Annotated in this window: 47 protein-coding genes and 2 pseudogenes (2 of these 49 only partly in view); 23 read left to right on the top strand and 26 right to left on the bottom strand. The window is 67.6% G+C overall.

From position 1 onward, the window contains the following. The 3 genes from HD593_RS40405 to HD593_RS40395 form a co-directional block, all read right to left on the bottom strand. Positions 1–1,463, bottom strand: the 5' portion of a protein-coding gene (locus HD593_RS40405) for a hypothetical protein (protein ID WP_185107523.1). It extends 982 nt beyond the left edge of the window; the window shows 1,463 of its 2,445 coding nt (coding positions 1–1,463); it begins with the start codon at positions 1,461–1,463; its stop codon lies off the left edge, out of view. Between the two features lie 357 nt (positions 1,464–1,820). Further along, the gene (locus HD593_RS40400; protein ID WP_185107521.1) at positions 1,821–5,177 is read right to left on the bottom strand and encodes a type ISP restriction/modification enzyme; all 3,357 of its coding nucleotides are present in this window, start codon (positions 5,175–5,177) and stop codon (positions 1,821–1,823) included. Between the two features lie 1,289 nt (positions 5,178–6,466). Then, complete coding sequence (locus HD593_RS40395; protein ID WP_185107519.1) at positions 6,467–10,507, bottom strand: hypothetical protein; 4,041 nt, start codon at positions 10,505–10,507, stop codon at positions 6,467–6,469. 11 nt (positions 10,508–10,518) lie between these two features. On the opposite strand from HD593_RS40395, the gene HD593_RS40390 reads away from it, so the two are divergent. After that, entirely contained in the window at positions 10,519–11,730 is a 1,212-nt protein-coding gene (locus tag HD593_RS40390; protein ID WP_185107517.1) for an NAD(P)/FAD-dependent oxidoreductase, read from the top strand. Positions 11,731–11,912: 182 nt separating this feature from the next. Here the strand turns inward: HD593_RS40390 and HD593_RS40385 are convergent, their stop codons facing one another. Next, positions 11,913–13,040, bottom strand: a complete 1,128-nt coding sequence (locus tag HD593_RS40385) for a hypothetical protein (protein ID WP_185107515.1) — start codon at positions 13,038–13,040, stop codon at positions 11,913–11,915. Positions 13,041–13,087: 47 nt separating this feature from the next. On the opposite strand from HD593_RS40385, the gene HD593_RS63790 reads away from it, so the two are divergent. Then, positions 13,088–13,729, top strand: coding sequence for an NUDIX domain-containing protein (locus tag HD593_RS63790; protein WP_281402496.1), 642 nt, complete (start codon positions 13,088–13,090; stop codon positions 13,727–13,729). A gap of 109 nt (positions 13,730–13,838) precedes the next feature. Here HD593_RS63790 and HD593_RS40375 read toward each other — a convergent pair whose 3' ends face one another. The 8 genes from HD593_RS40375 to folE all read right to left on the bottom strand — a co-directional run bounded on the left by HD593_RS40375 (position 13,839) and on the right by folE (position 20,101). After that, entirely contained in the window at positions 13,839–14,651 is an 813-nt protein-coding gene (locus HD593_RS40375) for a class I SAM-dependent methyltransferase (RefSeq protein ID WP_185107513.1), read from the bottom strand. 61 nt (positions 14,652–14,712) lie between these two features. Continuing rightward, positions 14,713–15,633, bottom strand: coding sequence for a DUF2797 domain-containing protein (locus HD593_RS40370; protein ID WP_185107511.1), 921 nt, complete (start codon positions 15,631–15,633; stop codon positions 14,713–14,715). A 14-nt stretch (positions 15,634–15,647) separates the two neighbouring features. Continuing rightward, positions 15,648–16,337, bottom strand: a complete 690-nt coding sequence (locus tag HD593_RS40365; RefSeq protein WP_185107509.1) for a dTMP kinase — start codon at positions 16,335–16,337, stop codon at positions 15,648–15,650. Beyond that, entirely contained in the window at positions 16,325–17,344 is a 1,020-nt protein-coding gene (locus HD593_RS40360) for a nucleoside phosphorylase-I family protein (protein WP_185107507.1), read from the bottom strand. The genes HD593_RS40365 and HD593_RS40360 overlap by 13 nt, the downstream gene beginning before the upstream one ends. Before the next feature lie 77 nt (positions 17,345–17,421). Continuing rightward, on the bottom strand, positions 17,422–18,234 hold the full coding sequence (locus HD593_RS40355; RefSeq protein ID WP_185107505.1) for a hypothetical protein: 813 nt from the start codon (positions 18,232–18,234) through the stop codon (positions 17,422–17,424). Between the two features lie 10 nt (positions 18,235–18,244). Beyond that, the gene (locus HD593_RS40350) at positions 18,245–19,048 is read right to left on the bottom strand and encodes a 7-carboxy-7-deazaguanine synthase QueE (protein ID WP_185107503.1); all 804 of its coding nucleotides are present in this window, start codon (positions 19,046–19,048) and stop codon (positions 18,245–18,247) included. Between the two features lie 58 nt (positions 19,049–19,106). Next, a complete protein-coding gene (locus tag HD593_RS40345; RefSeq protein WP_185107502.1) occupies positions 19,107–19,478 on the bottom strand; it encodes a 6-pyruvoyl trahydropterin synthase family protein in 372 nt (123 codons plus the stop codon). Continuing rightward, on the bottom strand, positions 19,475–20,101 hold the full coding sequence (gene folE / locus HD593_RS40340) for a GTP cyclohydrolase I (RefSeq protein WP_312904061.1): 627 nt from the start codon (positions 20,099–20,101) through the stop codon (positions 19,475–19,477). Before folE ends, HD593_RS40345 begins: the two co-directional genes overlap by 4 nt. A gap of 171 nt (positions 20,102–20,272) precedes the next feature. Here folE and HD593_RS40335 point away from each other — a divergent pair, with 171 nt between their 5' ends. From HD593_RS40335 to HD593_RS40310, 6 genes and pseudogenes are all read left to right on the top strand, one after another. Continuing rightward, entirely contained in the window at positions 20,273–21,580 is a 1,308-nt protein-coding gene (locus HD593_RS40335; protein ID WP_246546967.1) for a helix-turn-helix transcriptional regulator, read from the top strand. Positions 21,581–21,596: 16 nt separating this feature from the next. Then, on the top strand, positions 21,597–21,965 hold the full coding sequence (locus HD593_RS40330; RefSeq protein WP_185107498.1) for a hypothetical protein: 369 nt from the start codon (positions 21,597–21,599) through the stop codon (positions 21,963–21,965). A gap of 98 nt (positions 21,966–22,063) precedes the next feature. Beyond that, complete coding sequence (gene fxlM / locus HD593_RS40325) at positions 22,064–23,290, top strand: methyltransferase, FxLD system (RefSeq protein WP_185107496.1); 1,227 nt, start codon at positions 22,064–22,066, stop codon at positions 23,288–23,290. A 25-nt stretch (positions 23,291–23,315) separates the two neighbouring features. Then, positions 23,316–24,566: an MFS transporter gene (locus HD593_RS40320; protein WP_185107494.1), complete on the top strand. Its 1,251-nt coding sequence runs from the start codon at positions 23,316–23,318 to the stop codon at positions 24,564–24,566. A gap of 122 nt (positions 24,567–24,688) precedes the next feature. Further along, positions 24,689–25,207, top strand: a complete 519-nt coding sequence (locus HD593_RS40315) for a DUF6624 domain-containing protein (protein WP_221525220.1) — start codon at positions 24,689–24,691, stop codon at positions 25,205–25,207. Positions 25,208–25,867: 660 nt separating this feature from the next. Then, positions 25,868–26,644, top strand: a pseudogene (locus HD593_RS40310) (IS256 family transposase); the annotation flags it as partial. A 9-nt stretch (positions 26,645–26,653) separates the two neighbouring features. On the opposite strand, the gene HD593_RS40305 reads toward HD593_RS40310, so the two are convergent. Further along, a complete protein-coding gene (locus HD593_RS40305; protein WP_185101737.1) occupies positions 26,654–28,753 on the bottom strand; it encodes an ISAzo13 family transposase in 2,100 nt (699 codons plus the stop codon). A 47-nt stretch (positions 28,754–28,800) separates the two neighbouring features. Between HD593_RS40305 and HD593_RS40300 the strand changes: the two are divergent. From HD593_RS40300 to HD593_RS40280, 6 genes and pseudogenes are all read left to right on the top strand, one after another. Further along, positions 28,801–29,280 (top strand): annotated as a pseudogene (locus HD593_RS40300) (transposase); the annotation flags it as partial. 46 nt (positions 29,281–29,326) lie between these two features. Further along, positions 29,327–29,620 (top strand): hypothetical protein, encoded by a 294-nt coding sequence (locus tag HD593_RS60620; RefSeq protein WP_221525219.1) that lies wholly within the window; start codon positions 29,327–29,329, stop codon positions 29,618–29,620. Positions 29,621–29,887: 267 nt separating this feature from the next. Then, positions 29,888–30,274 (top strand): SSI family serine proteinase inhibitor, encoded by a 387-nt coding sequence (locus tag HD593_RS40295; protein WP_185107492.1) that lies wholly within the window; start codon positions 29,888–29,890, stop codon positions 30,272–30,274. Between the two features lie 842 nt (positions 30,275–31,116). Further along, positions 31,117–32,220, top strand: a complete 1,104-nt coding sequence (locus HD593_RS64690) for an AfsR/SARP family transcriptional regulator (protein WP_185107490.1) — start codon at positions 31,117–31,119, stop codon at positions 32,218–32,220. Positions 32,221–32,491: 271 nt separating this feature from the next. Further along, positions 32,492–33,781 carry an FAD-dependent monooxygenase gene (locus HD593_RS40285; protein ID WP_221525218.1) on the top strand — a complete coding sequence of 430 codons (1,290 nt, stop codon included), beginning with the start codon at positions 32,492–32,494 and terminating at the stop codon, positions 33,779–33,781. A 69-nt stretch (positions 33,782–33,850) separates the two neighbouring features. Continuing rightward, positions 33,851–34,384 carry a hypothetical protein gene (locus HD593_RS40280; RefSeq protein WP_185107488.1) on the top strand — a complete coding sequence of 178 codons (534 nt, stop codon included), beginning with the start codon at positions 33,851–33,853 and terminating at the stop codon, positions 34,382–34,384. Positions 34,385–34,622: 238 nt separating this feature from the next. Here HD593_RS40280 and HD593_RS40275 read toward each other — a convergent pair whose 3' ends face one another. Next, positions 34,623–35,015, bottom strand: coding sequence for a hypothetical protein (locus HD593_RS40275; RefSeq protein ID WP_185107486.1), 393 nt, complete (start codon positions 35,013–35,015; stop codon positions 34,623–34,625). A gap of 282 nt (positions 35,016–35,297) precedes the next feature. Between HD593_RS40275 and HD593_RS63785 the strand changes: the two genes are divergently transcribed. Together HD593_RS63785 and HD593_RS63780 are read left to right on the top strand one after the other, a co-directional pair. Then, positions 35,298–36,770: an ATP-binding protein gene (locus HD593_RS63785; protein WP_185107484.1), complete on the top strand. Its 1,473-nt coding sequence runs from the start codon at positions 35,298–35,300 to the stop codon at positions 36,768–36,770. Between the two features lie 483 nt (positions 36,771–37,253). Then, entirely contained in the window at positions 37,254–37,376 is a 123-nt protein-coding gene (locus HD593_RS63780) for a hypothetical protein (protein ID WP_281402495.1), read from the top strand. A 94-nt stretch (positions 37,377–37,470) separates the two neighbouring features. On the opposite strand, the gene HD593_RS40265 is transcribed toward HD593_RS63780, so the two are convergent. After that, on the bottom strand, positions 37,471–38,436 hold the full coding sequence (locus HD593_RS40265) for a hypothetical protein (protein WP_185107482.1): 966 nt from the start codon (positions 38,434–38,436) through the stop codon (positions 37,471–37,473). A gap of 411 nt (positions 38,437–38,847) precedes the next feature. On the opposite strand from HD593_RS40265, the gene HD593_RS40260 reads away from it, so the two are divergent. The 6 genes from HD593_RS40260 (at position 38,848) to HD593_RS40235 (ending at position 43,633) form a co-directional block, all read left to right on the top strand. Then, a complete protein-coding gene (locus HD593_RS40260; protein ID WP_185107480.1) occupies positions 38,848–40,068 on the top strand; it encodes a hypothetical protein in 1,221 nt (406 codons plus the stop codon). Between the two features lie 245 nt (positions 40,069–40,313). Beyond that, a complete protein-coding gene (locus HD593_RS40255; RefSeq protein ID WP_185107478.1) occupies positions 40,314–41,318 on the top strand; it encodes a DUF932 domain-containing protein in 1,005 nt (334 codons plus the stop codon). Positions 41,319–41,498: 180 nt separating this feature from the next. Then, positions 41,499–41,951 (top strand): hypothetical protein, encoded by a 453-nt coding sequence (locus HD593_RS40250; RefSeq protein ID WP_185107476.1) that lies wholly within the window; start codon positions 41,499–41,501, stop codon positions 41,949–41,951. 100 nt (positions 41,952–42,051) lie between these two features. Beyond that, positions 42,052–42,627, top strand: coding sequence for a hypothetical protein (locus HD593_RS40245; RefSeq protein ID WP_185107474.1), 576 nt, complete (start codon positions 42,052–42,054; stop codon positions 42,625–42,627). 68 nt (positions 42,628–42,695) lie between these two features. Next, positions 42,696–43,205 (top strand): hypothetical protein, encoded by a 510-nt coding sequence (locus HD593_RS40240; protein ID WP_185107472.1) that lies wholly within the window; start codon positions 42,696–42,698, stop codon positions 43,203–43,205. Next, positions 43,202–43,633 carry a hypothetical protein gene (locus tag HD593_RS40235; RefSeq protein ID WP_185107470.1) on the top strand — a complete coding sequence of 144 codons (432 nt, stop codon included), beginning with the start codon at positions 43,202–43,204 and terminating at the stop codon, positions 43,631–43,633. Before HD593_RS40240 ends, HD593_RS40235 begins: the two co-directional genes overlap by 4 nt. Before the next feature lie 77 nt (positions 43,634–43,710). On the opposite strand, the gene HD593_RS40230 is transcribed toward HD593_RS40235, so the two are convergent. From HD593_RS40230 to HD593_RS40180, 11 genes are all read right to left on the bottom strand, one after another. Further along, on the bottom strand, positions 43,711–44,448 hold the full coding sequence (locus HD593_RS40230; RefSeq protein WP_185107468.1) for a GIY-YIG nuclease family protein: 738 nt from the start codon (positions 44,446–44,448) through the stop codon (positions 43,711–43,713). A gap of 98 nt (positions 44,449–44,546) precedes the next feature. Next, positions 44,547–45,668: a C40 family peptidase gene (locus tag HD593_RS40225; protein ID WP_185107466.1), complete on the bottom strand. Its 1,122-nt coding sequence runs from the start codon at positions 45,666–45,668 to the stop codon at positions 44,547–44,549. Continuing rightward, positions 45,665–46,612, bottom strand: a complete 948-nt coding sequence (locus HD593_RS40220) for a replication-relaxation family protein (RefSeq protein WP_185107464.1) — start codon at positions 46,610–46,612, stop codon at positions 45,665–45,667. Before HD593_RS40220 ends, HD593_RS40225 begins: the two co-directional genes overlap by 4 nt. 52 nt (positions 46,613–46,664) lie before the next feature. Continuing rightward, complete coding sequence (locus HD593_RS40215) at positions 46,665–49,220, bottom strand: type IV secretory system conjugative DNA transfer family protein (RefSeq protein WP_185107462.1); 2,556 nt, start codon at positions 49,218–49,220, stop codon at positions 46,665–46,667. A gap of 2 nt (positions 49,221–49,222) precedes the next feature. After that, on the bottom strand, positions 49,223–51,064 hold the full coding sequence (locus HD593_RS64685; RefSeq protein ID WP_312904059.1) for a VirB4 family type IV secretion system protein: 1,842 nt from the start codon (positions 51,062–51,064) through the stop codon (positions 49,223–49,225). Next, positions 51,061–52,020 (bottom strand): PrgI family protein, encoded by a 960-nt coding sequence (locus HD593_RS40205; protein WP_185107458.1) that lies wholly within the window; start codon positions 52,018–52,020, stop codon positions 51,061–51,063. Before HD593_RS40205 ends, HD593_RS64685 begins: the two co-directional genes overlap by 4 nt. Beyond that, positions 52,017–53,396: a TrbL/VirB6 family protein gene (locus HD593_RS40200; RefSeq protein ID WP_185107456.1), complete on the bottom strand. Its 1,380-nt coding sequence runs from the start codon at positions 53,394–53,396 to the stop codon at positions 52,017–52,019. The genes HD593_RS40205 and HD593_RS40200 overlap by 4 nt, the downstream gene beginning before the upstream one ends. 380 nt (positions 53,397–53,776) lie before the next feature. Next, positions 53,777–54,175, bottom strand: coding sequence for a pilin (locus HD593_RS40195; RefSeq protein ID WP_312904057.1), 399 nt, complete (start codon positions 54,173–54,175; stop codon positions 53,777–53,779). A gap of 291 nt (positions 54,176–54,466) precedes the next feature. Then, positions 54,467–55,303 carry a hypothetical protein gene (locus HD593_RS40190; protein WP_185107453.1) on the bottom strand — a complete coding sequence of 279 codons (837 nt, stop codon included), beginning with the start codon at positions 55,301–55,303 and terminating at the stop codon, positions 54,467–54,469. Between the two features lie 326 nt (positions 55,304–55,629). Further along, positions 55,630–55,998, bottom strand: a complete 369-nt coding sequence (locus HD593_RS40185) for an STAS domain-containing protein (RefSeq protein WP_185107451.1) — start codon at positions 55,996–55,998, stop codon at positions 55,630–55,632. Next, on the bottom strand, positions 55,943–56,332 hold the full coding sequence (locus tag HD593_RS40180) for an STAS domain-containing protein (protein WP_185107449.1): 390 nt from the start codon (positions 56,330–56,332) through the stop codon (positions 55,943–55,945). The genes HD593_RS40185 and HD593_RS40180 overlap by 56 nt, the downstream gene beginning before the upstream one ends. A gap of 708 nt (positions 56,333–57,040) precedes the next feature. Here HD593_RS40180 and HD593_RS40175 point away from each other — a divergent pair. Then, positions 57,041–57,671, top strand: the 5' portion of a protein-coding gene (locus HD593_RS40175) for a hypothetical protein (RefSeq protein WP_185107447.1). 212 nt of this gene lie beyond the right edge of the window; the window shows 631 of its 843 coding nt (coding positions 1–631); its start codon is at positions 57,041–57,043; its stop codon lies beyond the right edge, outside the window.

Here is a 57,671-nt window from a genome sequence, read left to right as displayed (position 1 = left end):
ACGATGCGGGTGAGGTCACGGCTCATTCGCGCTGGATCACCTGAGCGCGCTCGCGGGGTAAGGCTGACGGCCTTGGCCTCTATAGCGAGCGCGACCCGGTCGCACACCAGGAGCGCATCGCTTTCCACAGCGCGTCCGTCCGCGAGTACGAACTCGATGTTGCGGTGCACCTCTTCAGGGGCGAGTCGCTCCTGCAAGGCGGCCACCGCCCCCTCTTCGACCCAGTCACCGCGGTGTTTGGCATAGAGGTCGAAGACGTTGTGCTGCTTGAAGGCGTCCTCAATGAGTTCCCGCAGACCGAACAGCAGGTTCCCAACGTTGACCGGGAAGTAGCCGATCGCGGAGTCGTGAAGCACGGCCCTGGTCCGCAGCGGGTTACGGCCGCGGAAGTAGTCCTCGACCAGATCGACAGCCGGCCTGGTACCGAATGGCTGCGAAAACAGCTGAAGCACCGCCTCGATCGCGGAACAACCTTCGTCGAGCATGGCGGCGAGTTGCTCGGCGGTAATGGCGATCCGGCGCCCCAACCGATCCGACACGATCGCCGCGATCGCTGCGACAGACGCGCGGGACCTGTCCAGCAGCTCACGGTCCACCGCCTTGCGACCGTGCTGGCGACGGCGTGTGGCCGCCGAGCCGGTAGCGACAGCGTCAGCAGCTCGGGGGGCGGCCAGGACATGCTCCCGGGCGGCGTCCACGCTGTCCCAGTAAGCATTCTCGATCACCCGATGGAGACCGTCGATGACCTTGAGCGCCTGTTCGATGGTGAAGCCGAGGGTCGTGACGAGCAGGTCCGACACCGGCGGTTCGCCGAACAGCCCTCGCAGCAGGCGCTCCTGCATGTGCGGGTAGCCCAGGTTGCGCAGCAACATCTCCCGTTCCACCATGTGAAAGCGCAACTGCCAGTCAGGCCCGCCGTCGGCGTGCCGCGTCAAGTTCAGCAGATGCCCCCCGTCGACAAGGTGACGAAGGCCTGCGTCCAAATCATGGCAGAGCTGGGCAACCGCGCCGGGATCCACCATGCCGTCGGATTCGGATTCGGGTTCGGATTCGGGTTCGGGTTCGCGGGGCCGCGAGTCGCCGCTCATCGCGTCGGCCGACGGCCGTTCCATCATAAGGAGCGCCGCGAGCTCCACCAACGCCGACAAGCCTTCATGCGTGCTCTCCTGGTACTCCTCGGCGTACGCCATGTTCGCACGCTGCAGCCACGCCAGGACGTCGAACGCATGCCAGGAACTCGTCCGCTCAACCAACTCGGCGACGACCGTGTTCATCATCGCCGCTGTCCGAGCAGCCACCTCATCCCACGACTCGGCCTCGTTCATGAGGGTCGTCAGTGCTTCGGCGGACCGGAGCACTCGACGCTGAAACACCTCCACTTGAGCGGCCGCATCGACATCGGCCAGCTGCCAACTCTGCTGATCGTGTCGAGCGGCCCGCTGCCGTCGAGATTTCTTTGCCACGCGAGCAATTTACCTGTGGGTCCGACATCTCGTCCGCATCATCGCGGTGGTCAGCACATCGGACATCGTCGTTGTGTGAGTTCAGACCAGCGTTGCGTCGCAGCGAAGTCGATCCTTGGCGAGGGCGTACCACCCGAGGGCTGGACACCTGAGACGTACCTGTCAGGCGAAGCGACGTGAGCGTCCACCCACGACCGGCTCAATCCGCATCCTCGTCCTGCGCCTGGTATGGATACCTCCGGCTCGGGCTATCGGCGGCCACCGAGAACTGCCCCGCATGAGGGGACAGCAGCGTCTTCCTGAGTCACGCGATCAGCTTAGGCGGTTGCGAGGACAAGCAAGTTCGGGTGGACGCGATCACAACAAGGTCGGAGCTTCGGGGGACTCGGGGGCCGGGGCTTTGCGAGCGCTGGCGGGAACTGGCAAGACGCTCGCTTTTTCCAGGTCGCCAACGGAAATGAGTGGGCTGTTGCAGATCTTCTCCAGTAGGTCGGTCTGGTCGGGTTCCAGCTCCACGCACAGCGTGAGTACGTGGAGAAGTTGCAGTAGCTCTGTGGTGAACTCAGCGGGCCACTCTTCGCTGTGGATGTTGTCGAGGGGCGAGGACTTCCGGCCTGCTGGGTTCTTCTTGCGGTAGCCGAACCACTTCTTGACGATCTTCATCCCGGATACCTCGTATGCCCACACTTCAGGGCGGACAGGCGAGATGCGCCCGGCGCCGACGTGCAGGGTCGCGGTTTCGGGATCATAGAAGATGCCATCGGGCATCTCTTCAGTCGTTCCGGGGATGGCGACTTGTGACTTTGCACGGTGGGCTGGATCTGGTCTTGGGGGTCCTGCGGGTCGGCCCTCGGCCCAGTCTGCGAAGTGCTCGCCGTAGGTGTGCAGCCAGATGATGCGTCTCCCTAGATGTACCGCTCGGGTCCACAGCTCTGCGTCGGCTGTGAGCGGCACCCGTACGCCCGGGGTTCGGAGTTCCTGGGCGAAGCGAGTTGTGTAGCCGCTGTGGGCGGTTACCGCCGCGACGTATGCCAGCACGTCGGGCGCCGTGAGCGGTAGGCCGAGGCGGTCAGAGAGCAGGCGTGTCAGACCTGGAGCGAGGTTGGGCGAACCGGCAGCGCGATCACGGTAGAGCGGAAGTACACGCCCGCCCGCGCTTCCCTTAAAGTGGTCCATGTCCGGGACATGGGAAGCGAAGACGAGACCAGGTCCGTTGCCGAGTGGCTGGGCATGTTGTTCAACGGTGTAGATCTGGGAATCGCTCGCCACACGCCATAGATCAGGGCTGGGGCGGTGATGAACGCGATTATCTGGTATTACCCATTGCCGATCGAAGGATCGGTAGCTGACGCGGACCGGGTTGGGGCAGGGGCTAGTCTCATCCTGGATCGTTCCGGCGTGCGGAGCAAGGCCGGTGATCGGCTGTATCACGCTGTCTACCTTGCGGGAATCGCTCTCCTTGAACAGGATGGCTTTGTCGCCAGCCGGCGCCTTAATCAGGCGTTCCCAGCGGAGTCGTAGGGTGTCAGGGCTCGGGTCGTACACCCACGTGCGGTTGGGTTTGATGCCGGGAGCTTGCCAGGGCATCAGGTCTCCGAGCGCCGGGTAGCTACGCCAGTCCTTTCCTTCGGCGGGCTGGAGTCGATCCGGCCAACCGGTTGCGCAGTCGGCCCATCCTGGTCCGTCGATAGCCAGTTTCGCCAGGCGAGCGAACTTCTCGGAGCGATGCCCCGCCAGGCTGATGTGATGGATCAGCGCGGGTGTCTCACGGTTGCCCATGCCGTACCGGGCGAAGATTCCGATGCAGAGCGGCTGCTGAACGCCGGGGAAGACACGAGTCGACACGTCGGGTTGGTGTCCCTCCGGCGAGAGGTCGATGATCCATCCCTCATCGGCTGTCCGGCGGAGGTACTCGCGCATTCCAGCAAAGCCGGGGCCAGTTGTGTAGCCCGAGGTCGTGATGAAGGCCACGATGCCGGCGGGTTGGTCCGGGTGGGCATCGAAGACCTTCCACGTCGCCCACCGCCAGAAGTAGACATACATGTTGGACAGCACGTACTCGTATCTGCCGAGCCCGGCGGCCTTGAAGTCGAGCAGCGGCGTGCTGACCCCGGAGTTTTCCGCGCCCTGCTCGATCCAGCCGCCCAGCCCTTTGGCGCGTTCCCGGTACGGCGGATTGCCTATGACGACTTGGACCCGTGTCTCACGCTTGACGCGGTTGGCTTCGCGGCGAGACCGCACGATCGGCTCGTACATCGAGCCCAGATCAAGGTGTGTATCGTCGAAGGGGCTGTCGAGAGTGTCGGCGACGTAGAGCTTCTGGTCCTTCTCGGCGACCTCGGCTCCATGCTCCGTCTTGAGAGCCTGATTCAGCCGGAGTTCGGCGACGGCATAGGGTCCAGCCTGTCGCTCTAGTCCGATCAGGCGTCCGAAGAGCTTCTTCAGCTGGGCGGGAACCGCGCCTTTGCCTTCCTCCTTCTCCACAGTCCGGGCCACGCTGTTGACGATGTTGAGCAGGTAAGTTCCCGTGCCCATCGCCGGGTCCACGGCCACGACGTCGTCTGCTGCGAAGCCGCCTTCCCGCCTGAACCGGTTGCGCAGGATGTCATCGACGAAACGGACCATGAACGAGACGACCTCGTTCGGTGTGTAGTACGAGCCGCTTTCCTTACGGAGGTCGGAGTCGTAGGCCTCAAGAAAGTGCTCATACAGGTGCAGGTAGGAGTCCGCCGAGCCGTCGCTGATCCGATCCCAGTCCACCGCTCCGATGACCCGCTTGAGCGTCTCGGCGACGACGCTGCGGCCCTCCACCGCGTCATGGGTCAGTACGGCTAGCGCCTTACCCATGAGCGAGTGGTTCTTGCCGAGGTGTGCGGCGATCTGGCCGAGGCTGCGGCCCTCGAAGGCGATGCCGTCCACCCGCGCCAGCAACATGGCGAATGTCACCGTTTGCGCGTACGCGTCGGCGAATTCCTCATGGGTGAGGCCGGGGAACAGCAGTTTGCGCCAGTCCATGGTGAGCTCGGTGAAGATCTTTTGCTTCTCTTCGCCCCGCAGCTCACGGCCGATGGTTTCGAGCACTTCCGTGCGCAATAGCTTGCACAGCCCGGCCACAGCGCGAACGAGCTGGCGGATGTTGCGAGGGGGGTTCGGCTTCCACAGAAGGAAATCGGAAACGACGCGGGCGAACTCCCCGTCGAAGGGAGCGAGCTTGCTGCCTGCCGTACGTACGTCACCGTTCAACCGGGCCACCTGCCCGACCAGCTCGCCATCGCGATAGAGCGCCCAAAGAGCGCCGTCGGTATAGAGGACGTTCGGCAGCAGACGCAGCTTCTCCCATTGCGTCTTCTCGTGTTTGTTCGGGGTCCAGGTCGTCGGCACGCCGCGCCCAGGAGCCTTGAGCTCGACATAGCCCACCCGGGCACCGGCCACGTCCACGGCATAGTCCGGGCGTACGCCGAGTGTGGCGAGAGACATCTCACCGATCATGGCCACATCGACACCGAGAACTGCGGCTATGTCCTCGAATAGCTGTTCTAGCGGCGCACGGAGTTGATCCTCGGGCTGCCCGCCGCCGTTCAACTTGATGGCGGCGGATTTGCCGAATCGGGCCACCGCTTCAGCGGCCTTGTCCAGCAGCGGCTTAGGGGGATTAGTCGCGGCCATGTACACCCGTTCGATGTGAAATTGTTGCGCTAGACCGGTCTCTTGCATATCGCGTGATTGGGCATGACGGTTTCACGCGTTCCAGCCCCTATTCACGGAAAACGGCGGCCCTAAAAGGCTGGTCTCTGCTGCATGCGATCTTGAAGGCTGCCGTAACCCGGCGGCAGTCCTTCGTTCCACTTCGCCCAATACGACTAGCCGCACGGCTTTATTCGGTATCCTGTTCGACTGTCAGGCGGATCTTCGGGGCTCCGCCGCGAACAAGGTGGATCTATGGACAGTCTCAGTCACGTCATCACGCCGTACACCCATCCCGAGCGATGGACAGAGGATGAGAAGGCTCTCTTCGACCAAGGAAAATGCTGCTGGGTCATTGCGAGTGGGCGCGGGCGAATCGAGTACTGCGGCGAGCCGAGCGAGGAAGGGGCGTCCTTCGGCTACTGTCCAGAGCACACTGATCACCTTTTCGAGAATCACCAGTGTGCTGGCACCTCACCTGCCGATGACGTCATCCGTCCAGATTGTAGTGTTGTTGGGGCTCACCTGACGTAGGCGACCTTCAGTCCACTCAGAGTGCAGCATGATGATCATTTGCGGTTCAGTCTGGCATATCGCGCCGTCCGCGAATGCTCCGCGGCGTTGCGGCTGGTACCGATGGGCGATCGAGTCGAGAACGCCAAACCCTTGCCCTCCGCCAGCGGATCACCGTTCTCGAACGGCAGTTCAGTGTCAGCACAAGGGTGAGGTTCGCTCCCTGACTGGCCGAGCCTTCCTCGCCGACTGCCGATGGCACTGCCCTGCAAGGTTCTGCGCGCCCGGAGCGATACCCCCACCGCGCATCGACTCCAACGAGATCATGATTTCTCGTCCGTGGCTCCGTCCGTGAGACATCGAAGCGTTGGGTCGAAGGCTCGGAGCCGCCCAGCGAATGGCTGCCGAAAGTGATTGCGCTCAGCTGTTGGAGCAGCGGATTGTAGGGACTGAATCGCTCGAGATTGGGGATGGGCTCGCCGGGATCGACGGCCGCACAGCGGCAATCGCATCAGCACGCATCGCTACTGACTGTCCTCCCTCGCAGGCAGCATCGCTAGAGTTCCGTCGACCACTATCGGAGTTACGCAGATGTCATTGCTATCGCGGAGCCTAATCGCCTGCTGACTTAGCTCTGTAACGAGCTTGTCGTAGGCGTATCGCTTTCCTCTGGTATAACGCGAATCTTTGTTGTTCCAGTTTTCGTGGCTGAACCAGAAGACCAAATAGATTCCCTGCCGGAGGTCTGCGGGTTTGAGGTAGCGCTCAACGAGCTGCGTCTGCATTGCTGTGGTTACTTCGCTGTGTCAGCAGCCCTTAGTTTCGATAATTAGTGTGATGATATCTCGTGCGTTGCTGGTTGAGATCGCTTGAACATAGAGGTCAGTGCGCTCGCCCATCCGGGAGCCGGTCTTTCGTTGGATTTCGACTTCCCGGTTGACGATGACACCGCGCTGTGTGAGGTCCCGACGCAGGAAGTCGGCAGCGTAGTCGCTCAACCGGTCTTCGTTTTTCGGTTGGCGCATCTCTTCATCCCACAGGGCGAATGCCTGCGGTGTGGGGTGTCCTTGCAAGAGGCGCTGTAGCCTGCCGAGAGATTCGGTCACCACTGAGACGAGGTCTCTCTCATCATGGACGACCCGCCGTTGCTCATCGTCGAGAAGGGCGATGATCTGCGCAAGCTCAAGTCGCCGCGTGCTGTTCAGGCGAAGCAGCCGAGTGGCCTGATGAACGTGACTACGCAGCCAGGGCACGTCTGGCCGTGCCTCGATGATTCTTTCTAGTGCTGCGACGGCTGCTGGTGTTCCGCGTTCGGTTAGCAGGGATGGTATGCGATTACGAGCAATCGCCAGTTCCCGCCGGGGGGTGATGCGAGGTTCGGCATCCTCCGGGGGGTCGTCGTCGGGTGAGAATTGCTGCACCGACCATGTGTAGAGGTCGGCAAGATCTTCCTCGCTGAGGCGCGGGAAGAGGGTCGCGCCTGCCTGGGGCAAACTCAGGAAAAGTTGGGCACCCCAACTTGGATCCTCGCTAAGGATGTTCCATATCACTGGCCACACCTCTGTGGCGGCGTGGTGAAGCGCCTGCCGCGCTGCAGCGAGGGCTCGGGCGGGCTGCGTTCGACGAGGCTCGGGTTCCAGTGCGGCAAGTGCAACTGAGATCGCTTGGGGCGTCCTACTCTCAAGCAGGATTTCCAACACCGATGCTGCCGTCGATTCCGGCAGTGTGCGACTGGCCAAGGTAGAGGCGAGAAATTCTGAGAGGCGCGTATCGATGATGGGAGCGAGAAGGCGGGCCGCGAACAGCGAGTGGTCATGTTGGGCGGCTTGGTCGATGAGGATGTCGGTGGCCTTGATCACCTCGTCAGGGGCAAGTGCGTATGCCCGTTTGACCAACGCTTCTCTCACCGCTGCACTTTCGTCGTTGCCTGAAGACAGCGGGTAGTCGAGGGTGATGCCGGCCCATCGTCGCCAGACGTCTGCTGGGAGATCGTCTATAGCGGCCGGATCGAGACGAGACAGTAGAGCCAATGCACGGTATCCAGCCCACACCGGTCGCTGGACCGTGTTTGTGCTCAGAGACTGCTCAACATCGATCTGAGCTTCGCGCAGGTAGTGCTGGGCAGCAATGAGGAGGCTCTGCCGCTGTGCGGGATCGAGTAGGGTCCACCCGGGAAGCGTAGTGAGATCATCGTGACGCTCGTCACCGAAATGGGACGTGTCGGGAGTCACGGATAGCCACAGGTGCAACTGCCACCAGGCATCGTGGTCGCCGGCTGAGGCTGCTGCCGCGAGTGGACTCAGCCGATTACGAAGCTCTTCCACGCTCAGTCGCTTGACGCGATCGGGCTTGCGCCAGTGCTTTCGCAACTCCTGGACGTCCTCTTGGTCCAAACCCATCGGCTCGATCCACTGACGGGCAAGCTCGCCATAGAGGCGGCTACTTGCAGGGATATCGAAGATGATCTCTCGGTGGTCGGCGCGGGAGGGGTCGTAGAGGTAGCGGGCAAGGGTGAGAAGGCTGTCGCGCTCGAGAGATTCGTCGAGCTCGCTACAACGCTGCGTGAGCCAGGCGAAGTCATCGGCGATGAGGACGGGCGTTGGCAGAGCAACCAGGCCAATACTGTCGACTCGCGATTGAAGCGAAGAGATGACCTCGCTGGCCAGAGCCTGACGAACTCCGGCGGCCAGCACGGGAAGAGGCGGTTGGCTGCTGTGTCCTTGCCGCAGCAACCGATGCTCCGGAAGGCCATGCAAAATCAGGGCCGCTAGTGCCTGGCACACGGCTGGCCGAGAGGCATTGTGCCAGGCCAAACGGACAACGGCGTCCCAGAGATCATCAAGCCAATCTCCGGGCCACTCCTGATCGAGCTGTTGTGTGACCCAGTTCAGCGCGTCGGGAAGCTGCTCCTCGGTCAGAGACCGAGGCAGAACGACGCTCAGAAAGTACTGGTAGGCGCCCAAACTCTCCGGGCGCTGGGGTGGTGTCAGCGCAGGGAGCACATCGCTCATGCTGAGGTCGCGGGGGTACAGTGCAGAGAGCACACTCCCTTTGATCTCGTCGGTTCCAGGGCTGTCGGTTTGGATCAACGGCTTGAGTGCAGCACGTGCCGCTGGGTCGCTAGTGGCCCCCAACGTCGAGATGGCGGCGATCCGCAGTTCTAGAGGCTCAGCGCTATCCCCACCGATTTGTGCGAGATCCTGAGCCAAGGTTGGATCGTCAGCAGTTCGGGCGAGCCAGAGCGCCACATAACGCGCGGTGACACTGTCGCCTTTGTCTCTCAGTACGGGCCCGATCTGCTGGGTCAAGCCCGGGTGCATCAGATGGTGACAGTCCTGACGCAGATTCGGCGGCAGGTCGTAATCACGGGCGTTGGCAAAGAGCCCCGCAACAATCTCACGCCGTACCCGGTCGTCGGGGATCTCCACTGCGGTCATCGTGAAGCCGACTGGGTCGCGACGCGCGTAGTCGCCGTACAACTGCGGCTTCAGGGCGATGAGCCAACTAATAGTGCTGCGAAGGGCCTCTACAGGATTGCCATCGCCATCAGCGATGAGCCGGCGCACGCGGTCGTGCGGCAGATCGGCAAGGTAGCGGGCTGCTAGAAACTCCATGTAGGTCTGGTGAGCGAACCCGAACCGGTACGGGCCTCGCGATGAGAACAGCCCCGTGTTGCCCAGCATTGACCAGACCTCACGACCGGTGCCTTCTTGCCCGGCAAGGCCTGCCATCGAAAGATCGATGTCCTGTGACGGCCGCTGAACCGCCGGTCCAGTCCATACTGCTTCGGCAGCGCTCAAGGTCATCACGACAGCCAGACGTCCGGCCGCCTTCATCAGCTCTTCCGGCGTAACCTTCGTCTGATCCGCGTCTCGACGTAGCTCATCCCACTCGTCGCACAGCGCGGTGAGTCCGCGCTCATACAGCTCCAACTGTCCGCGACCCGGTGTCAACCCTCCGTTGGAGCCGCGGCTCATGTCCGCCAGCAGCAGTTGCAGCGTCACTGGCTTGATGGCCAACGGGACAGCGCCGCTAGCCGATAGGGACACTAGCGTCTGTTCCGGATCGAAGCCTTCACTGTGCACCATGGTGGCGACATCGATGCGCCGTAGCGGAGCGAGCTCATAGACGGCCACCTCCTGGGGGCCGAACACCTGTCCTAGACGCTTCTCCAAGCCAACGGGCCAGCCTGCCGTTCGGCATGCGAGTACCACTCTGAGCTGAGCGGATGCCAGGCGGGCAATCTCAGCCTCCACAATGCGAGGCAAAGTAGAGATGCGGCACTCGTCATATGAGTCCAGTATCAGCAACAACGGCTGAGGGTCGTTTCGCCAGCGCTCCAGGTCCTCGTTGCGAAAAACCTCCGCAACTAGACGCTCTTCTGAGGCATATGCGCCCAGGTCGTAACGGAACACAGCGCCACCGACAAGATCGGCACCGGTCGATAGCAGGCCCTTGGTCACCGTCGACTTGCCCATGCCCGGTTCACCGAGCAACACCACGCAGTGACCGTTGCGAACTACTTCTTCCGAGGTGACCAGGTCGCCGTTGACGTGCTGCCCTAGAAAAGTCTCGGGGTCGAGCAGATACCCATCGTCATCTAGCGACAGATTGCCTGCACGTGGACACCAATACCGCGGCGCCTGGCCGTATCCCTCATCGGTCACAAGAGCATTGTCCTGCAAACCAGCACACTCCAGCGCCACGGCACAGCTGGACGGAACGATGTCGGAGATGACGGCGAAGTAAGAGGACGGGACAATGGGTGCCGCCAAGGGTGGCCGGGGGCAGCGTTGTGGAATCGTCGAGCGGCGAAATGGCGGGGATGATGTCATCACCAGCATCACTTTCCGAGTCGGTGTCCTTCTGGCAGGCGCGGTCGGGATGGCTACCTGGCAAGGCCGAAGTGGTGGTCATCGGGGGTGGGCTGCTTGGCGTCAGTACCGCGTACCGGCTGGCCGAAGCCGGACTGGACCCGCTGCTGCTGGAAGCGGGGGTTCCCGGTACAGGCGCAAGTGGGCGTAACGCCGGCTTCGTGGGGCCGGGCTTGGCCACGCCTTACCCACAGGCCGTCGCGATGCTCGGACGCACTCTGGCCCGCGAGCTGCACCGCTTGACCATCGGCAATGTCGCACTGGTACGCCAGCTCGTGGCCAAGGAAGATATCGACTGCGAACTGTCGGCCGATGGCCAGCTCAGCCTCGCAGTCGGGCAGGCGCAATGGAACGCCACCCGTGAGCAGGCCGAGCTCCTGGCGGCCGACGGATTCCCCGTTGAGGTCGTGGAGCGGGCGCAACTCGGCCGATTCATCGGCACGCCTGTCGCTGAGCATGTCGGCGGCGCGCTGTACCAGCAGGACGCACTGTCGATCAATCCGGTGCGGCTGGTCATCGCTCTGGCACATGCCGCCCAGCGGCGCGGCGCCCAGATCATGACCGGCGTCCAGGTACGGTCCATTGCCCACCACAGTGGCCGGATCCAACTCCAGACCAACGTCGGGCCGTTGAGCTGCGCGGCGGCCGTCGTGGCAGCGAACGCCTGGACCCCCGCACTGGTGCCGCAGACGGCCGGGCTGATCACTCCGGCGCGCGCTCAGATGCTCGCGTACGCGCCCGCCGCACCGGTGTTCCGGGTGCCGACGGGCGGCTCGGTGAGCCCGACCGGCGAATACTGGCGGCAGACCGCTGACGGTCAGATCATCATCGGCGGTCGCCGTGATCTGGACGTGGGCTTCGCGACTACCGTGCAAACCCCGACCGATGAGGTCCAGGCGGCCGTCGAGCGGGTCCTGCCGGGGCTGTTCCCCGAGCTCGACTTGCCCCCTGTCACCACCCGCTGGGCCGGGGCGATGGCCCGCACCCCCGATCAGCTACCCATCACCGGCGCGTTGCCCGATGTGCCCGGTGCCTGGTTCGCGGTGGGTTGCAACGGGCACGGACTCGCCTTCGCTGCCTTCCTTGGCCACGCGCTGGCCCAGGCGATCATCGACCGCCACAGTCCTGACGTGCTTGAACCCTTCTCACTGGGGCGTCCCACCCTCAATGGTCTGGTACACCCATTTACCGAGTGAACCAACGCGCGGCGGCCCGCGTTCACATGCTGCTGGCCGGATACGAAGGGCTCTCGAGGATCCGGAGACGGCCTCGGATCAGGCCTTGGACACCGATTTCTGCCCTCGCTCAACCTCGCGCAATGCCGGAATGATGGAAGCTGCCATCACACGTGCAAACGCGGCACCCGCACTCCGTGGCGCTACAAGAGGCGCTCGCGATGAGCGGCAGCTTCCTCCCGGACTTCCGCAAAGAACGTCGCTGTGCGGCGCTTCTGCCAGTCCTCCTCGTCGAGGTCTTCAGCTTCGTCGAGCTCGGTCGCGTCTTCGGCGTACAGCAGCCAGCAGCCACGGATGCCGCTGAGCAGGTCCTCCAGAAGGTCGAGGGCCGGACGGGCGGGATCCAGCGGCGTGATCCGCAGGCCGAGCGCGTCCAGGCTCGGTTTGGGCTGGTCGTTGCGCTGCTTGTCGAGCAGTTGTTCGGCGGCGGCGATGTGCTGCTGGAGTGCGGTGATGTCAGGGATCTCGCCTTCGGCGACCCGCAGGGCGTCGCGGATCAGGGGCATTACGGCCTGGCGCGGTGTGGCGCCGTCGGCAATGAGTTCCAGAACGAGGGTGGGTGTCTCGTGGGGAAGTGCCTCGATGTTGTCAGCTTCGACCACGAGCTGGGTGGCGGGGAGCCCGGTGGACTCGGCGGTGATGGTGGCGGCCGCGTAGAGCCAGTGTGCGGCGGCGACGGCGGCTGCGGCCGGGTCGATCTCGGTGAAGAGTGCTTCGGGGCCGAAGGGGTTGTCGTGCAGCAGGCTGCTGGCTTGGGCGACCTGGACCGGGGAGGCGTCTTCGCGGGTGAGGGTGACGGCCTGGCGGGCGCGTTCGGTCAGGTTGCCCAGCTCGGCCTGCTCGATGGCGGCCAGTTCGGCGCCCACATCGATGGTGACGCGGGTGGTCAGCTCGGCAGCGTTGAGGGCGTGCAGGACGCGGCCGACCTGGTGGGCGGCTTCTTCGACGCGGATGTAGGACTGGATCATGAAGCCGTCGGAGGGCAGATTGGGCCTGGTCAACGCGGTGAGGACGCTGGTGAAGGCGTCGCGTTCTTCCTGCCGGCGTTCGCCTTCGGAGTTGGGTTCGTGGCTGCCGGCGGCGCTGGCCGGATGGGTGTAGCAGCGCCAGCAGGCGTCAGAGAGCTGCGTCAGCGTCCTGGCCAGGTGCAGTGCGTCGTGGCTGGGGATCCCGGCAGGAAGGTCGGCTACGTCCACCGCGATGTCTCCCAACCCGGTGTTCCAGGAGGCGATGAGGACGTTGCGGCGGTGATCGACGGCGTACCGGGTCAAGAACGCTCCTCGCGAATGAGCAAGAACAGTGCTGGGACACGCTCAGCATGGAGCATCAGCGGCCGGTTGAGTGCCGGATTCAAGAGGCGCGCCTGATCTTTCGCCCCGTCTGCTGTCAGAGCGAGTCCGGCCTGTGGCTGTTGGGCGTGGCGAGTACCGTGGGGTGGGTGGATCAGCGTGGGCCTGACCAGTACACCTTGCGGGCAGCCGTGATGGACGCCCACAGGGCAGAAGCCGAGTTCGATAACGCATGCGCCTGGTTGGAGGCGGCGATGAAGGGTCCGATGGACCCTCTCGCGGCCGAGGTATGGGTCTTCGACGAAGCGTTCCGGCATGTGCTGCTGGTCAAGCATCGCTGGCGCGGGTGGGTGCCGCCGGGCGGGCGAGTCGAGCCTGGCGAGAGGCCGCGGGATGCCGCCCGTCGTGAGCTGCTCGAGGAGACGGGGATTTCCGCTGATCTGCTGGAAGCACCGGCGGCGGTGACGGTGCGCTCCTACCACCGAGATTGGAGCGTCACGCTTGGCCTGTCCTATGGAGCCATCGTGGCCCGGTCACTGCAGGTCACAGAGGAGAGCAATCAACCTGTCGCATGGGTTCCTCTCTCCCAGGACTGGGAGGGCGCCTTCCCTGAAGATCGGCCACGCATCCGCCGGTACGCGAGCCAACTGTCCGAGCGGACGGGTGCGTAGCGAAGGGACCGCAGTTCCCGCCCGTCACAGGCTCAGTGGGGTGTTAAGGGACGCGCTCTTGAGGAGCGCGACGGTCCCATGACAGATGCCGCTGGCACTGAGTCCCTTGTCAGGCTTGGGCAGTGACGACGAGCCAGCGTGTTGTGACCTTCCGCGTCTTGTCGACCTGCTCGTAGGCTTTTCGCAGGATTTCCAGGCGCTGGGTGTGGGTGAGCTGTCCGGGCGGTCGGGCGAAGAGCGGGATCGACAGCCACGCGCGCTTCTCCTCCAAGGTGCCGGTGCGCGTGACGACGTCCGTGGTGACGGTCGCGAACCCGGCCGCCTTCAGTTGCGTCCGCAGGATGGCCGCCGTGGAAGACGGCCGGCGCCTCTGCTGGGGCGGTACGTAGCCGTAGTCCGCTACTGCGATGGCGATGATCAGGTCGTTGAGGGAGGCCGTGGCGTGAGGTTCTCGGTCGGTGAGGCCGGCGAATCGGCCGCCGATGTTGAACACGAACCGCCCGCCCGGCCGCAGCACGCGTCGTACCGCGGCGAAGACCGCGGTGGTGTTGGTCTTCCAGATTGCTGAGTTGCAGATCACGGCGTCAGCTGGCGCGGAGATGTGCTTGGCGAGGTCTTCAGCCTTGGCGGTGATCCAGGTGATGCGAGGCGTGTCGCGGTGGCGCCGCCCTACCGCTTGCATGGCGGGGGCACTGTCGATGGAGATCACGTGACCGTGTGGCGGGAGGCTCTCGAGGAGGACGGTTGCGGTGGCGCCTGTTCCGCCACACAGGTCGATGACGAGTTGCTTGTCGGTGAGATCGGCTCGAGCGGCCAGGTCTCGGCTGGCGTCGGTGTAGAAGGTGTGCTCGCGGGTGAAGCGGTCGTAGAGTTCCGCGTTGTGTTCGTCGTCCCAGCCGGTGAGGGCATCTGGGCGTTGCATCGGTTTTCGTCCTCATAGGTCGTATGGGCTGGTGTGGGTGCATTGCGGGCTGCGGTCGTGGTCAGAAGAGCGATTCTTGGACGGTGGTCGGTGGCGAGGCGTAGTTGCCGATCAAGACGCGGTGCCCCTTGAGCGCGTTGAGGTCGAGGACGTAGAGGATCTCGTCTCCGGCTGACAGCCGTGCCAGGGCGTGCGGTCCGGAGCAGGCTTCGATGCTGAACCCGTGCTCGCCGGTACGTAGGTCATGGGGGTAGAGGGCTCGTTCTGGTGAGCGTCGGGGGTCACGCACGGCACAGCTCTCGGCCGATGGCAGCCATGCCTCGCGTTCGGAAGCTATCCCGAGGGCGGCCAGCGTGGTGATCGCCTGGTCGACGGCCTTCGCATGTGCGTCATCGACGTGGCCGGGATCGAAGGAGACCAGCGCCGCGAGTTTTGCCGTGGCACGGATGGCCTGGGTGAGGCCGAGTTCACGACTGAGGGCGTCTTCCAGGTGACGAACAGCGCGCCCGTCCGGTGCCTGGGCGAGGTAGGTGGCGCGGATCGGGCCTTGCTCATCCAGCCGGGACTTGCGACGGGAGGCCGCCGCCGTTCCGACCTTGCTGACCGCGTTGGCGAAGGTGGCGATGTAGAGCCAGTGGGGTTGAGCCATGTAAGCGGCGAGGGCTGGTGGGGTGTGACCGCCCTGGTGGATCTGGTGGGCGAAACGGAAGTCGTCCCGCTCCAGGCAGTTGGCGCATTGGCCGCCGCGCTCGGCGAGGGCCTGCTGCGGGCAGGACAGGGGCACGACATGGACGGTGTCGGTGAAGGCGTAGCGGCTGGTGCAGAATCGGGCCGAGTCGACCACCTTCAGCCCCAGGTGCCGCCCGACGACCTCGATCTGCCCGAGGGTGCCGGTCGTGGTGTCCGCCAGGAGAAGGGTGGGCCTGCCGGTGGCCCAGGTGACGCCGTGCCACAGGTATCGCCGGTCGGGTTCGAGCTGCATGCGGCCTTCCTGATTCAGGGAATCTGGATGTCGAGGCGTTCGGACAGTAGCGTGATCGTCTCGGCCAGGACGGCGTCCGCGTCCTTGTGAGTGACGTCCATGGATGCCCAGGTCGCATCGGTCGCCTGCCGGCGCAGTTCCTCGGTGACGTCCGTTTGGTAGGAGACGAACGCCTCGCTGGTGGAGCCGATGCGGCCTGCCTCCAGGGCGGTGAAGTCGCCGTTGCGTCGGCGTAGGGCCTCATCGGCACTGATGCGGAGGAACAGGATGAGGTCGGGCGGGGTGAGGCGGGCGAAGAGCTGGCGGGCCAGGTCGGTGGGGACGTCGGGACAGACGGCGTAGCGGGCGAGGATCTTGTGGTGGGCATTGTCGAGGATGACGTGGACCCCCGCTCGCAGGGCAGGCTGGATGATCAGCCGGTCCTGGAGGGCGTACCAGGCGGCCAGAGCGCAGAGCCAGTAGTGATTGCCGCAGGCGGCGCCCACGGTCGGATCGCGGCGGTAGACGACCGTGTTGACGCTGTCCACGTAGGCGGATAGCTCGGCGCTCATCGGGACCTCGGTGGTGTGCTTGCCGACGAGGATCGCGTTCTTGTTGGCGTCCTTGAGCGCCGTGTGGAGGGCGGCGGCCAGCGTTGATTTGCCGGCGCCGTCGATGCCGGTCACCGTGATGAGCTTGCCGGGTGCGCCGGTCAGGATGTGCACGCGTTGGTTCCTTCGCTGGTTCGTGTCGTGGGCATGCTCCGTAGCCGGAGCCGGATGATCTCGTGGATGCGGTCGAGGAGGACGGCCCGCTGTTCGATGACGGTGGGAAGTCGTTCGTTGGACAGGTCGGCGGGATAGGGGCGGGCCAGGTTGTTGGAGACGACGTGGAGATAGCCGAACTCGATGCCGGAGGTGTGGGCGGCGCGTCCCATGTGGCCGATCTCCGGGTCGACGAAGTGGTGGCCGTGCTGGCGGGCCAGCCAGTTGGTGTCCTCGAACAGGATGGAGGGCGAGGTGACGTGGGTGCCGGAGCGGACGTCCGGTTGGCCTGCGGCGAGGTCGCCGAAGAAGTCCGGCCAGGTCACGCGGCCGTCGGGCAGGACGCTGGTGTGGCCGGTGGCCAGGCAGGTGTTCGGTGCGATGTGCGGGTCGAGAGAGCCGACCTTGCCGACGTAGACGATGCGGCGGGCGCCCAGGGCGGCCAGGCGGGCTACGACGCGGCCGGCCACGTCGCCCCAGATGCTGTGCAGGTAGCCGAGGTAGAGCACGCGCCGTCCGTCGACGTTGGTGCGTTGCCAGGCGTGGCCGGGGCCGTGGGTCCAGGTGGTGGCGTTGGCGAACCGTTCGAGGCCCCAGCCGACGACGATGAGGTCGTCTGCCGAGGCGTCGATGTCCAGCCGGTCGACGGCGGCCCGGCAGGTGTGTTCGGAGGGGAGCGTGTAGTCGACTTGGCCGCGGTAGCGGCCGACCATGTTCAGGTAGGTCGCGATGATGAGGGCGTAGTGGTGGACGTAGTCCACGCCGGGGAAGCACTTGATGATCAGGTGGGTGCCTTGGACTTGTGCGGTGGGGCGTTGCCAGTTGAACAGCTTGTCGTTCTTCTCGTGGGCTGAGATCAGGCAGTGGCGGTCGTAGCCGGCGACGACCGAGATGCGGGCCCAGTCGTAGTCCTGGATCAGGTGATGGACCTTGATCTTGAGGTAGCGCAGCAGGCTCGCAGTGTTCATGGTGTGCCGGTAGAAGTCGATGGGGGATGCTGCGAGAGCCCTTTGCTCGGACGCGTGATCGATGAGTGTCGGGCTCGTCATGTGGGTGTCCGGATCTCGATGGGGCAGCCGGTGGCGTACCGGACGGCCTTGATGTTGTCTTTGATCAATGAGAACCGGCCCGGTTCGATGTGTTGCACGGTCTCGACGCGCGGAGTCCGGATCTTCTCGTAGGGTCCGTCGGGCAGCATGCGGATGCCCATGGCGCCGAGCAGGACCGGCGCGGCGGCGTCGACCGAGCTGATCCATTCGTGCCGGCGTTGTTCGAAGAGCTCCAGATGACCGGTCCGGCCCAGGCCCAGCAGCCGGTAGATCCGTCCGGGGTCGACCATGCCGTGGGCTTCGAGGTGCTCTGTTGCGGTGAGGCGGTTCTTGGAAAGCGCGCGGCTTGGCTCCTTGCCACGGGAGGCGGGGAAGGCGATCGCGCCGACGTAGTCGCGCGTGATGAAGTGGTCGTAGCAGCGGTGCCAGTCCTCGTCGGTGGCGGCCTGGACGACCGCGCACAGCCGGAACTTTTCGCTCAGGTCGAGGATCTGTGCCGCCGCCAGGTCGCTGGCGCGCATGGTGGCGGAGGCGTCACCGATGACATCCGGCAGGATGATCTCTGCGGCGTTCACCGCTCGGGCGGCTCGGAGGAGCTCGCACGGCTTGAGCGACTGGCCCAGGTCGAAGACGCCGTTGTCGAGGATGATCGTGGCGCCGCGGCGTTCCTCTTCGAGGAAGAACGCCCGGTAGGCCGGATCGAGCAGGACGCGCTGGGCCGCCACGTGGTGGACCGTGGCGGGCGTCTGAGCGACGAACTCCCGCAGATAGGCGGCGGGAGCGATGACGGAGAAGCTGATGCCGTGCAACGGGGTGCGGCTACCTGGCACGCTGACCGCCCCAGATCAGCACGTGCTCACGGGTGGTCAGGTTCCAGCCGTGCTGAAGCGCGGGGGCCGCGGCCATGCGCATGTGCTCCATCACGCGCTCGGGGGTGGTGCCCTCGGGGCTCAGCCAGATCTCGGTGAGCCCGAACTCAGCCTGAAGTGTGGCGACCTCCGCCAGGTCGTCCACAGTGCTGACGACGAACTTCCATCTGGCTCGGCCGCTTGCTTCGAGCTGCCTGATAGCGTCCGGTTTGATGCGCTTCTTGCGCGGCACCGCGGAGCTGGCGAGTTTGAGGCCGGCGTTGAAGGCCACGCCCGCGGCGACCAGGTCGGGGCCGGGCTTGATCGTCGCGTTCGTCTCGATCTCGACGTGCCGGTCGGCAAGCCGGGCCTGGTGCGCGAGGTGCAGGACGGCGTCTTTGTGGAGGAGCGGTTCCCCGCCGGTGATGACGATCAGGTCGATCGGGGGGAGGGTCGGGTCGGCCGTGGTGGGGTCGAGTTGGATCAGCTCGTCCCAGATCGCCTGTGGTGTCAAATGTCGTGCACCTGCGGAGAGGTCGTGCTTGGCGCTGTTCCAGGTGTATTCGGTGTCGCACAGCATCGAGCCTTGCGCTGGACTGTGACGGCTGGTCGGCGCGTCGGTGTAGCCGCAGGTCAGGTTGCAGCCCAGGAAGCGGACGAAGAGGGCGCGACGGCCGAGGTTCACTCCTTCGCCCTGGAAGGAGTAGAACAGTTCGGCGATCGGAGCGGGCCGCTGTCCGGTCGGGATGGCGATCGGCAGCAGGTCGGCGGACATGGGTTTCCTCTCGGTGGGATCGAGATGCGGGTTACGCGTCCGGGGGGAAGCCCCTGGGTCAGGGTCGGTATTCGGCCCAGGTGGCGGGCGTTTCGCTGACCCGGACCGCTTCGAGAGCTGCGGTCGTGGGCAGCGGGAGGTTCGTGGCGCACCACTCGAACAGGCATCGAGCGAGGTTCTCGCTGGTCGGCTCCACGTCGAGACCGGTGTTGAGCGCTTGGTGGTCGAAGTGCTCAGCCAGATGCTGCTTGACCGGAGCGAGGTCGGCGAAGTCGGCGACGAAGCCGGGACCGGTCAGCTCGGTGGCCGTCACCACCACCTCGACGGTGTAGGAGTGGCCATGCAGGCGGCCGCACTTGTGTCCCTCGGGCAGGCCGGCCAGCTGGTGGGCGGCCTCGAAGGTGAATCGCTTGCCGATACGGAAGGTCATGCGGCTCTCCGCGTCTGTGGTGCGGCGAGTTGCAGGAACTCCGCGCGAGCGCCGGGATCGTCCCGCAGATCACCTCGGCAGGCGATCGTGACCGTCTCAGCACCCTGAGCACGAACTCCGCGCCTGGTCATGCACAGATGCTCGGCCGCCAGGACGACACCCACCCCGCGGCATTCCAGCCGCTCCTCCAGGAAAGCCGCGATCTGCTGACCGAGCTCCTCCTGTACCTGCATGCGCGCCGCGAAGGCCTCCACGGCCCGGGCCAGCTTCGACAGACCGGCGATCCGAGCAGCGGGCAGCACGCCGACGTGCGCGACCCCTGAGAACGGAAGCAGATGGTGCGCACACAGCGAGGTGAACGGCACGTCGCGCGCCAGCACCAGCTCGTGCTGCCCTTCCCGGTTGGGGAAGGTGGTGAACTCCCAAGCCGGGCAGTTGAGCAGTTCGGCCAGCCCGGCCACCATCCGAGCCGGTGTCCGGTCGGCGGCCTCACTGCCGTCGCTCACGCCGATGGCCGTGAGAAGGGCTGCGGCGGCCTGTTCGGCTGCTGCGACGTCGATGCCTGGCGATCCTGGGATGAAGGTCGCGGGCAGGCGATGGTTTTCGGGGTGTGCGATGAGCACCTGATGTCCTCCGATCGAGGTTCCGGCGGGCACCCCAAGCCAACCGTCCGGTAAAGCGCCAGGCCACGGCATCGGTGCCGCATCGATGCGGCACCTTTGCGGCATCGCAGCCGGTGATCGTGCATGTGCCGTACGCTGCACTTGACGGAACGACGCGGGCGGAGGTGCGCCTTGGCGGCCAAACGCAGGCGCCTTGCCGAACGGAGGAAGGCGCTCGGCTACAGCCAGGAATTCTTCGCCGACCAGCTTGGCATCGACCGCACCACGGCCGGACGGTGGGAACTGGGCAAGACCGAGCCCTGCCCCTACATCCGGCCCAAGATGTGCGACCTGCTGAAGGTCACCCCGGACGAACTAGATGACCTCCTCGCCCTTCGTGAGGAACACCCGCAAGCGTCCGTCGCCACCTCAACCCCGGTCGTCATCGGCAGGGTCGTGACTGAAGCCCCGCTGACGGGTGAAGGTGACGACATGTACCGTCGTGAACTTCTCCGCCTGCTGAGCATCGCCGGCACGCTCATGGTGCTTCCCCAGCCGGCCAACGCCGACGTCCAGGAATGGGTCGGCCCATCCGACGAGGCCGACGACGTCGAGCAGCACGTGCTGCTCAGCGGCCACCTCTGGCAGGTCTTCGCCTTGTCCAAGTCGAAACGGCTGGTCTATCCGCTGGTCCATGACCAGCTCAAGCTCCTGGTCAAGCACCTGGACCAGGCTCATTCAGCGCGAGCCCGCCAGCAACTGTGCGTGGTGGCCTGTGATCTTTTCCAGCTCGCGGGAGAGATCTGCTTCGACAGCAACCGCTACACCGACGCCGCCTACTGCTACACCATGGCCGTCAGCGCCGGTCGCGAAGCTCGCTGCTACGACCGCTGGGCCTGCGCTCTCACCCGGCAGGCGTTCGTCAACCTGTACGAGCATGAGTATCCCCAGGCCACCGCGGTGCTGTCCGCGGCCGCACGCATCGCCCAGCGGGGTGACAGCCGACTGTCCACACGGCACTGGGTCGCCGCCGTGCATGCTGAGGCCCACGCCGGACACGGCGACCAGGCGGCATGCGAACGTGCTCTCGCCGTCGCGGACGAAGTCCTTGATCTCGCCGATCCCGCCAGTCCTGGAGGGTGGCTCCGCTTCGACGGCTCTCGCCTGGCTGATCAACGTGGTACCTGCTACCTGACTCTCGGCCGGGCCGATGCGGCCGAGGCCTCACTCCTCGCCGCTCTCGATCAAGCCACCTCGCTCCGGCGCCGGGGGAGCCTCCTCACCGACCTCGCAGCCCTCGGCCTCCAGCGCCGTGACCTGGACCAGTTCCTGCACTTCGCCGGCGACGCCGTGGACCTGGCCGAGCAGACCCAATCCGCGGGCTACGTCGGCAGGAAACTGCACGGCATCCAACAGCAGCTCCAGCCCCTTCTCTCCGACAGCCGGGTGGTACAGCTGAACGACCGCATCGCCCACCTGTCGGCCCCCGCCCCACACTGAGAGGATCAGGATCACGATGCAGAGCACGACGGACGAGCAGGGCCGCATCTTCCGCGAGGCCTGGATCGCGGGAGTGCACAAGCACTTCCCGGGAGAGCCCAAGCCCTCCTACATCACCCCGTGGGAGGAGACACCCGAGTGGGAACGCCAGGCCGCCGCCGCTGTCTGCAGTCAAGTGCGTTCCTTCGTCGAGATCAGCGCCGGCCATACGGCCAAGCTGACCCGCGAGCAGAAGGGCAGATTCGTCGCTTTGTGCTGGATCACCCAGATCCATAAGCACATCGACAACCCCAAGCCGTCTTACGTGGCCGACTGGGACGAGCTTCCCGAGTGGCAGCGCGAGACCGATGCCGACATCTTCGAACACATCGAGAACAGTGCCTAGCGGACGAGCTGGCCTGACTGCGATGACCCAGCATGTTCAGTAGTTGCGAGAACGACGACACGCAGGGCCGCACAGCCAAGCTCGCTAACATAGAGCAAGTGCCATCTGACAATCCGTCATCAGTTGAGTCCCCCGAATTCCTCCGCGACGCGATGGTCGCCGAGCTGCGAGAGCGCGGCGCCATCCGCTCATCCGAGATCGCCGCCGCCTTCGCCAAGGTGCCCCGCGAGAAGTTCGCTCCCGAAGCGCCCGTCTCCGCCGCCTACTCCACCCGCGACACCGTGGTCACCAGGCGCAACGCCGATGGCAAGGCCACCAGCTCGATCAGCGCCCCCTGGCTACAGGCCGAGATGCTCGAAGCAGCCCGCCTGCAGCACGGGATGCGGGTGTTGGAGATCGGCAGCGGCGGCTACAACGCGGCGCTCATCGCCGAGCTCGTCGGCCCGGACGGGCTGGTGATCAGCGTGGACATCGACCCGTTCGTCACCGACCGCGCCACCCGCTTCCTCGCCGAGAGCGGCTACCCGCAGGTGAAGGTGGTGCTCGGGGACGCCGAGCATGCTGCCGACGAGCTGGGGCCGTTCGACGTCATCCTCGTCACGATCGGCGCGTGGGACTGCCCCTGGGGCCACCTGCTGGCGCCCGGCGGCCGAATGATCGTCCCGCTGCGCTTCTGCGGGCTCACCCGCTCCTTCACCTTCGTCCGCGACGGCGACCACTTCGCCGGCCTCGACCCCACGGTGTGCGGGTTCATCCCCATCCAGGGCGCGGGCGCCCACCAGGAGCACGTGGCGGCCCTGGCCGGCGGGACGGTGAACCTGCTCATCGACGCCGGCCCCGACCTCGACACCGCGGCGCTCGACCGAGCGCTGGACGGCGACCGCACCGAACGCTGGACCGGCGTCACGGTCGGCCACAACGATCCCTTCGACACCCTTCACCTGTGGGTCGCGGCCCAGACCGAGACCTTCGGCGTGATCTGGGCCGACCCGCAGCGCGGCAGCGACCGCATCGAGCCCGCCATGCGCTGGTTCACCCCCGCACTGATCACCCCGGACAGCTTCGCCTACCTCACCATGGGCCCGGAGCGGCGGGACGGCGAGAGCGGGGAACGCCGCTACGAGCTCGGCGTCCACGGCTACGGCAAGCACGGCGACGCCCTGGCCCGGCAGCTCGCCGACGAGGTGGTGACCTGGGACCGCGACTGGCGCCAGCACCCGGACCCGGACTTCACCCTGCACCCGATCGACGCCACCGTGCCGGCGCCGGCTATCGGCCGGGTCTTCCCCAAGCGTCACACCCAGCTGGTCATGGCTTGGACGTGACCCTCCGCAGGGGGAGAGTCCGCTTGTGACGCATCCCCGCCTGGCCGCCGCCGTCGAACTCCTGCGTACCAACCCTCGTTATCGCCGGTACGCGCTCGCCCGGATCTCCTCCACGATCGGCAGCACCGTCGCACCCCTGGGACTGGCGTTCGCGGTCGTGGACCTCGGCGGCGGCGCCACGGCGCTCGGCCTGGTGCTGATGAGCGGACTGCTGATCTTCCTCGTGGTCACGCCGGTCGCCGGCGTGCTGGCCGACCGGCTGCCGCGGCTGTCCATCATCGTGGCCTGCCAGCTCGTCAGCGGCGCGGCCCAGCTCTTCGCGGCCGGGATGGTGCTGACGGGCACCGCCACAGCGGGGGCGCTGGCCGGGCTGACCATGGTCGCGGGCGCGGCGGGCGCGTTCTTCCAACCGGCCGCCAAAGGGCTGGTGCCGCAGCTGGTGCCGCCGGGGCCGATGCTGGTGCAGGCCAACGCACTCCTCCAGATCTGCTTCAACGCCGTCGCGATCCTCGGACCTGGACTGGCCGGCCTGGTGATCGCCGCGAGCAGTCCCGGGCTCATCCTCGCCTGGGACGGCATCAGCTTCGCAGTGTCCGCCGCGCTGTTTCTCACCCTGCGCCCTTCACCTGGCGGGCGCCCGGAGCGGCGACGCTTCCTGGCCGACCTCGCCGAGGGATGGACCGCCTTCGTCGCGCGCCGGTGGCTGTGGGCGCTGACCGTCCTGAGCATGGTGACCTCGTCCTGCTGGGCGGCAGGAATGAGCGTGCTCGGCCCGATCTACGCCACCCAGCACCTGGGCGGCGCGGCCGGCTGGGGCCTGGTCAACTCCGCGATCGGCGTCGGGCTGGCGTGCGGCTCGATCACCTCGCTGCTGTTCCCGCCCGTCCGCGTCGGGCTGGTGCTGTGCGCTGGCGCCATCCCAGAGGCGCTGCTTCTGGCCGGGATGGCGGCCGACGCCTGGCTGCCGGTCCTGGCCGTGACCGGAGCGCTCACCGGCGCCGCGGGAACACTCAACCTGATCGTCTGGACGTCGTTCCTGCAGGAGACCATCCCGGAGGAACAGCTCAGCCGGATCGTGGCGGCCAACGCCACCGTCGGCAGCCTACTGGTGCCCGTCGCGTACGCGGTGACGGGGCCGCTGGCTGACGTGGTGGGCGTGCGGGCCGTCCTGGCGGGGTGCGGGGGTGTGGTCGTGGCGGGGGCTGTTGGCGTCGTCAGCCTGCGAGAGGTTCGCCGCCTCCGGGCGAGCAGCCATCAGGGCATGGCCAGCGGCTGAGGTGCACCCTGCAGCAGAACGGGCACGCCTTACGGAGGCGGGCGCATGGCCGGAAACGCCGAAGGTCCCGCTTCGAACATGTCACGAGGTGAGGGTGCCTAGACGTTTCGAGGGGAGCGGACGTGCTCGATCCCGAGTTACGCGATGAGCTGCTGGCGCGGATGGAGCGTGATCAGCACGTCCGGCTGAGTGTTCCGGTGGGGGAGCCGTTGTCGGCGGAGCTGCTGGAGGAGTGGGACCGGGTGGACACCGGCAACACCGCGTTCCTCAAGCGGGTCATCGACGAACACGGCTGGCCCGGCCACGACCTGGTCGGCGAGCGCGCCGCCCAGGCGGCCTGGCTGCTGGCTCAGCACGCCGACCGCGATCGCGACTTCCAGCGCCGCTGCCTGCCGCTGCTGCGCGATGCGGTTGCCCGAGGGCAGGCGGCTGCGCGGCACCTGGCGTACCTGGTCGACCGGGTGCGGGTGGGCGAAGGACGTCCTCAGGTGTACGGCACCCAGTACCTGCAGACCGCCGAAGGCGGGTTCGGCCCGCACCCCATCGAGGACCGTGAGCACCTTGACGAGCGCCGCGCTGAGATGGGGCTGGAGCCTCACGCCGAGTACGACCGGCACATGCGCCAGTACAAGCAGGGTTGAGGGGCACGTCATCCGGCGCAGAATCCCACCCGTACAGAGCGAATTGCTGTTGGTGAGGTACCGCGCAGAGGTGTTGACGGGCTTATCAGCCCAAGAGGCGATGGCATGCGACGTTGCGCACCAGGAACTCCCACTTGTGGGGTGGGAACATCTCATCGCACTTCATGCCGAGTAGTGATGTGCCTTGATCGCCCCCGAGGGGCGCCCGTGAGTACGAGGAAGGCCCGTTCTGTGCGCGCTTTGATCGAGGGGCCGGCCGAGACGAGTGACGGTCGTCTGCGGTGTCGGTCGGCCGTCGCGGCCGTACGAGTTCGCGGCGAGCAGGTCGCTCATCGACGTGTGTACGGTTCTTGACTGCGCCCACGTGCTTGGCACCGCGGCTGCCGCTGTCACGCTCGCCGGTCTTTCGGCGTGAGGAACCGGCGGTGCCGGTCAAGGAGGCCGTTGAGATGCTCGCCGTGCGCTGCGACGGAGCAGAGTCGGGGCCAACATGATTGTCGGCGGGCTGTTGCGAGGCGTCCTTGGCTTGAGGCAGCGACACGTGGTTGCGTCCGCGGAAGTGGTGTACGAGTTTGACCTGGTCAGCAGGTGTGGCGTCGTGAAATGAGAACGGTCATCGCGTGATCCTTCGTAGCAACGATTCCAAGAAGGAGAACGGCGATGACCGCGGACAACAGTGTGTCGCCTGAGCGGTGGCTGGCGCAGCAGATCGAGACCGGTGACCCGGATCTGTTGCGATCCATGGTGAAGACCATGGCCGAGACGTTGATGTCGGCCGAGGCCGACAGCCTGTGCGGGGCCGCCTACGGGCAGCGCAGCGACGAGCGGACCAACTCCCGTAACGGCTACCGGGCGCGCGAGTGGGACACCCGGGCGGGCACGATCGAGCTGGCGATTCCGAAGCTGCGCTCGGGCTCGTACTACCCGGACTGGCTGCTGGAGCGACGGCGGCGGGCCGAGCAGGCGCTGATCAGCGTGGTGGCCACCAGCTACCTGCTCGGCGTCTCCACCCGGCGGGTGGACAAGCTGGTCGAGCAGCTCGGCATCAAGCACATCTCCAAGAGCCAGGTCTCGCAGATGGCCAAGGTGCTGGATGAGCAGGTCGAAGCCTTCCGCACACGCGCCCTGGACGCCGGCCCGTACACCTTCGTCTGGATCGACGCCTTGACCCAGAAGGTGCGTGAGGGCGGCCGCACGATCAACGTGCACGCGCTGGTGGCCACCGGCGTCAACGCCAACGGCCAGCGCGAGGTGCTCGGCCTGGAGGTCACCTCGGCCGAGGACGGCGCCGGTTGGCTGGCGTTCCTGCGCGGCCTGGTCGCCCGCGGCCTGTCCGGGGTGCAGCTGGTCATCTCCGACGCGCACCGCGGCCTGGTCGAGGCGATCGGCGCCGCCCTGCCGGGCGCGTGCTGGCAGCGCTGCCGCACCCACTGGAGCCGTAAAAAATCAAGGTGTCGATTCTGTGACTGCTGGGTTGTCGTCGTGTGGTGTGAGGGCGTTCAGGAGCGCGTCGGCGCTGGAGTAGCGGGTTGCGGCTCGGGTGACGGTGTAGTCGGTCTCCTCCAGCAGCGGGCGGACCCAGATCTGCGCGTTTCCGATGGTTCGCCGGCTCACCTGAAACAGCTCGGCCACGACTTGCCAGGTGCAGACCTTGCGCATGCCAAGGATGACCGCCAGGACGCGCTCGGCGTCGGTGATCTTCTCCTGGAAGATGCCTCCACGAGCGCTGGCCTGCCGGTCACCGCCGCGCTGGCGATGCTTGCGCTGCTCGGCCTCGGCGGCCTGCCGCAGCGACAGGCGCTCGGTCAGCGCGGCCAGTTCCGGGCGGCTCATCCCGGTCAGTGCCGGATCGGCGAGCAGCGCCAGCCGGTTCGGCCGTGCCGGGACGGTGTTGCTGTCCAGGAAGTCGCGCAGCGCACCGGCGCTGGTGAAGCGCAGCACGGTGGGCTTGATCGTGAGTTTGCGGGCGGCCAGGAGCTTGCCGGTCTCGGTGATCGCCTGACCGATCGGCGGCTGGCTGATCTCGAGCATCTCCGACAGGACGCGCTGGGAGCAGATCTGGCGGAGATAGACAATGGCGATCAGGGTCTTGTCGGCGTCGGTGAGCAGGGGGCGTCCGTGGTTAGCCTTGGCCTGCCGGCGTGGGCCACCACGGATTTCGAAGTTGCGCTGCTCGGCCAGGGCCGCCTGACCCGGAGCCAGGCATGCGGCCAGCTCGTTCAGCTCCTGGCGGCTCATCCCAGTCAGCCGGGGATCGGCCAGAGCATGCAGGCTTTCGGACCGGATGCGCGCCTGGTCATCGCATGGGGACAGGGGCGGGTGGCCGTCTGCCGGGCTGATTGTGTAGTTCCAGGCGCCGCGCTCGGTATGCGGGACGATGGGCAGCATGCTCATCCGCTCGGCCGACACCGACACGCCCAGCGGGTAGGCGTTGGTGTCCAGTTCGGCCGTGACGGTCAGCCCGGTGTGGGTGCGGGTCGCGGCGATGCTGTTGACCACGACCTCGTGGCTGGTCAGCGGCCTGCCGCGCCAGTTCATGGTGATGTGCGAGAACAGCCGGTGCTCTATCTTGTTCCACTTGCTGGTGCTCGGCGGGAAGTGGCAGACGGTCACCGTCAGCCCGGTCTCGGCGGCGAAGCCAGCCAGCTCGGCCTTCCATAACCGGAAGCGATAGCTGTTGGAGCCTCCGCAGTCCGCCGTGATGAGCAGCCGGTTCGCGTTCGGGTAGTCCAGGCTGCCGCGGCCGCGCCACCAGCGCCGGATCGATTCCACCGCGAACGCCGAGGTGTCGTGGTCGATCCCGACGTTCACCCAGCCCGTGTTGCGGGCCATGTCGTAGATTCCGTACGGGATCGCGTGCGGCACGTGCGGACCGGTGAAGAAGAAGCTGTGGTCCTCAACCCGGACCGGGTCGCCCTTGGGCCTCCATTGTCGGCCGGGGTTCGGCAGATCGCCCAGATACTCCTTCTTCTTCGTGTCCACGCTGATCACCGGCTCACCGTCCGCCTGATGAGCCTTGACCTGCTCGTTGATGTAACGAAATTGCGCGTCCCGGTCCGGATGCTGCTTGCCTTCCAGCGTCTTGGCATTGGCCTGCAAACTGAAGCCTTGGTCCTTCAACAGCCGGCCCACCGTCGGAGCCGAGACCGGACGGCCCTGCCGGGTCAGTTCCTGGGCCAGATCACGCAGCGACCTGGTAGTCCAGCGCAGCGGCGAGGCCGGATCCCCGCGCTCATCCGGCTCCACCAGCGCCAGCAGTGCCAGCACCAGATCCGGGTCCTGAGCTTCAGCCGTCTTGCGACCGCCACCACGACGACGGACACGGCCATCCGGCAGCGGATCCTCACCGGCCTCCAGCTCGAACACGCCGGCACGGACCGTCGTTTCGGACACTCTGGCCACTGCCGCCACCGCCCGCACCCCACCATGTCCGAGCAGCCGAGCCTCCTGGCCCATCACCAGACGCCGCTGCCGCTCGTTCAAATGCGGAAACAGCACCCTGAACCGCAAGGAAAGCTGATCGCGGACTTCGTCCGGTATGCCCATACCAGGCCAACGAGTTCAAGATCGAAAAGCAACGCCTTATTTCTTGACGGCTCCACTACCTGCGCAATCTGCTCACCACCGTGCCCAAGTCGGCCCAGCCGTGGGTGGCCACCCTGGTGCGCACCATCTTCGACCAGCCTGCCGCCGAGCAAGTTCGCGCCCAGCACGCCTGGGTCATCGACGCCCTGGAGGCGAAGTATCCGGCCGCATGTGAACATCTGGACGCCGCCCGCGAGGACCTGCTCGCCTTCGCTGCCTTCCCGCGTGAGACCTGGCGGCAGATCTGGTCGAACAATCCGCAGGAACGGTTGAACAAAGAGATCCGCCGCCGCACCGACGTGGTGGGCATCTTCCCCGACCGGCCCTCGATCATCCGGCTGGTCGGCGCGGTGCTGGCCGAACAGACCGACGAATGGACCGAAGCCCGCCGCTACATGGGCCTGGACATCCTCGCCAAAGCCCGCGTCCGGCTGATCACCGGCGACACACCGACCCCAAATCCACTTCCGCACACACTTACCGCTTAACCTGCAGAAACAGGATCACGCGAAGATCGATTCATACACCACGTCCGTGGACGTGGCCCGACACGTGCTGGTTGCCGGGATTGCTTACCCCTACGCTGCCTATGGCTACCGCGGTGGCTATGACGGCGGCGGCTCCGCCCGCCTGCAGCAGCGTTCTGGCGCGTACGCGTCCACGCGGTGGTTCACCCTTTTCGGGCATTCCTGGCTCCCCCATGCCTTTGATGCTTGCGGTGAAGCGTACCTGTGGTGCTTCGGCTATTCTGCGGGCTTTGATCTTCGCTTGATGATTCATGACTCTGGAGTCGCACCCGGTTCACTCCGGCAACTGCACCGCGTATGAAAGGGTCCTGTCTTCTGTGTGTATCGACGGCTGCGATTGGATTTGGAAGGCAGCCGCTTCCGTAAAGGGTCACGCAACACGTCTGACCATCGGGGATGGTGTGAATGTCTGCTTCGCCCATCGGGCCACGCCGTGGATGTGTGGAGATGTGCTCTTAAAGAAGAGTGCTCTTGCATCACTGGGCTTACTGGTTGGATACCGGACGACGCGTGGTGGCTTACTGTAGTATTGCAATTACTTTAAGTTGCCGAGGTGTCTGGAGCGTCGATGCGCCTGCCCCTGCTGATCGCCGGCGCCGGTCTTAGCGCTGGCCTGGTTCTCGCTGCCATCCCGGCCCATGGAGCTGCCCGGCCGAACGCGGTCGTTCTCACCGTCACGGCGCATGGGAACAGCAGTCTGAAGATGGTCACCCTGCGGTGTCCTGGCATGACAGAGGGACACCCGTACGGTGAGGTCGTGTGCGTCGTCATCGATGCCGTGCGTGGCAACCTCGACCGTCTTCCCGGCGACCCGCGTCGCAGGTGCAGCGAGAGATACGACCCTGTCACGGCGACCATGTACGGCCTGTGGCGGAACCGGACCATTGGCTGGCAGAAGACTTACCCCAACGCCTGTGCGCTCGCTGCCAAGACGGGTCCGGTCTTCCGCTTCTGAGGAGGGGACGCGGTGCTGCCGCCCTGATTCGGCATGCGGGGGGAGGTCTGCGTCCACAGAGCGCGGCACGATCTCAACTTTTGTGATTTTTATTCCTTCTCCGGAGCGTGCCACGAAGGCCGTGGTGGTAAATCGGCTGAGTGTCAACCCTCTGGAGAAGCCTGGTGCTTCAGGGATGCCTTCCCGACGACCGGAAGAGAAATTCCGGTAGCTTTAGCCGAATTGCCTTCGCGGGCGCCTTGGTGGCGGCATTGCTGGATGGGTCGGGTACGGCTTTGGCCGCTGCTGAGCCGTATTGTCCGCCGGTTCCAGAGGAAACGCGCCAGATGTTCGATATGGAGAAGTTGTGCGCATTGGTACACCGGGATGTGGCTGAGGGACGCGGGCTTTCCAATCTCAGTGAGCGGCTGGGAGAGTCTCAGCGTGTACCTGCGGGAACGGCGTCGTCTCCGAGGCCACAAGTGCGTTCGACGCCGAAGCGCCCGACCTTCCGAGAGCGCCCGACTTCCAGAGAGCGACCGACCCCCAGAGAGCGGCCGTCGAGCCCTACGCCCGTAGCACGTACCGATCGAGAGGAAGGCGGACCGCGCGGCTGGCGTGAGCTGGATTCGCGGACGGAGCGGCCATCGAAACCCGTCGCGGATCGGTGGCGCAACGCCAGGAACGACCATCGTCGGCATGGTCGCCACCACAACGTTCGGGCGCCACGTCGTCGTGACGAACTCGGCTCTCCCTCTTCGCCGCCGATGCTTTCGCCCCTGCCTTCTCCGTCCTCTCCTTTGCCTGCGGCGCCCCGTGGTGAGGCGGCTGCGACGTGGCAGCGCGCGGCGGGTTCGTCCGGTGTGCAGGGGCAGCTTGGCGCTGCGCTGCTGTTCGGGCTGATGGTCATGCTCTTGGGCGCTGTGCTGGTCCTCCGTTGGCGTCGTCGGACGGGATCGGTGATTGCCGCCTCTTCGGGTGTGCTTGCCGACGGGCGCCCTGCTGAGGAGACAGACGGTGATGTGGCGGCTGCAGCCCCTGTCCAGGCGTCAGTGACGGACGCTGGCATGGCTGGTCCCACGGCCGGCGCTCCCGAGGAAGCGGACGTCGCGGCGTCTGGGCTGGGCATGACCCAGGAAAACGCCGGTGAGCCGAGTGTCGTTGACCTGGAGGACGCCACATCAGCTTCTCGTTCTGCGGAGTTGGTAGATGCGGGGTTCGTAGCGGAGCCAGGCAAGGGGAAAGCCGAGGTGCTCGGAGGGCTGCGGTTGTCGTATGACGGAGTGGAGGTCTCCTTCGGCCGTGCCGTAGCGTCCGACCTGTTCGCCTTGCTGTCGACCTCGCAGGAAGGGCTGCCGACGGAGAGCATCATCGACACCTTGTGGCCGGGCGATGATGACCGGGGTGTTCGCTCGTTGGAGTCGGCGGTTCGGCAACTCAACCAGGTGATGCGGCAGGCGTCCGGTCTTGCGGCGAGCGTGAAGTTCGTGGCGAAGACGCGGCAGCGGCGCCACTTGGCCTCCGCCTACTTCGATGTGGACTACTGGCGATTCGAGAGGGCCTTCATCCGGGCGAACAGCACGGGAGAGGAGCCGGATCGGCTTGCTGCACTGCAGGAGATGCTGACCCTGTATCAGGGACCGTTGCTGGCTGGGCGGGATGCTCTGTGGATCCTCCCGCTGCGGCAGGCTGCTCAGCGGCAGGCGGTCGATGCGGCCGAGCGGCTGGCCGAACTGGTGCGCGGGGGCGACCCGGATCGGGCGTTGGATGTGTTGCGGTTGGCGGTGGAGCGCATCGACCCGTACAGCGAGCTGTTGTGGTGTCAGCTGATGACGATCCAGGGGGAACTGGGCCGGACGTCAGCCGTACGGCGCTCGTTCGGGCTGTTGAAGGAGCGCTTGGCGGAGATCGACGCGAGTCCGAGCAGCGAAGTGCGTCAGGTATGTGAGCGGTTTCTCGCTACGTAGCCGGCTGCGGGGGCGGGGGAGATAGCGCAGCGCGGAGATCTGGTGCATTTCAGGCGGCGGGCCTAGCTGACAGCCTGGTTCGCCATGTTTGCACCAGTCTGGGCTGACGTGAGCGTCATCGGAGTTGGCGTTTCTCATCAATAGCGTGGACGCGATTTCGGTCGTGCCGATGATTTTTGTGCGGATCCGTGGTCGATACGGCTGGAGATACCGGCAGCGGTGGCCTGTGCTGGGAACGTCCCAGCGCTGGAGGAAGCACATGGGGGCAGTGATGAGCGTCGACGACTCCAAGCAGGAGCAGGAGCACACCATCCGGACTGGCGAGCAGGGGATGCGGGTGAGCGGTCCCAGGGTGTTGGTGGCGGGGGCGAGCATCGCGGGGCCGGCGCTGGCCCACTGGCTGCGACGGCGGGGGGCCGAGGTGACCGTGGTGGAGCGCGCCCCCGGGCTGCGCCCCGGCGGGCAGGCGGTGGACGCGCGCGGGGTCGCCAAGGAGGTCATCGGGCGCATGGGGCTGGACGCGGCGGTACGCGCGGCCCGCACCGATACCGCCGGCGCGTACATCGTGGACGCGGACGGGAACGTGCTGGAGACCCACCGCGCGGACGACCACGGCGGCGATGGGTTCATCGCGGACATCGAGATCCTGCGCGGGGACCTGTCCCAGGTGCTCTACGACGACACCCGAGACGGCGTCGAGTACGTCTTCGATGACCGGATCGCCGAGCTCAGCCAGGACGCGGACGGGGTTGACGTGGTCTTCGCCGGCGGCGACCGGCGGCGCTTCGACCTGGTGATCGGGGCCGACGGGCTGCACTCGCAGTTGCGAGCGATGGTCTTCGGGCCGCGCGAGCACTTCATCCGGCATCTCGGGCTCGTGCTGGCCTTCTACAGCGTGCCCAACGAGTTCGGAGTGGACCGCTGGATGATCGACTATCAGGAGGCCGGACGGTCCGCCGGCCTGCGGCCCATCCCGGACGCCACCCGGGCGATGGCCATGCTCTCCTTCCCCGCGGCCGACTTCGACGTCGATTACCGCGACGTCGCGGCGCAGAAGCGCCTGCTGCGCGAGCGGATGGACGGTTTCGGCTGGTTGACCCAGCGCATCCTCGCGCACGTGGACGACACCCCGGACTTCTATCTGGACCAGGTCGCTCAGGTGGTAATGGACCGCTGGTCGAGCGGACGGGTGGGGCTGCTCGGGGACGCGGCGTTCAGCGCGTCGCCGATGTCCGGGGCGGGCACCGGGCTGGCCCTGGTCGGCGCCTACCTGCTGGCCGGAGAGCTGGCCGCCGCCGGGTGGGACCCGGAGGCCGGGTTCGCCGGCTACGAGGCTCGGATGCGCCCGTTCGTGGAGGCCAACCAGGAGATCGGCCGGTTGCACGTACACAGCCTCGAGGTCCCGGGGCCGGACGCCGAGCCGAGCCCCGATTTCGCCGGCGAATGGTTCACCGACCTGGTCGAGCGTGCGATCAACGGCGTCGAGCTGCCCGACTACGCAGGGGTGCCGGACACCGGGGCGTGGGCCGGACTACCGATGATCTCGTCGGCCAAGCCGTAGGTTTCACATAACGTCTCGAGAGGGGCAGACCATGGGCAACGTCGGTTCGTGATCGTAGTCTGGGCAACCGTGACCACTGCTGAGACCGTGTTGTTCGGTCTCCACGTCCATTACCGGCAGGCCTACCTCGCCGACGCATACGACGAGTTTCCGACCGTGGAGCGCCGTCCTGACAATCCTGAGCACCCCGTGGGGATTGTCAGAGTGGCAGTGGAGGAGGGAAAGGCTCATCTCATCACGGGTCTCCATACAGGACCGGTCGGCTTCTCAGTGACAGTGGCAGACGAGGACCCCGGAGCGGACACCGACGGATATGAGGACATCGTGGAGATCAGCTTCTTGGCCCAGTCGGAATCGCTCCGCATAGCCGAATGGTCGGGCGAAGGCGATCATCTGCTGCCCGAGTTGCCCTCGGGACCAGGGTGGTATCGGTTGCGATATCACGCCGTAAACATGGACGAAGGTGCCAACGTGAACAGCTTGGCCACCGGAGATGCCGTCGTTGACCGCTACCTGCTGCAGATCTGGCCGCAGCCTGAGTCCCCATCGCGTGTGGTTAAGAGCACGAGCCACCAGCTCGCCTACTGGTGTGGCGTGGACTGACGTCTCGATCGAGACTTCCTGGGAACCCCAATGTGTGCCGAGGATTCGAGGCGGGCCAGCCGGCGCGTGGCGTCGGGGCCGCGACCTCCCAGGCAGTTTGCAAGAACCACACTTGGGATCGCACCGTCATTTTGAATGTCGTTCGGTCACCTGGATAGATGCTGATCTAAAGGACGGTGCCCAGGTCGGCCGCATGCCCGCTGTCATGTTCAGCGACGCCAGACACCTGGTCGAAGTGTCATCTGTTTCCTTGGCGGAGGGCGTGCTGGTCGCGCGGGGTGTAGGTGGCGAGCATGGCGGGGGTGAGCAGGTGGGCGGGCTGGGTGCCGTAGATGCGGGCCAGCAGGTGCAGGGTGTGGACGGAGGGGCGTCGGCCTGTCTGGGGCCAGGTCTCGTGGTCGTAGAGGCGGGATTCTCGTAGTCCTGCGCCGGTGGTGGCGGCGAGCCGGTGGAAGGCGTCGACTGTCTGCGCTGCGGTGAGGCCGGCGGCGTGGCGGTAGAGGCGGAGTGGGCTGGCGGGGTGATCAAGGGCGAGGATGATGGCGATCTGGTCGATGGTGAAGCCGTGCTGGCGCAGGTATCGGCTGCGGCGGCGGCAGTCGAGGAGCGTCTGGTAGCCGGTGCTGGTCATGCGGCGAGGTGTCCTTTCTATTCTGACCGCGGCGTTGTGTCGCCTCAGCGGGGGGCGGGGACGAGGAACGGTAGGTGGGCTGGGCCGAGGGGCTCAAGCTTCTGCGTGGGGTGATCGCCGGAGGTACTACGGGCGTTCGGTGGGCGTGTGGATGGCGATGGTGCTGATCGAAGCGGTACCGGGGCGGGGTTGCGGGTTGGGGATGTGATTCGGGCGGCGAGGTGGGTGATGGTGCTGGCCGTTCCCGGATGCGCCGGGGCGTGACCGGAAGGGACACTCAGCATGAGCCACCGCGAGCAGCGCACTTCAGTCGAGCCGAGCTGCCCTCTGGGACTGCGGACGCCCGGGCAGCCGCTGGGGGAGGAGTTTCCGGATCTGGCGCCGGGCCTGGTGATGTCGACGTTCCGCTCCCCGCAGGTGTGGGGTGGGATGGCGTGGCGACGGGCGTTTCCCGGGCGGGAGGATCAGTCGGCCCCCGCGCGCCGCATGGTGGGCTGGTTGCTGGCCGACACCGGCCGGGAGGGGGATGCGCAGTGGGTGACGGCCGAGCTCGTCAGCAACAGCCTGCGGCACTCGCGCTCGGGGCAAGCGCGGGGGTTCTTCGTGGTGGAGGTGCTGCGCGGTGCGGACGTGGCGCGCATCGTGGTCTATGACCTGGGCGGGAGTTCGGTTCCGGACTTCTCCCGGACGCCAGACTCCATACCAGGACTGGCTGAGCACGGTCGCGGGCTGGCCGGAGTGGCAAAGCTGGCGTCCCGGTACGGGGCGGCGGGTGATCCGAGCACCGGGCATGCGGTCTGGGCGGACCTCGCTCTGCCCGAGCAGGCGGCTCAAGCCGCCACAGCCGACGACGCGGCCGGTGCTGGCGGGGAACGGCCGGAGCCGGTCGGCCTGCACGAGCGGATGCCAATGCCCTTCAGGAAGGTCACGAAGGAAACGGGACACGCGATCACTGGTGTCGGCTCCTCGCCGGTGGACTGCGGAGGAACCCCCAGTGATCTGGCGGCTGGCCCGCATCCCTCCCCGCAAGGCAACGCGACGATGAGGTGGGAGGCGGACCAGAGGTCGGCCTTCGGTCAGGAACCGTGGGCGCAGCTGGCGCTGGCCGAGCTGCGCCGGGACTGGCCCGATTGGGCCTTCCTGGTGGTGCAGTATCGGTGGCTCGCCATGCGCGGCCCCCAGGTGGTGATCACCGCGGCTGGTCCAAAGGAACTGCGCCAGGCCTTGCCGCCGATCCCGCGAAAACCCATCTCGGCCGACGCTGGATCCGGTGCATCCAGTCTGCATGAACACTGCGCGATGGCGCCTGACCCGCCGGTGCTGACCTTCTCCGAGCCGCTGGGGACGGAGCCGTACAACGGCCGGGGGCGGGCAGGCACGTCATCCCCGCCAGCGCCCACGCCGGGTGCGTGCGCGGGCATGGGTGGGGTGCGCGGGAAAGAGGGCGCCGGGGCGGGGGTGAGCGGCACGCTGGCGGCGGTTGCGCCGCCGTCAGGGGTAGTGGCCGCCGAACGGTCGGAGACGGGCACGTGGGCGGTTGTCGGCGCGGGCCCGGCGCGGGCGGCGTGGTGGCCGCGCGGGTGGCCGGTGTGGCGGCGGGGCCGCTCGCGGGCAGGCGCACGAGTGTCTGAAGGGGACCGTCGGGCTGATCCGAGAGGTTGGCCTGGTGGGGGTGGCCCTCGCCATCGCCGGGTTCGGTCGAAGACCGTCGCGGTGGTCGCTGTCGCCGCCCAAGGACAAGCATCCGCGGCGTGATGCGGGGCTTGACACCTGGGGCGCAGATGGGCGTCGATTCTGGTCCCGCCTTCCGGCGCGGAGGGCGCCGGAAGGCGGGCAAGCCTCGAGGCTGAGGTACCTCTGCCGGTGAGGGACGAGCCGAGATCGGGAGGACGTGGAGCGTCGCGTTCGCTGTTGCGGGTTCATGGACGGGGCGTTGTCCGGTGTTGTCTTCGGTGTCGCGTTTTGTTGTCGCGCTCGGTGTTGCCGCTGAGAGCGCCTCACCCGTCGATGTGCCGTTTGCTCAGGTCAGGTGGGTTTCGGCTGTTGCGATGGCCGCCCCGAGTCGCCTTAAGGCGACTCCTGGAAGATGTGTGTGGGTACGTTGGCGTGCTGCGTGCTCCTACGCCGGTGTGGTTCCCGTCGTCGGCTGCCTTCCCGTCCCGTCTCGCTGCATTTTGGCTGGTGTGTTGCAGGGTGCCGGCTGGCCAGCCCTGGTGAGGCTTGCCGAGAAGGCCCTGGGTGAGCAGGTTCGTCCTGCCGCCTGCCGCCTGCCGCCTGCCGCCTGCCGCCTGCCGCCTGCCGCCTGCCGCCTGCCGCCCGCCGCCCGCCGCCCGCGTGATCGCCGCCCGCGTGATCGCGTGATCGCGTGTGATGGGGGCGCTGTGCGCGGGCATGGGTGGGCCCCGGTACCGCTGTTGGGCGGTGCCGGGGCCGTTCCCTTGCCGGGGACCGGTTGTTAGGCCGGGGCGTGTGTGTCGTTCATGTCGGCCGGGCGTGTGGCGTCCGTGGTGGCGGTGGTGTTGTCCTGGCCGGGGTCGAAGTCGCCGAGGGTGTCGGTCAGGTAGGCGGCGATGGCGTCATAGTCCGGGTGGTGGCTGCCCAGGTTGATCATGTGCTCGTGGGTGCAAATTTCGAGGAGTGCGTCGTCGTCGCGGTCATGGCGGGTGATGACGGGTTGGGTGTGGTCGTCGTGCCACATGAGGGCCCAGCCGGGGCCGTGGGCGGCCAACGCGCGGACGTCGGCCGGTTCCACGGTGATGTAGCGGGGGGTTTCGGGAAAGCCGGTGTCGTGGGCGTGGCGGTAGCCGGTGGCGGTGTGTGGGGGGAGGCCTCCGGCAGCGGCGATCAGGGCAGCGACAGCGGCGGGCGGCGTTTGGCGGGGCACGGTCACCGTGTACGTGGGGACGCTGTGTGCGGGGTGGGGGTCGGTGATGGTGATCGTGATGGGTACGGTTGAGTCGGTGGCGTACGGCATGGTGATCGATGCGGTCGCGCCGGTGCGGGTGATCCGGTAGTCGGTGGTGATGTGGCGGCCGTCGGCGTCGGGGCGGCTGGCCTGGTGGCGATGGATGCCGTAGGGGCGTAGCGCGGTGGTGTAGGGGCCGGTGGCGGCCATCATGTGGGCGGTGTGCGGCCATTGTCGCAGGCGGATACGGGCCTGGCCGGTGATGACGGCGGCGACGGTGACAGCGATGGCGGCGGGGCCGTCCGGTTGGCCGTGCTGGGCGTGCTGATCGTGGATGGCGGTGTATCCGGCGTGGTCGATGATCTCGAAAATGTCCCCGTGGTCGGCCAGGTGGGTGGGGGCGGCGAACACGTCGTGTTCGTCCCACATGAGCGCCCATCCGGGGCCGTAGGCGGCCAGGCCGCGTAGGTGGGCGGCGTCCACCGTGATGTCGTCGGCGGCCATCGTGGGTGCCATGCGGTTTCCCTTTCGTTCCCCCGGCGCGTCATCCCGGGTGGTTTTCAGCGGCGATTCACCGCCTAATTCCATGGACGCTCCATCGCGCATCAATGTCAACCCGGACGCGCATTAATATCTGAGATTCCACAACTGGGAATCGGACAATCAGGGGTCGTTCGCCGTCGTCCGGTGAAATGCGTGAAGAGTCGGGCCGGCCGCGGATGTCAAGCCGATATAGCGATCCATCTTCGAGATGTTTCCGCAGATCAACGATTGTTTATGAGGGTAGCCTCTCCAGCCGTTCCGGTGACGGAAAATGTTCCCGGATCGGCTTGCCAGTCGTTATCCATGCGAGGGATGGTCGTCGCACAAACAAAAACATCGGCCCGGAACGGGGCCGGGAAACGCGACCGGAAAGGGACGCATGCCATGGCTATCACTACGCGGGAAAACACCGGGACCGAAAACATTCCCGCTGACACCGACGCCGCTATCAATAACGCGAATACCGCCGTCCCGGCCGCCCACGCCGCGCCCCTGACCGCCCCTGACCGCCCCGGCACCGCCGCCCCGGACACCGACCCCACGGTGGGCACCGATACCCGTGCGGAGGCGGTGTGGGCGGCGCTGAACGCCGAGCCGGGCGCGACCGCCACGGCGATCGGGGCGGCGGCCGGGCTGAGCCGGATGGTGGCGGGCAAGATCCTCAACCAACTCGATTCCGACGGGCGCGCTCGCCGCGAGCTGGGCACGAACGACGGTCAGACGCGGGGCCGCGCCGCTGACCGGTGGTACCCGATCAACGCCGACACCACCGCCCCGGACACGTCCGCCTCGGACACCCCGGATGCCGAAACGCCGGGCACCGCGCCCGCCGTGCCGGACGCTGATACCCCCGACGCTGACACCCCGCTGGGTGACACCGTAGAAGCAGCGGACGAGGAGACGCTTCCGGCTGCCGACGGGACGGCCGCGCCCGGCCCGGTGGCCGCTCGGCGCGACGAAGGGGAGCCGGTCGAGGGGGCGCATGATCAGCCGGAGGAGCTCGGCGACGAAGCGCCCGATGAGGGTCCGGACCAGGCCCACGTCTCGGTCCCCGGCGCTGACCCGTCCGAGCCTGTGTCCGAGTCGGTGTCTGGGCCGGTGGTGGATGATCCGGCGTGGGCGCGCGTGCGGGCCGAACTGGCGGAACTGATCGACCTGCTCGGCGGGGTCGCCCTGGCCAAAGACGACGGTAACGACGTGATGGCGTTGGGGTGCCTGGAGATGGCGATGGCCAGGATCGCCTCGGTGCACCGTGACGCGCGCGCGGTGCTGACCGGTATCGACGCCGCCCCGGCCCGCGCCGTGCCGGGCGCCCGGCCGGGCGGTGCCAGCGGCGGCATGGGGGGCGGGGTGCGGCCGGGGGCGTTGCGGGATCGGGTGTACGCGCACCTGATCGAGTACCCGGGCAAGGACTTCACCCCGTACGAGATCGGGAAGGTGCTGGATGCCTCGTCCGGTGCGGTGGCCAACGCGTTGGACCGGCTGGTCAACCTCGGCCTGGCGGTGCTGACCTGTGAGCGGCCCCGCCGGTTCGCTCTCGCGCCCACCGACGCCCCCACCGGCGTCCCGTCCGAGGCCAGCGCGGCGGACACCTACACCGGCTGAACGAGGGTCAGGGCGGGCCATCCCATATCGGCCCGCCCCGGACCCGTAGCCCGGCCGGTCGCCCTACCGACCCACCGCAACCCACGACCCACCCCTGGCTCACACGCCGGGCGGCAGCACCGTCCGACCCACCCGGGCCACCTCCATCGATCCCCGCTCCACCGGCCCCGACGCTGAGGGGCCAGCCCCACATCTGTTCGTCATCGCGTCTGTTTCGCCTGCCCACACATCAGAAAGGCCCTGTCATGGCTCACGAAATCGAGATCTTCGCCAACGGTTCGGCCGGGTTCGCCGCCGCCGGTAAGCCCGGCTGGCACGGGCTCGGCTACACCGCGCCCGGCCCGATGACCGCCGAGGACCTGCTGTCCAACGCCCAGCTCGCTGGATGGAACGTGCGCAAGGTGCCGGTCGGCCAGGTGACCGACCCTGTCACCGGCCAGCCGGTCACCACGGATGAGGACTTCCTGGTGGTGCGCACCAACCCGGTCACCGGTCAGCCGGAACGGCTCGGCCGTGTCGGCAAGGAGTACGAGGTGTTGCAGAACGAGGAGGTGACCGCGTTCCTGCAGACCCTGGTGGATGAGTCGGGGGCGGTGTTCGACACCGGCGGGTCGCTGAACAACGGGCGGCGCATCTTCGTCACCATGCGGCTGCCCGAGCCGCTCATGGTCGGCGGGTTCGATCAGGTGGACCTGTATCTGGCGGCGTTCTCCCGGCATGACGGGTGGGGGTCGTTCGTGACCGTGGCGACCCCGGTCCGGGTGGTGTGCGCCAACACCGAACGGGCGGCGCTGGCCAATCACGCCTCGAAGTTCACCGTCCGGCACACGGGCCGGATGGCTGGGCGCATCGCCGAGGCCCGCGATGCGCTCAAGCTGACCTGGCGGCACGGGGAAGCGTTTGCCGCCGAGGCCGAAAAGCTCCTCGCGACCCCGATGAACTTTTCCGAGTTCCGCCAGTTCACCAACGTGCTGTACCCGATCCCGGCGGGCGCGAAGGATCTGGCGCGCAAGAACCGCGAGCTGACGCTGCGCCAGCTGGAGCACCTGTTCGCGCACGCGCCCACCCAAGAGCCGATCCGCAACACCCGCTGGGCCGCCTACAACGCGGTGACCGAGCGGCTGGACCACCGCAGCCCCGTGTTCGGCAGCCGGGACGTGGCGGCCGTGCGGGCGGAGCGGGCCCTGCTCGACGACCACGAGCACGCCAAGATCAAGACCCGCGCGTTCCGGCTCCTGGCCACCGCCTGACCCACAGCCCGTGGCATCCGGTACAGGCCCCAGCCCGGGGGCCGTACCGGACACCACCCCCGAACCCGCCGCACAGACCGTCCGGCGTGACCTCGGCTGCGCCCGGCCCCGGGCTGCCGGGTCGGCCACGCCAGGCCTCACGCCGCGCATGTCGTCAACCGCTTACCGAAGGAGACCGTCATGGGACGACTCGAAGATCTAGCCGTTCACTACGCCAACACCGCCCGCTGGGAACTGAGCCAGGCGCTCAACCGCATCGCCACCCTGGACGACGAGGGCACACTGCACGACAAGGACCTAGGCCGGATCGCCTACGCCTACCAGCGGATGTCGTGGTGGCAGCAGGTCACCGACCTCACCCACGGCCGCGAGGAACCGATCGACGGCGCGACCGCCCTGCTCACCGTGCGGCAACGCGCCCAGGACCTGCTGATCAACGCCCGCCCGGTGAACAACGGCGGCCTGTTCACCCTGGCCATGGCCGAATGCCGCAGGGGCGGCGCACGCGCCTTCCTCGACGCGACCGAGAAGCTCGCCGACGCGCTGGCTCTCCTCTCCGATCACGACACCCGCCCGGCCGAAGGGATCACGCCCGCGATCGAGCAGGCCCCGGCCGAGGGCCGCCGTCCGTGACGCCGCGCCCGGCGGGCGCGGCGTCGAGCCGCCAGCCGGGCGGCCACCCCATGACCCACCCCTCACCCATCCCTGCAACTCAGCGAAAGGACGACACCCGATGCATGACATCCCCCAGCCCGGCACCCTGCCCCCGCTCCATCCGCCGGACAGCATCACCCCGACGGAGGACACCGTCACCGGCCAGCACGAACAAGCGTGGCCCTCCTGCGATCAGCTGACCACCGAGAAGATCACCACTGTCCGCCACGCCTGCTACACCGCAGCAGCCAAAGCGATCTTCGCCTTGCAGAACGGACAGCGGCTGACCGGCGAGCAGCTGTTCGTCACCGTCCACGCCCAGGCAGCACGCGCCTGGTGGGATCTAGTGGAGGAGGAGATCACCAGCAAGCAGCTGGCCTCCGATCACGCGCTGCGGCGGGTGCGCTCCTGGGCCCGCCACTACCTCACCGCCGAACCTCCGGCCGCCCGGCCGGGCACGTTGTTCGATCACGCCCTCGCCCACGCCGCCCGCATGGCCGCCCGCGACTTCCTTAGCGACAGCGGCCACCTGCTCACCCAGCACCTCATCCACCAGGCAGCCCATCCGGCGGCCACCTCCGCCACGCCCGCAGAACACGATCACCCTCGACCGGTCAGCCCCACCCCGCCCGTACCGACGGTGGTGGCGCCGTGACCGAGCAACCCACCGCGCGAGCGCATCCCGGCGCTGACGCGAACCCCGCAGGAAAGGACAGCACCGTCATGAACGACGCTCAGCAGCCCCCCGCCACCGGCGCACCGCCCCCGGCGGCCCCGGCTGCGCTGGAGGCGATCATCGAGCAGGCCCGCAAGGCCCGCCAGCATCACACCGAGGACACCTTCCGGCGTCTGGGCCGAGGCGAGCGGCTGAGCGCCGAGCAGATCTACGACACCCTGCACGCGCACACCGTGTGCACCTGGTGGCTGCTGGTAGCCCGGCACATCGAGTACGCCGACAGCGGCGGCTTGCGCCCGGCCCAGGCCATCGCCCGGTTCATCTCCTGGATCGCCCCCTACGCCACCGACCCCACCCCACCCGAACCCGCGACCCAGGCACCAGCACCCGGGGCGGACACCGAGCGCGCCGCCGCCCTCGACCACCTCGAGCGCAGCCTGGCACTCGTACGGCAGAACGCCGCCCGCGCCTTCCTCACCCAAGCCGAGACACTCGCGCCGGCCTGCTTCCGCCAGCAGACCCCCGATACTTCAGCCGGGCAGGAGGCCACGGCATGACCCACCCCCACCCCAACCCCCACCGCACCGGCGACGCCACGTCCAGATTGGACCGGTCGGATAGCACGGGTGTGGAGGTCTTCCAGATGCTCGGCTGGCGCTGGGACATCACCAAGGCCAAGAAGCTCATCCAGGGCCGGGCCGCGGACGGGCTGATCGTGACCGAATGGTGGGCGGCGATGCTCAACCTGATCGCCATCGACGCCGAGCACGCGGCCCAGGTGGACCTGTCGGAGCCGCTGATCGTGGCCACGGTCCCGACCGGCGGCATCCTGATCATCGACGGCTGGCACCGCCTCTGCAAGGCCGTGACCATCGGCCTTCCGGAGCTGTACGCCGTGGTGCTCACCGCCGAGGAGGAACGCGCCTGCCGGATCTGCGGCGGAGAAGAGCCGGTAGCGGAGGAGGACATGGCCGGTAGCGCCTGAGCCGGTGACGTAGGTGGCATGCCCCGCCCAGCACAAGTGAAGTGTGCTGGCCGGGGCATACCTCCTGCACCACCGGATCAGGCCTGTCTGCCCGGCCCCTTGTCCATGACCGGAGGGTGCTTGCCCGCCATGATGAGCGCGACCTTCTTCCTCACCTTCTCGGGCGTGGGGTCGCGCATCAGGTACGGGTTGGGCCCCAGACCGAGCGGGCTCACGTAGGGGGCAGGCTTGTCCGGCTTGGGCTCCGGCTCGATTCTCCTGAAGAGGGGGCCGCCGCCGTCGGGCGCGCCTGCTGGCCGGGGGTAGAGGGTGTGGCCGATGAGCCGGAGCACGGACTCGATGGGCAGCAGGTAGTCGATGAGACTGGTCTCGTCGTCATCCGAGAGCGTGGGGTCGCGGGGCCGGTTGCGGTTGTGCAGGTCGACCTGCCCCGCCTTGACGAGATGGTCATAGAGGCGCCCTTCCAGCCACCCGGCCTCGCTGCTGTTGAGCGTCTCATCCTCGTTGGACTCGTAGCGGATGAGCAGCGCCCGATACCAGTGCGCGCGGTCCCTGAGCTGCTGCAGCACACGGTGGCGAAGGCCGGGTGTGGTCGCCTTGCCGACGTAGGCTCCCCACCGGCCCTCGTGGTCGGGCCGGTCGAGCAGAAGGTAGACGCCGGGCACATTCCAGCCTTTTTCGAGGCGGTTGGCGTGATCGCGGTCGAGCAGAAGCATGCCGGCGACCTTGTGCTTGGCGCGGATCTTCATCGGGTTGTTCAGGTCGTAGGAGAGGCTGACGATGAGCTGGGACGGGGCGAACCGTATCGCACACACGAGAGCGTCTCCTTCGCCTGGTGTTACGGGAAAACTGTCTCGAACAGTATCGGAGGCATCGCTGTGCGTAATCGTGGTTTGGAGAAGAAACGTGCAGCTCACCCAGCGGATAGGGTCTTCCCGCCGCTGAGCGGAACCGTTCGGACGGTGTCACGGACCTCATCCCATGCGGTCAGCCGGACCCGTTCGCCGGAGGTACGTCCACGGTCGGTGCGGGCGGTCGGTGGCCGGAGCCGTGGCGGGCGGTCAGCCTGTATCGGGCTGGTGCTGGCGGCGCGGGCGATCGGGCGGGAAAAGCTGATCAGGTCGCGGCGCTGGTAGGTGTCGATCCTGACGACACTGCGCCGGTTGGGTGCGTGGATCATCTGCCCGTTGCCGATGACGAGGCCGACGTGTCCGGGGCCGTCGGCTTGCATGTTGAAGAAGGCGAGGTCGCCGGGCTGTTCCTGGCCTGCGGGGATGGGTGGGCCGTGGCGCCATTGGTCGGCCGCGACGCGGGGGATGACGATGCCGGCTGCTTGGTAGGCGCGCATGGTCAGGCCGGAGCAGTCGAAGGCGTAAGGGCCTTCGGCTCCCCACAGGTACGGCTTCGCGAGCTGGGCATGCGCGTACGCGAGCACGGCAGCGATCGTCTCGCCTGGAATGGGAGGAACGCAGGTGCCGGCGAGAGCGTCAACAAGGCGTTGGGCAAGTGGCTCCCATTGGGCGTAGGCGTCCGGGCGGCCGGAGCGCTGGACGGCCTGGGCGGCCCGCGTGAGCGGGAGTTGCTCCCAACGCCGTACTGCGCCCAGCCGGTCGTAGAAGGCAGTGATGGCGTAGCGGGGGTCGAGGATTTGCTCGGGTGTTCCCCAGCCCTGTGAGGGGCGTTGCTGGAACAGCCCGAGGCTGTCGAGATGGCCGTAACGCAGATTGCGGAGCTGGGCTTCTTGCATGGCGGTGGCGACCGCGATCACGGCGGCCCGGACGGGCAGGCCGCGCTCCATCGCGATCTGGACGATGAGGGCGGCATGGGTTTGCTGCTCGCTGTCCAAGGTGGAGGCGGCGCCGCGGGATGCCGGGGCCGCGACCGGCGTGCTTGCCATGCTGCTCACTGTGCTGGGTGTGATCGCGCAGGCGCCGCCGCCGGGCGTTCCAGAGGAGGTCAGGATGCTGGTGGCGGCTGCGACGAGAGCCGAGACGAGGAGCAGCAGGAGGGCGGCGCCGGCCGCGGCGGCCTTCACCTGCTCTCGTTCTCCTTGAGCAACGAGCTATCGAGATCGTCGTAGGAGGTGCTGACGCTGGTGGTGGCGGGCTGCTCTGGGCTTCGGCCGAGGATGAGGTGGGGCCAGGCGGTGCCGAGTTCGGCGAGCCTCATTCGAGGCTGACCCGCCCGGCTGGGGAGCGGGAGCCAACAGGGCCCGGCGGGGCCATCGTCGAGTTCCGTCTGGACGGCGGTGGCGATGGGTATCTCGGTGGCCTTGATGACGGCGCGGAGATGGGTCTCGCGTTTTCGGCTGGGCAGCCAGAACAGGACCGGGGTAGTGATCTGGGTGGTCTCGGCGAGGTCGGCGTAGGAGGCGAGTTTGTCGGCGACCTTGGCCAAGGTCATGCTGCCGGTGTCGTGTTCGAGGAAGAAGTCGATCTGGCGGCCGTTCTCGGACCAGCAGCCGAAGGCGTCCGGACGAGCAAGGCCGCCCCAGATGCTGGCGCACTGCTTTTCCGACAGCCACGCCCGCAGACGAGCTCCTGAAGTGTGGCGGGCCCGGTAGTGCAGGTCGGTGAAGAAGTCGTTGACGCCGATCTGGTGGCCGCTCTTGTCCGAGACGGAGATCGACATGGCCAGGTCGGGATGGTAGCCGAGCTCTTTGACGGTGGTGTGGCTGCGTAGGGCGAGGAGTTCGGCTCCGGCGCGGCCGAGGACCCAGTGGCAGGGGGCGGAACCGCCGTAGGGGGTCCAGGGGCGGTAGCGGGTGATGGTGTGCAGCTTGTGCAGGATGCCCAGGCGGCGGCGGGTGGGCTGCGGCTTGGTGAAGAACAGCCGCTGGAGTTGGTGGGTGGTCAGGACACGGTGGTGCAGGAGGTGCTCCAGGAGCTGGTAGTCGCGGGGCGTGAGCCGGGCGGCGATGGTGGCCATGGTGTCGGCGTTGAAACGTGGCAGGCCAAGCGGGATACGAGCTGCGGGCATGGCGGAATCTCCTCAAGGTGATCGGTACTGCGCGAGTGGGCTGAGTGGCGGGTCAGGCGGGCTCTTCGTGCTGGTCGGGAGGTCCGCTGCGCAGGTCGGTGCGCAGGTCGGGTGCGTGGCCGATCTGGCGGAGTGGCCTGCGGGCGGGGTGCTGGGTCGCGTCGTCCGGCTGGGTGTACTGCTCGCGTGATGCCTGCCGGATTTCCTCGGCACGCCCCTCGATCAGGCCGGGGAGGGGGCGGGTGCGCAGGGTGAAGGCGGAGATCTGCTGGCCGTCGACGATGAGGCGGGCGGCCGTCTGGTACGCGCCCAGGTGGGTGAGGTCGTGCGGGCTGATCAGCGGCGCAGTGTGGTGCTTCAACTCGTTCGCGTCCTTGGGCGAGGCATTGAAGTAGATCTTGTTGCGCGCGTCAGCGGACAGCGCCTCACGCAGGTCGCCCGGCAACTGGTCGAGGTGCTGGTGGGCGAGCACGAGAGAGAGCCGGTAGCCGCGCGCCTCGGCCAGCACGTCGTTGATGTGGCCAGGCAAGTTCAGGAAGTTGTGGCACTCGTCGATCACCAGCGAGGCGTCCGGCCGGTCAGCTTCGGCGAGCTGAGTGCGGCGGGTGGTGGCCTGCCAGGTGTGGGCGAGCAGGATGGAGCCGAACAGGCGGGCAGCGTCATCGCCGAGCACTCCCTTCGGGAGCCGGGCCAAAACCAGGCCGCCTTGATCGAGAAGCCGGCCGATGGGGACAGTCGTTTCTGGGCTGGCCAGCGCCTGGCGGACGAACGGGCGGAGCAGGACGGCGCGGAGCTTGTTCATCACCGGGCCGATCACGGTCGCTTGCCCGGCTGGGGTGAGGGCTTCGTAGGAGTCCCAGAATCCGCCCAGCAGGCTGTCCTCCAGCCGGGTGACGATCTGGGCGCGGAACGCGGCGTCGGTGAGTAGCCGGGGCACCTCGGCCAGGGTCGCCTTGCGGCCCAGGACGCTGGTCAGGGTGAGGCAGGTGGAGCGGAGCAGGTCATCCACGCGTGGTCCCCAGGCGGTGGAGAAGCAGCGGTGGAAGATGGTGACGACGGAGTCGACGGCGAAGGCGGGGTCGGGCCCGGCGAGAATGTTGATCGATGGCGGCGGGGCCGGGTCTTGTGGGTCGAAGACGACGGTTCTGCCGATCGCCCGCTGGGGCAGCCGGTGGAGGATGTCGGTGATCAGGTCGCCTTTCGGGTCGATGACCAGGGCGCCTCGGCCTGCGGCGGCGTCAGTGAGGACGAGGTTGGCGAGCAGGGTGGATTTGCCGACGCCGGTGCCGCCCAGGACGTGCGTGTGGTGGCGGGCGTCGGCCACCGGTAGCGCTACGGGGCGCGGTGGGCCGCTGTCGGCGTCGCCCAGGACGCGGGCCGTTCCACCAGCCGTGGTGCGGGGTACGGCCGGGGACGGCGCGATGGGGCGGGCTCCGGCGCGGGTGATGCCGGGGGCGTCGATGTCCCAGGGCAGGTGGGCGAGCGCGGCCAGCTCGGCAACGGACAACAGATATCCGGCGTCGAGGCGCCGCGAGCCGACCGCCCGGCGGGCGCGCCAGAGGCGGGCTCGGCGCAGGTACTGGTGGCTTGCGGTGTACAAGGCGAAGACGCCGGCCAGCGTGTGCGCGTGGCCGCGCAGCCAGCCACGAACCAGATCAGCCGGCTCCCGGCGGACCTTCGCGGACGCCGTGGAGATGGGTTCGCGGGTGGTGGCGACGGCGTAGCGGATCGCCACGGTGTAGCGCGGCTGGCCTGCCTTGGTGAGGATGGCGCGGACTTGTTCGGCGCGTTCGGGAAAGTCGCGAGCGAGATCGCCGCTGGGGTGCCGGTCGCGGCGGGCGTCGGGCAGGGGGAGAAGCTCGTCGAGGACGCGGCCGAAGAGAGGGCGGCTGCCTCCGCCGCGTAGGTGAGCGGCTGCGCGATAGGCGTGGCGTAGCCGCCTGCCGGTGGTCGGGCGGGCCAGGATTTGGACGACGGCGTGTTCGCCCTCGCGGAGCCCGCCCATCGCCTCCAGCAGGGAGCGGACGGGGTCGTGGTCGTGGTCGGTCCTGAGGGGAAGGTGTTCGGGCGCGGCCAGGACAAGCCGTCCCCCGGCGACCTCGGTTTCGTCGGGGAGTGGCGAGGTGGCCGGGCTGGTGGTGGTTGTCGCGCCCGGCCAGGCGGCGTGGACGGTCTTCTCCACGATGCCTGGCGGGATGGTGCCAGGTACCCACAGGCGGATCCGGACGCCCGCGTCGCTGCCGCAGTACTCCCACACCAGGTGGGGTTGGCCGGTGAAGGCGCGTTTCCAGGCGGGTCGGAGCAGGCCGACGAGCTGCCGCCATAGCACGAGCGCGCCTTCGGGATCGCTGCGCGGCGGGCTGGAGATCTCGATCAGGCGGGCCTCGGGGGTCATGTCGGCGTGGTGAAGCCAGCCGAGCAGGTAGCGCACAGCGGCGGTCACGGTCCAGATGACGGCGAGGGCCAGGGCGAGCCGGGGCCCGTAGGCGAGGGTGAGTTCGGGCAGGCGGGCCGGTAGCTCGGCCAGAAAGTCCAGAGCGGTCTGTACGTCGTGGTCGTCGATGCCGCACAGCAGGCACGAGCCATCCTGGCGGAGTGATGGGTTCATTGTCATAGCGGGTCGCTCTCCTCGTCCTGGTGGCTGGTGCTGATCTGGTCGGTGTCCTGCGGGACGGGAGGTCGCGGCGGCGGGGGCTGGCCTGGCTGGGGGTGGTGCTGTTCGAGCTCGGCGAGGACCTTCGGGTCGGTCGTGACCAAGATCGCCTCGGCTGGTGAGGAGACGATGCTCAAGGCCGTCCGGCAGGCGGGGCCGGCGACCAGGAGGGCTTCTCCTCTTTCGGCAGTCAGCAGGAACTGGCGTTCGCCGTCGGTCAGATCGAAGGCGTCACCGACTGCGCCGATGGCCTGCGGCGCCTGGCGCAGCAGGACCTGGCTGGCGGCGTTGGCCACGACCGCCTGCCCGAGCTCGGAGCCGAGCAGGTCGGCGGCGTCCTGGGTGACGACGGCGAGCCCGGCCCAGTGCTTGCGCGCGGCCTTGGCCATCCGGAACAGGAAGCGGGCGCCCTCGGGTTCCTTCATCAGCAGCCAGGCCTCGTCCACGACGACCAGGCGCTTCTTGCGGTCGCGCGGGTTGGCGACCCGCCGCCAGATCGCATCCAGCGCCAGCAGGGTGCCGATCGCCTTCATCTCCTCGGGCAGGTCACGCAGAGAGAAGACGATCAGGTGCCCGGCCGGATGGGTGGTGGTGGGGCCGTCAAACAGCTCCCGGTAGGAGCCGGTGACGTACGGGGCGAGCTGCGCGGCCAGGTCCGCGCCGTGCTTGTCCGCCTTCAACGCGGTGACCAGGTCCGCCAGCAGCGGGGCGGGCCGGGTCCAGGTGTTCGGGTCGCGGGTGATCCCGGACGCCGCGTACGTGGCGAGCAGGGCGGTGTCCAGGGTCGCCCGGGTCTGCGGGGTGAGCTGGGTGCCGCCGAGCATGGTGGCGATCAAGGTCTGCAGGAACATGGCCCGCCGGGACAGCACATCATCGTGCGGGCCGTGGCTGGCGGGCAGGTCGAAGGGGTTCCACCGCACTCCGGATGCGCCGAGCCGCAGATGCGTGCCGCCGACCGCGCAGGCGAGGCGGGCGTACTCGTCTTCGGGGTCGACGACGGCGACCTCGACGCCCTGGTACAGCAGGCGCAGGGCTTCGAGCTTGGTGAAGAAGCTCTTACCGGCGCCGGAGCGGGCCAGGACGACGGAGTTGTGGTTGTCCTGTGCAAAGCGGTCCCACACCACGACGCCGGAGCCGGTGGCGCTCAACCCGTACAACACCCCAGTCTCGCCAGCAGTCGTCGGAAGGTCGGGAGAGGTGAAGGGGAAGGCCGCCGCCAGCGCGGTGGTGTCGAACGTCCGTGTCTGCTGGAGCGAATCGACCCCGAGCGGGAGGCCAGTGGTCCAGCCTTGCAGGGCGCGGAAGGTGGCTGGTTGCGCGTCGAGGAGCAGGGACGATGCCAGCGCCCGGACCCGCTCCACCTCGGCGGCCAGCTCGAGCTCCGTAGCGGCCGTGACGGTCAGATAGAGACCGACGCTGAACAGCCGGCCATGGCCCCGGGCGAGCTGGGCGGCCAGGTCGGTCGCATCGTCGGCGGCGGCCTCGGCGGCGAAGTCAGCCAGGCGGCCGTGGGCGGCGTCGGAGCGGCTGGCCGATTCCAGCCGGGCAAGCTGGCGGCGCAGCCGCATGGCCGCCACGGCTTGCGGGATCGGCTCGATGTGCAGCGAGACGTCGAGGTGGCCGGGGTAGGTGAGCAGCGGTTCCAGCCATCCCGCGCCGACCTCTCGCGGGTAGCCGGTCACCGCGAATGACGCACAGACCGCATTGGGCAGGGCCAGGGTCCGGGCGCCGACGTGTGCCGCTCCCGGGTGGGCGAGGGCGCTGGGCTCGTGGTTGCGGTGGCGGCGGTGTGGCTTCACGATGTGCTCCCGGTGGTCGAAGTGATCAGTTCGTCGGGCAGGGCCTGGCCGTGCGGGTGTCGGCCGCCGGGGTCGAGACATTCGGCCAGCGCCTGGTTGGCGGCGTCGGCGTCGAGCACGCGGGTGGCGACCCCGAGCGCGGCCAGGCTGCGCTCGGCTTCGGCGGCTCGGCGCAGGACGACGGCGGCGCAGGCGTCCCGGCGTAGTGCGCGCCGTCCCCGGCCGGTGGCGGGCTGGTCACGCAGGACGATGAGCACCTGCCGGGCCAGCAGCTCGCGTGAGCTGTTCAGCTCGGCCAGGTAGCCGGCGTGTTCGCGGGCGGCGTGGGCAAGCGCGGTATGCGGCAGCGTGTCTGCCTGCCGTTCGACGGTCTCGACCAGATCAGCGAGGTCGGCGGGGCGAGCTCGGGCGAGGATCTGCACGGGTGCTTCGAGCGAGTTCAGCCACCGGCCGAACGCTCCCACCAGCGCGGCCTGCTCGCCGGTGGTGCGCAGGTGGAAGGACAGGGTGCTGGTTTCGACGAGGACGGCGACGCCGCCGTCGGCGAGTTCGAGCGCACCGTCGGTGCGGATCGCCCGGACCGGCAGGCGCAGCGGGCAGGGCAGCTTGCCTCGCACCCGGCACCACCGGGGCGGCTCGGCGATCCCCTCAGATGCGGACACCAGGTGCTTGCGGGCGCGCGCGTGGAGCAGCGCGGCCAAGGCGAAGCGGTCCAGGCTGAGCCCGTCACGCCGCCCGAGGGCGATGGTGAGGCCGAGCGCCAGGAGCGGCAGCACCATGGCCGCGAGGATGATGACGGGCAGAAGGCGATGGAACAGGTAGTAGATGGCGGCGGCGATGCCGCCGGTCAAGGTGACGATGAGGATCTGGCGGAAGGTCAGCCCGTAGGCCATCTTGTCCGGGGTGTTGATGTCGGCGGGGATGCGCGCGACAAGCGGCTCCGGCTCGTTCATCATCGGTCTCTTCTGCGCGTGCGGTTCGGCGGCGGATCAAGGCGGAGCAGCAATTGCCGGGGCCGGGCCGGGCGGGTGGGCATGCCAGGCAGCATCGGCTGACTCCAGGGCGGTTTCGGCCGGATCCATGGGCCTGTACGCGCGGCCGGGGGAGCTGGTGTGGGCTGGCGCGGCACGGGGGTGACCGGGAACGGCAAGGCGAGTTGGCGTCCCTGCCCGGCTACGGATCCCGCCCGACGAGCACCTGTCGCCGGTGTGGACGGAAGATTGAGCGGGAGCTGGAGCTGCTGGTGGCCGCGCTGGCCGGACGGGTTGGGCGTGTTCACCGGTGCTGTTCCTCCCGTGCTGGTGGATCGGCCTGTCGGCCGCGCTCCCGACGGTCCGCCGCGCGGCCGGGCAGCGGAGCGGCCCGCGCCTGGCCTGCCGGGCGGCCGACGCCGCCTGCTCGAAGCGCTTCTCGCCGCGCGGGCGGCTCTGCCGCTCCTGACCAGGGCAGTTCTGGCCAAGCCCATGGTTTTGTAGACGATCAAGCCTTTGACCAGGCGGGTCAGCAGCTGAGGCTGGGCGGGCTGCCCGACGGAGCGGGCCACCCAGCCAGGAATCTTGATCAGCAGGAACAGCAGGCCGATCAGCACCAGGGTGTCGATGGCGCGCATCACGATCGGCTTCACTGCCGCCAGGACCAGCTGGTCGGGGCCGGTGGTGAAGGCGTCGGAGGCGTCGGTGAAGTACACCTTGAACGCCAGAAGCAGCACCAGCGCCTGCAGGACCTGCATGACCAGGACGCCGGTGAAGGCGCGCCACCACAGCCGGGCGATGTGCTCGGTCTGCGGCAGCGCGTGACACAGCAGCGCGAGCGGCGCCGCGACCATCAGGAACAGCAGCAGCGCGATCCGCACGACCGCGATGAAGGCCAGGATGAGGCCCATCACCACCGCGATCGCGACCATCCAGATGAAGAACATGTGCGGGGCCGCCAGCTGCCCGACCGGGTTGGCGAGCTTGTTGGCGATCAGGTCGCCGGCCCGCCGACCGTCAACGCCGTTCTCGAGTAGTGCTGCGACCAGGCCGTTGGCCAGCTCGATGGCGTACTGACAGACGGTGAGCGAGAAGTTGAGCGCGATGGCGGCGACCAGCACGCGGGGCGCGACCTCGGCGGCGGTGGTGGAGGTCTGCACGCTGCCGTAGGCCATCACGATCACTCCGCCAGCCAGCACGAACAGCGCCAGCAGTGCGTTGGCCACCACCCGCACGTGCGCGGACAGCTCCTGCACCCGTTGCAGCATGTCCGGTGGCGGCGAGGACAGCAGCAGCGTGCCCATGGTTTGGAAGGCGGGCTGGATCGCCTCGGTGACGATCGACCCGAACCAGCCGTTCAACGCGCGGTTGATCTTGCAGCCGAAGTCCAGCCAGCCGCACTCCTCCGCCCCGCCGCCCGGTTGCGGCGCCGGCTCGGCGGCGGGCGGCTGCTCCGAGGCGGGAGAGGTGGGTCCGGTGCTCGGGTGCGGGTGCGGTGGTGGTGTGAGCATCGGTCCCGTCGGCGTGGACGGAGTCGCTTTCGGAGCGGGTGTGGCGGGTGGCGTGGGCTGGGAGTTCGCCGTTGGCGAGGGTATTGACGGCGGGTTCGGTTCGGTGGCGGCTGGGGTGGCGGTGACGGTGAGCGTGATGGCGACGATGGTGAGGATCTGCGCCAAGCGGCGCGGGATGGGCGAGAGCACGTTTGCCGTGGGTGGGCGAGGCGGCGGGTGGCGGGTCACGGTCAAGCTCCGACGATGCCCTTGAGGACGCTGACCAGCAGCGGCGCCAGCACGGCGATGCCGTAGCCGAGCGCGGCGTAGCGCAGGGTCTTCTTGGCCGCCTCGACCTCGCCCGGGTCGCCGCCGGCCAGGATGTAGCGGACCCCGCCCACCGTGAGGAACAGGGTGGCCAGGGCCACCAGCAGGCCGACGATGACGTTGCGCAGATTGTCGATCACCGCGTTGAGCGAGTCTGGCCCCTTGCCGCCGTCGGCGAGCGCCTCGGTGGGCAGGCCTGCGGCGGTGGCCTGGGCGAAGTGGGCCAGGGCGAGTTCCAGCAGGGTGCCGAGCGTCACGGCGGCGACGATGACGGCAGTAATAAGCAGGCTCTTGCGGGTGGTGAAGCGGGAACGTTGGATCACGGCTGCCTCCCCGGGCAGATGGACGCGAGGTTCGATGTGGAAGGCGGCGCGGAGGCTCGGGCCCGGGCGAGGCCGGGTGGGCGTCCTCCTTCGGTGCTGGATGCGGATGGCGGTCCGGTGGTGACAGGAACCGGTGGCCGGGTGCGGCCTGTCCGGGCTCGGTGCCGTCCGCGCTGCCTTTCACCTGCTAAAAGACCGGGGTCAAGGGCCGAAATCAGACACCGGGGCCGGTGGAATTTGCCCGTTCATGACTGTCCGTCTCGACGTATGACGAAAGCCGGGGTGTGGGCTTCACTCGGCATTGCCGGACAGCGACAAATCACCGCCAAGCAGGGCCTGCCGAAGGCGCGCTTCGGCACGCTGGCGGCGTTTGAGCTCGGTGCAGTACAGCAGGCCGCGGGCCCGGCAGTAGGTGCTGAGCGAGATGCTGTCCAGGCGGGTCATGGAAATCAGTTCGGCCGCCTGCGCGGTGATGACGCCCAGCTCGACCGCCCGCTCCAGCAGCTCGTCGACGTGCCCGGACGGGTAGCGCAGCGCCTGTTGGCCGTCGCTCATGTCCGGCTCTGGCAGCAGGTCGGCTCGGTCGATGGCATGGGCGCGCAGGACGGCGAACTGGGTCAGCCGCGAAAGCCGCAGCACCAGGTGCGACCAGGACAGCTCCACTCGGCCCAGCGCCTCCATGAAGCAGGCCAGCATCTCGGCCTCCAGTTCCTCGCGCTCGACCGGTAGCGTCTGGGCGAGGGTCTTGAGCAGGCGGCGCAGCATGGGAGTGGCGAGCGCGACGGCGGCCACCATCCACGCGCCTCGGTGGGTGCGGGCTTGCTCGATGAGGTGCCGCCAGACCTCGTCGCGGGTGGCCCGAGGGCAGGACGGGTGCAGGAGGAGGGTGCCGAGCTCATCGAGCGGGATCGGCCTGACGGGCAGACCAGGCCCGAGGGCGGTTCCGTCCACGGCCAGCGGTTGCGGTCCCTGCATGAGCAGCCGGAAGGCACGCTCGGCCAGATCGAGTGGACGCCCTTGCGCGGACGCTGTCGAGGCGTCGCGCGAGGTGTCCGTCATGCCGAGGCAGGTCTCGTGAGCAGGCGCGGCGATCGGAGCGGTGGCGTCGGTCGAGCGGGTGTCGTACATGGCAGCCCCCGAAGGCGGGTGAGCGGATCGGATGCTGCTCATGCCGCCAGAGGTTCCGTACAGGAACCGGACATCTTCCGGGCAGACTTCGGCCCGGACAAAGATCACCCAAAGACTGAGAACATGCCGAAACCGCGTCTGACCTGCGGTAACGCGGCTCTGGGGATGTCTCGATGGCGCAGAGCGGTGGAGACCGGTCGGTGTCCGAACCTCGACCGAAAACGGCCTGACCTGGCAGAACAGCGCCAGGCCGAGATCACGAGGTCAAAAATGTTCCAAGGCTGCCGTACCGCCTTGCAGCGGCTGGTGCGGATGCGGCGGGACGCTCAGACGGGCTCAGTGAAGGGGACCCCGCCGGTGCATTCAACGGCGGCTAGCGCCTGCTCCACGTGGTCGTAGGCGCGAATGGCTGGCATGGCGCCGGTGATCTCCAGGATGCGAGCGACTCGCGGCTGCAGGCCGGCGAGGTGCACGGCGACGCCGCGGGCCTGGGCGAGGACTGCGGCGGCGAGCAGCACGGCCAGCCCGGAGCTGTCCAGGAAGGACAACCTGGTGGCGTCGATGATCAGTTGGTCGTCGAGGCTGCGGCGTACCAGGTCGATGTAGTTCTCCAGTTCGCGGGAGGTGGTGATGTCCACCTCACCGTCGATCGTGATGATGCTCGCGCCTGGCAGGTACCGGTGGGTCAGTCTCATGGCAGTCTCCACAGGCGCGGCGTCGGTGCAGGGGGGGGTCGAGCAGCGTTGCGATGGCGGCTTCGGCTGTGGGATGGATGTTGAGGGCATCCCATACTTCGGTGATTTGCAGCAGGCGGGCAGGGAGATCCCGTACGGCGGCCAGGTGCAGGGTACTGCCTTGCTTGCGGATCTCAGCGTGGACACGCAACAGGACATGTAGGCCAGAGCTGTCCATGAAGGTGAGGCCGCCGAGATCGAGTACCACGGGCTGGCCCGGCTGCCGCATCCGGCCGACATAGGTCTCCAGGTCGTCGGCGTTGGTCGCGTCGAGTTCGCCGCCGACCGTGATCACCACGCCGAGGGGGGCCGGGCGGCAGTCAAGGTGCAAGGACGTCACGCCGGCCTCGCCAGCTGCTGGGCGTGAGGGGCTGAGCGATGGCGATCATCACCGTCTCGAAGGTAGGCCTCGTTGGTCCGGCGGCGTCAGTGCCGTCACCGTCGAGAGTAGAGGGGAGCGCCGGTACAGGACAGCCAGATCGTCCTGCGGTCTTCAGGCACCAGGTGTAATCCATTCCGTATGTCCGGGATATCCGGCGTAAGCGCGCAGAGCCGTTCCACGGACACTCGCCGGGGAACATTGACTCGCCTCGGCCCTTCTCGCCCACCACGGCCGCATGCTTGTCTCGCGACACTGGGGTGCGGCCTACGGGGATCTCCTCGCTGCGAATCCGGGCCGACAGGGGGTTGTTGAGGCCGTTGTCCGGTTTCTGTCCGGACGTTGTCCGGATCGTGTACGGAACTCCGAGCTCCGAAATACCCGCCAGCGTCGGGACTGGGATCCGATGAGGTGGAGTCCTCTTCGAGCCGTAAGACGGCCGAGACAGGTGACGGATTCTTTGCTTGTCGTCGTGTCCCAAATCGGTCCTGGACACCGGTATTTAGCTGAGTGACAGGAACCAGCCGGCCCGGGTGATCGGGCCACATCATCGTGACACCACCTGCACCTGCCGACCGCTCCCACACCGCCCGCCCGCTCGCTCCCGCCCAGACCGTCCGCGAGGTGGACGCACGCCATCTGCCGCTGAGCGTCTGGCCGGCAGCCGCCGACACCGAAACCGTTCCCGCCTGCCGCACCGGCTGCTGCGTCCCGGTGAGTGGACCGCTGGTCCGCCACCTGGTCACCGCGTGCACTCGGCTCGGCGACCTCGTGATCGACCTGGACGCCGCCGACCACCACGTCATCTCCACCGCTTTGGCCATGGGTTGCCAGGCCACCGCCACCATCACCGACCCCGACCTGCTCACCGTCATCGGCAAGACGCTGGCCAGGCTCCATCCCGACCACGACCTGGAGGTGGCCGACCTCCGTCTCACCCGACCCGACACCTGGCCCACCGACATTCAAGATCTCATCGGGACTGCCGCCTTGGTCGTACGCACTCACACCTGCCCGTCCCAGCAAGACGCACAAGCGACCGAACCGGCAAACCCGACCAACCGGACGACATTTGACCTGGCCGAATCGGCGGCGCTGTTGAAGCCCGGAGGCCACCTGGTCGTCGTCACCGGCCTGCACCGGCACGGGCAGGAACTCCTCGACCCGGCCCCAACCCTGATCGCCGCGGCACAACGGGCGGGGCTGTTGTACCTGCAGCACATCGTCGCCCTGCGCGTCCCGCTCCGTGGCGCGT

This window comes from Nonomuraea rubra (assembly GCF_014207985.1).
Classification (GTDB): Bacteria; Actinomycetota; Actinomycetes; order Streptosporangiales; family Streptosporangiaceae; genus Nonomuraea; species Nonomuraea rubra.
Note: the sequence above shows the minus strand (reverse complement) of the source record. Positions and strands in the feature narration are given on the sequence as shown.

Bases quoted from the DNA above. Each gene is read 5' to 3' on its own strand.
- HD593_RS40400 (WP_185107521.1), bottom strand. From the start codon at position 5,177: ATGCAAGAGACCGGTCTAGCGCAACAATTTCACATCGAACGGGTGTAC.
- HD593_RS63790 (WP_281402496.1), top strand. From the start codon at position 13,088: ATGGAGCATCAGCGGCCGGTTGAGTGCCGGATTCAAGAGGCGCGCCTG.
- HD593_RS40375 (WP_185107513.1), bottom strand. From the start codon at position 14,651: ATGCAACGCCCAGATGCCCTCACCGGCTGGGACGACGAACACAACGCG.
- HD593_RS40370 (WP_185107511.1), bottom strand. From the start codon at position 15,633: ATGCAGCTCGAACCCGACCGGCGATACCTGTGGCACGGCGTCACCTGG.
- HD593_RS40360 (WP_185107507.1), bottom strand. From the start codon at position 17,344: ATGAACACTGCGAGCCTGCTGCGCTACCTCAAGATCAAGGTCCATCAC.
- HD593_RS40350 (WP_185107503.1), bottom strand. From the start codon at position 19,048: ATGTCCGCCGACCTGCTGCCGATCGCCATCCCGACCGGACAGCGGCCC.
- HD593_RS40345 (WP_185107502.1), bottom strand. From the start codon at position 19,478: ATGACCTTCCGTATCGGCAAGCGATTCACCTTCGAGGCCGCCCACCAG.
- HD593_RS40330 (WP_185107498.1), top strand. From the start codon at position 21,597: ATGCAGAGCACGACGGACGAGCAGGGCCGCATCTTCCGCGAGGCCTGG.
- HD593_RS40305 (WP_185101737.1), bottom strand. From the start codon at position 28,753: ATGGGCATACCGGACGAAGTCCGCGATCAGCTTTCCTTGCGGTTCAGG.
- HD593_RS40295 (WP_185107492.1), top strand. From the start codon at position 29,888: ATGCGCCTGCCCCTGCTGATCGCCGGCGCCGGTCTTAGCGCTGGCCTG.
- HD593_RS40285 (WP_221525218.1), top strand. From the start codon at position 32,492: ATGAGCGTCGACGACTCCAAGCAGGAGCAGGAGCACACCATCCGGACT.
- HD593_RS40275 (WP_185107486.1), bottom strand. From the start codon at position 35,015: ATGACCAGCACCGGCTACCAGACGCTCCTCGACTGCCGCCGCCGCAGC.
- HD593_RS63785 (WP_185107484.1), top strand. From the start codon at position 35,298: ATGAGCCACCGCGAGCAGCGCACTTCAGTCGAGCCGAGCTGCCCTCTG.
- HD593_RS40265 (WP_185107482.1), bottom strand. From the start codon at position 38,436: ATGGCACCCACGATGGCCGCCGACGACATCACGGTGGACGCCGCCCAC.
- HD593_RS40260 (WP_185107480.1), top strand. From the start codon at position 38,848: ATGGCTATCACTACGCGGGAAAACACCGGGACCGAAAACATTCCCGCT.
- HD593_RS40255 (WP_185107478.1), top strand. From the start codon at position 40,314: ATGGCTCACGAAATCGAGATCTTCGCCAACGGTTCGGCCGGGTTCGCC.
- HD593_RS40250 (WP_185107476.1), top strand. From the start codon at position 41,499: ATGGGACGACTCGAAGATCTAGCCGTTCACTACGCCAACACCGCCCGC.
- HD593_RS40245 (WP_185107474.1), top strand. From the start codon at position 42,052: ATGCATGACATCCCCCAGCCCGGCACCCTGCCCCCGCTCCATCCGCCG.
- HD593_RS40240 (WP_185107472.1), top strand. From the start codon at position 42,696: ATGAACGACGCTCAGCAGCCCCCCGCCACCGGCGCACCGCCCCCGGCG.
- HD593_RS40235 (WP_185107470.1), top strand. From the start codon at position 43,202: ATGACCCACCCCCACCCCAACCCCCACCGCACCGGCGACGCCACGTCC.
- HD593_RS40220 (WP_185107464.1), bottom strand. From the start codon at position 46,612: ATGCCCGCAGCTCGTATCCCGCTTGGCCTGCCACGTTTCAACGCCGAC.
- HD593_RS40215 (WP_185107462.1), bottom strand. From the start codon at position 49,220: ATGAACCCATCACTCCGCCAGGATGGCTCGTGCCTGCTGTGCGGCATC.
- HD593_RS40205 (WP_185107458.1), bottom strand. From the start codon at position 52,020: ATGATGAACGAGCCGGAGCCGCTTGTCGCGCGCATCCCCGCCGACATC.
- HD593_RS40190 (WP_185107453.1), bottom strand. From the start codon at position 55,303: ATGTACGACACCCGCTCGACCGACGCCACCGCTCCGATCGCCGCGCCT.
- HD593_RS40185 (WP_185107451.1), bottom strand. From the start codon at position 55,998: ATGAGACTGACCCACCGGTACCTGCCAGGCGCGAGCATCATCACGATC.